Origin of the sequence: Streptomyces sp. NPDC058663 (assembly GCF_042716745.1) — a bacterium.
Lineage (GTDB): Bacteria > Actinomycetota > Actinomycetes > Streptomycetales > Streptomycetaceae > Streptomyces.
In genome coordinates this window covers 169,395-212,881 of record NZ_JBHXRV010000005.1, presented here as the reverse complement: position 1 = coordinate 212,881, position 43,487 = coordinate 169,395, and the positions used below count along the sequence as shown (strand labels likewise).

Annotated in this window: 36 protein-coding genes and 1 tRNA gene; 19 read left to right on the top strand and 18 right to left on the bottom strand. The window is 71.6% G+C overall.

From position 1 onward, the window contains the following. Positions 1–120 precede the first annotated feature (120 nt). The 4 genes from ACFWVV_RS05835 to ACFWVV_RS05820 are packed head-to-tail and all read left to right on the top strand — an operon-like array spanning position 121 to position 3,663. Positions 121–1,128, top strand: coding sequence for an ABC transporter ATP-binding protein (locus ACFWVV_RS05835; RefSeq protein ID WP_384343127.1), 1,008 nt, complete (start codon positions 121–123; stop codon positions 1,126–1,128). Beyond that, complete coding sequence (locus ACFWVV_RS05830; RefSeq protein ID WP_384343128.1) at positions 1,118–2,020, top strand: ABC transporter permease; 903 nt, start codon at positions 1,118–1,120, stop codon at positions 2,018–2,020. Before ACFWVV_RS05835 ends, ACFWVV_RS05830 begins: the two co-directional genes overlap by 11 nt. After that, positions 2,017–2,928: an ABC transporter ATP-binding protein gene (locus tag ACFWVV_RS05825; protein WP_384343130.1), complete on the top strand. Its 912-nt coding sequence runs from the start codon at positions 2,017–2,019 to the stop codon at positions 2,926–2,928. Before ACFWVV_RS05830 ends, ACFWVV_RS05825 begins: the two co-directional genes overlap by 4 nt. Positions 2,929–2,943: 15 nt before the next feature. Beyond that, positions 2,944–3,663, top strand: a complete 720-nt coding sequence (locus tag ACFWVV_RS05820; protein WP_384343132.1) for an ABC transporter permease subunit — start codon at positions 2,944–2,946, stop codon at positions 3,661–3,663. Between the two features lie 225 nt (positions 3,664–3,888). Here ACFWVV_RS05820 and ACFWVV_RS05815 read toward each other — a convergent pair whose 3' ends face one another. The 11 genes from ACFWVV_RS05815 to ACFWVV_RS05765 form a co-directional block, all read right to left on the bottom strand. Beyond that, complete coding sequence (locus ACFWVV_RS05815; protein WP_384343134.1) at positions 3,889–5,157, bottom strand: CynX/NimT family MFS transporter; 1,269 nt, start codon at positions 5,155–5,157, stop codon at positions 3,889–3,891. Between the two features lie 143 nt (positions 5,158–5,300). Then, positions 5,301–5,975, bottom strand: a complete 675-nt coding sequence (locus ACFWVV_RS05810) for a FadR/GntR family transcriptional regulator (RefSeq protein WP_384343136.1) — start codon at positions 5,973–5,975, stop codon at positions 5,301–5,303. A gap of 198 nt (positions 5,976–6,173) precedes the next feature. Next, positions 6,174–7,031 (bottom strand): HAD family hydrolase, encoded by an 858-nt coding sequence (locus tag ACFWVV_RS05805; protein ID WP_384343138.1) that lies wholly within the window; start codon positions 7,029–7,031, stop codon positions 6,174–6,176. Continuing rightward, positions 7,028–8,305, bottom strand: a complete 1,278-nt coding sequence (serS, locus tag ACFWVV_RS05800) for a serine--tRNA ligase (RefSeq protein ID WP_384343141.1) — start codon at positions 8,303–8,305, stop codon at positions 7,028–7,030. Before serS ends, ACFWVV_RS05805 begins: the two co-directional genes overlap by 4 nt. 568 nt (positions 8,306–8,873) lie before the next feature. Next, positions 8,874–9,809, bottom strand: a complete 936-nt coding sequence (gene pheA / locus ACFWVV_RS05795; RefSeq protein ID WP_384343144.1) for a prephenate dehydratase — start codon at positions 9,807–9,809, stop codon at positions 8,874–8,876. 185 nt (positions 9,810–9,994) lie between these two features. Further along, positions 9,995–11,218 carry an iron uptake transporter deferrochelatase/peroxidase subunit gene (gene efeB / locus ACFWVV_RS05790; protein ID WP_384343588.1) on the bottom strand — a complete coding sequence of 408 codons (1,224 nt, stop codon included), beginning with the start codon at positions 11,216–11,218 and terminating at the stop codon, positions 9,995–9,997. Positions 11,219–11,433: 215 nt separating this feature from the next. Next, positions 11,434–13,602, bottom strand: a complete 2,169-nt coding sequence (locus ACFWVV_RS05785; RefSeq protein ID WP_384343147.1) for a copper resistance protein CopC — start codon at positions 13,600–13,602, stop codon at positions 11,434–11,436. 17 nt (positions 13,603–13,619) lie between these two features. Further along, the gene (locus tag ACFWVV_RS05780; protein WP_384343150.1) at positions 13,620–14,165 is read right to left on the bottom strand and encodes a copper chaperone PCu(A)C; all 546 of its coding nucleotides are present in this window, start codon (positions 14,163–14,165) and stop codon (positions 13,620–13,622) included. Then, on the bottom strand, positions 14,162–14,821 hold the full coding sequence (locus tag ACFWVV_RS05775) for an SCO family protein (RefSeq protein WP_384343153.1): 660 nt from the start codon (positions 14,819–14,821) through the stop codon (positions 14,162–14,164). The genes ACFWVV_RS05780 and ACFWVV_RS05775 overlap by 4 nt, the downstream gene beginning before the upstream one ends. Before the next feature lie 27 nt (positions 14,822–14,848). Continuing rightward, positions 14,849–15,646, bottom strand: a complete 798-nt coding sequence (locus tag ACFWVV_RS05770) for a YcnI family protein (protein ID WP_384343156.1) — start codon at positions 15,644–15,646, stop codon at positions 14,849–14,851. A gap of 120 nt (positions 15,647–15,766) precedes the next feature. Then, positions 15,767–16,651 carry a hypothetical protein gene (locus ACFWVV_RS05765; protein ID WP_384343158.1) on the bottom strand — a complete coding sequence of 295 codons (885 nt, stop codon included), beginning with the start codon at positions 16,649–16,651 and terminating at the stop codon, positions 15,767–15,769. A 250-nt stretch (positions 16,652–16,901) separates the two neighbouring features. Between ACFWVV_RS05765 and ACFWVV_RS05760 the strand changes: the two genes are divergently transcribed. After that, entirely contained in the window at positions 16,902–17,363 is a 462-nt protein-coding gene (locus ACFWVV_RS05760) for an ATP-binding protein (RefSeq protein ID WP_384343161.1), read from the top strand. A 39-nt stretch (positions 17,364–17,402) separates the two neighbouring features. Here the strand turns inward: ACFWVV_RS05760 and ACFWVV_RS05755 are convergent, their stop codons facing one another. Together ACFWVV_RS05755 and ACFWVV_RS05750 are read right to left on the bottom strand one after the other, a co-directional pair. Beyond that, positions 17,403–18,893, bottom strand: a complete 1,491-nt coding sequence (locus ACFWVV_RS05755) for an aminopeptidase P family protein (RefSeq protein WP_384343164.1) — start codon at positions 18,891–18,893, stop codon at positions 17,403–17,405. 107 nt (positions 18,894–19,000) lie between these two features. Beyond that, positions 19,001–20,347 (bottom strand): PP2C family protein-serine/threonine phosphatase, encoded by a 1,347-nt coding sequence (locus tag ACFWVV_RS05750; protein WP_384343168.1) that lies wholly within the window; start codon positions 20,345–20,347, stop codon positions 19,001–19,003. A gap of 638 nt (positions 20,348–20,985) precedes the next feature. On the opposite strand from ACFWVV_RS05750, the gene ACFWVV_RS05745 reads away from it, so the two are divergent. Both ACFWVV_RS05745 and ACFWVV_RS05740 read left to right on the top strand, forming a co-directional pair. Next, positions 20,986–21,672 (top strand): bifunctional DNA primase/polymerase, encoded by a 687-nt coding sequence (locus ACFWVV_RS05745; RefSeq protein WP_384343171.1) that lies wholly within the window; start codon positions 20,986–20,988, stop codon positions 21,670–21,672. Positions 21,673–21,976: 304 nt separating this feature from the next. Then, positions 21,977–22,573, top strand: a complete 597-nt coding sequence (locus ACFWVV_RS05740) for a hypothetical protein (protein ID WP_384343173.1) — start codon at positions 21,977–21,979, stop codon at positions 22,571–22,573. Positions 22,574–22,924: 351 nt separating this feature from the next. Here the strand turns inward: ACFWVV_RS05740 and ACFWVV_RS05735 are convergent, their stop codons facing one another. From ACFWVV_RS05735 to ACFWVV_RS05725, 3 genes are all read right to left on the bottom strand, one after another. Beyond that, the gene (locus tag ACFWVV_RS05735; RefSeq protein WP_384343176.1) at positions 22,925–23,893 is read right to left on the bottom strand and encodes a DUF5926 family protein; all 969 of its coding nucleotides are present in this window, start codon (positions 23,891–23,893) and stop codon (positions 22,925–22,927) included. Between the two features lie 302 nt (positions 23,894–24,195). Continuing rightward, on the bottom strand, positions 24,196–24,804 hold the full coding sequence (locus tag ACFWVV_RS05730; protein ID WP_384343591.1) for an ATP-binding protein: 609 nt from the start codon (positions 24,802–24,804) through the stop codon (positions 24,196–24,198). 46 nt (positions 24,805–24,850) lie between these two features. Further along, a complete protein-coding gene (locus tag ACFWVV_RS05725) occupies positions 24,851–25,690 on the bottom strand; it encodes a glycerophosphodiester phosphodiesterase (RefSeq protein WP_384343178.1) in 840 nt (279 codons plus the stop codon). Positions 25,691–25,945: 255 nt separating this feature from the next. Here ACFWVV_RS05725 and ACFWVV_RS05720 point away from each other — a divergent pair, with 255 nt between their 5' ends. From ACFWVV_RS05720 to ACFWVV_RS05710, 3 genes are all read left to right on the top strand, one after another. Beyond that, positions 25,946–27,757 (top strand): S1C family serine protease, encoded by a 1,812-nt coding sequence (locus ACFWVV_RS05720; RefSeq protein ID WP_384343181.1) that lies wholly within the window; start codon positions 25,946–25,948, stop codon positions 27,755–27,757. 269 nt (positions 27,758–28,026) lie between these two features. Next, positions 28,027–28,113 (top strand) — tRNA-Ser (locus ACFWVV_RS05715). Positions 28,114–28,324: 211 nt separating this feature from the next. Beyond that, a complete protein-coding gene (locus ACFWVV_RS05710) occupies positions 28,325–28,543 on the top strand; it encodes a hypothetical protein (RefSeq protein WP_384343184.1) in 219 nt (72 codons plus the stop codon). Between the two features lie 44 nt (positions 28,544–28,587). Here ACFWVV_RS05710 and ACFWVV_RS05705 read toward each other — a convergent pair whose 3' ends face one another. After that, the gene (locus ACFWVV_RS05705) at positions 28,588–29,478 is read right to left on the bottom strand and encodes a bifunctional DNA primase/polymerase (protein ID WP_384343187.1); all 891 of its coding nucleotides are present in this window, start codon (positions 29,476–29,478) and stop codon (positions 28,588–28,590) included. Positions 29,479–29,783: 305 nt separating this feature from the next. Between ACFWVV_RS05705 and ACFWVV_RS05700 the strand changes: the two genes are divergently transcribed. The 9 genes from ACFWVV_RS05700 (at position 29,784) to ACFWVV_RS05660 (ending at position 38,920) form a co-directional block, all read left to right on the top strand. Beyond that, positions 29,784–30,086, top strand: a complete 303-nt coding sequence (locus tag ACFWVV_RS05700; RefSeq protein WP_384343190.1) for a hypothetical protein — start codon at positions 29,784–29,786, stop codon at positions 30,084–30,086. A 249-nt stretch (positions 30,087–30,335) separates the two neighbouring features. Beyond that, on the top strand, positions 30,336–31,589 hold the full coding sequence (locus tag ACFWVV_RS05695; RefSeq protein WP_384343193.1) for an acyl-CoA dehydrogenase family protein: 1,254 nt from the start codon (positions 30,336–30,338) through the stop codon (positions 31,587–31,589). 65 nt (positions 31,590–31,654) lie between these two features. Then, a complete protein-coding gene (locus tag ACFWVV_RS05690) occupies positions 31,655–32,635 on the top strand; it encodes a bifunctional MaoC family dehydratase N-terminal/OB-fold nucleic acid binding domain-containing protein (RefSeq protein WP_384343196.1) in 981 nt (326 codons plus the stop codon). A gap of 8 nt (positions 32,636–32,643) precedes the next feature. Next, a complete protein-coding gene (locus tag ACFWVV_RS05685; protein WP_384343200.1) occupies positions 32,644–33,768 on the top strand; it encodes an acyl-CoA dehydrogenase family protein in 1,125 nt (374 codons plus the stop codon). After that, positions 33,765–34,202 carry a MaoC/PaaZ C-terminal domain-containing protein gene (locus ACFWVV_RS05680; protein ID WP_384343203.1) on the top strand — a complete coding sequence of 146 codons (438 nt, stop codon included), beginning with the start codon at positions 33,765–33,767 and terminating at the stop codon, positions 34,200–34,202. The genes ACFWVV_RS05685 and ACFWVV_RS05680 overlap by 4 nt, the downstream gene beginning before the upstream one ends. Positions 34,203–34,276: 74 nt before the next feature. Continuing rightward, positions 34,277–35,443 (top strand): lipid-transfer protein, encoded by a 1,167-nt coding sequence (locus ACFWVV_RS05675; protein WP_384343206.1) that lies wholly within the window; start codon positions 34,277–34,279, stop codon positions 35,441–35,443. Between the two features lie 92 nt (positions 35,444–35,535). Then, the gene (locus ACFWVV_RS05670) at positions 35,536–36,393 is read left to right on the top strand and encodes a DUF1906 domain-containing protein (RefSeq protein ID WP_384343209.1); all 858 of its coding nucleotides are present in this window, start codon (positions 35,536–35,538) and stop codon (positions 36,391–36,393) included. Positions 36,394–36,553: 160 nt separating this feature from the next. Continuing rightward, positions 36,554–37,135, top strand: a complete 582-nt coding sequence (locus tag ACFWVV_RS05665; protein WP_384343212.1) for a SigE family RNA polymerase sigma factor — start codon at positions 36,554–36,556, stop codon at positions 37,133–37,135. A gap of 138 nt (positions 37,136–37,273) precedes the next feature. After that, positions 37,274–38,920 (top strand): long-chain fatty acid--CoA ligase, encoded by a 1,647-nt coding sequence (locus ACFWVV_RS05660; RefSeq protein ID WP_384343214.1) that lies wholly within the window; start codon positions 37,274–37,276, stop codon positions 38,918–38,920. A gap of 154 nt (positions 38,921–39,074) precedes the next feature. Here the strand turns inward: ACFWVV_RS05660 and ACFWVV_RS05655 are convergent, their stop codons facing one another. Further along, positions 39,075–43,442, bottom strand: coding sequence for a PAS domain-containing protein (locus tag ACFWVV_RS05655; protein WP_384343217.1), 4,368 nt, complete (start codon positions 43,440–43,442; stop codon positions 39,075–39,077). Positions 43,443–43,487 lie beyond the last annotated feature (45 nt).

Here is a 43,487-nt window from a genome sequence, read left to right as displayed (position 1 = left end):
AGGGGCCCTCGTATGCGAGGTGAAGATGCTCCGGAGCGATCGGCATCTAGAAAGGCTACCGGTGAACCGCTGGTGCAGGACGTAATTTCATGCGAAAGCCTCAGCAAGCGGTTCCCCCGGGTGACCGCGCTTGACCGGCTCTCCTTGGACATCGGGCCCGGCGTGACCGGCCTCGTGGGTGCCAACGGAGCCGGCAAGTCAACCTTGATCAAGATCCTGCTGGGCCTGTCCCCCGCCACGGAGGGCCGGGCCGCGGTGCTCGGCCTCGACGTCGCCACGAGCGGCGCCGAGATCCGCGAGCGCGTGGGATACATGCCCGAGCACGACTGTTTGCCGCCGGATGTCTCGGCCACCGAATTCGTCGTCCACATGGCGCGCATGTCCGGGCTGCCCGCCACCGCTGCCCGCGAGCGCACGGCCGACACACTGCGACACGTCGGTCTGTACGAGGAGCGCTACCGCCCCATCGGCGGCTACTCGACCGGTATGAAGCAGCGGGTGAAGTTGGCCCAGGCGTTGGTCCACGACCCGCAGCTGGTCCTCCTCGACGAACCGACCAACGGCCTCGACCCGGTCGGCCGCGACGAGATGCTCGGCCTGATCCGCCGGGTGTACACCGACTTCGGGATCTCGGTCCTGGTCACCTCGCACCTCCTGGGCGAGCTGGAGCGCACCTGCGACCACGTCGTCGTCATCGACGGCGGCGCGCTGCTGCGGTCCAGTTCGACCAGTGACTTCACCCAGACCACCACGACCCTCGCGGTCGAGGTCACCGACTCCGAGACCCACCCCGACGGCACACGCGCGTTGCGCGAGGCGCTCACCGTGGCCGGCGCGAAACTGCACGCAGCCGAGGAGCAGGGGCTGCCGGGTGCCGGTCACATCCTCCTCGTCGAGGGCGAGGGCGAGGCCACGTACGACCTGGTGCGCGACACGGTCGCCGACCTCGGCATCGGCCTGGTCCGGATGGAACAGCGGCGCCACCACATCGCCGAGGTCTTCCGCACCGAACAGCAGCCGCAGCAGCAGCCCCAGCAGGGCCAGTCCCCGCTCGGACAGTCACAGCAGGGCCAACCCCAGGAATCCCAGTTCGTCCCGCAGAAGGGAGGCGGCCACGATGGCAACTGAGCTCACTCCGCCGGGCGCCGACCCGACGCGCATCCACAACATCGGCTACCGCAAGTACGACGGTCAGCGGCTCGGCCGCTCCTACGCGCGCCGGTCGCTCTACTCGCAGTCCCTGCGCGGTGCCTTCGGCCTCGGCCGCAGCGCCAAGTCCAAGGTGCTGCCGATGATCCTCTTCGCGGTGATGTGCCTGCCCGCGGGCATCATCGTCGCGGTCGCCGTCGCGACCAAGATGAAGGACCTCCCCCTCGAGTACACCCGGTACGCGATCGTCACCCAGGCGATCATCGGGCTGTACCTCGCCGCGCAGGCACCCCAGTCCGTCTCCCGCGACCTGCGGTTCAAGACGGTCCCGCTGTACTTCTCCCGCCCCATCGAGCGGACGGACTACGTGCTCGCGAAGTACGCGGCGATGGCCTCGGCGCTCTTCATCCTCACCGGGGTGCCGGTCGTGATCCTCTACATCGGCTCGCTCCTCGCGGAACTCGACTTCGCCACCCAGACGAAGGGATTCGCACAGGGGATGGTGTCCGTGGCCCTGCTGTCCGTCCTGTTCGCCGGTCTCGGCCTGGTGATGGCCGCGCTGACCCCGCGCCGCGGTTTTGGTGTCGCCGCCGTTATCGCCCTGCTGACCATTTCGTACGGTGCGGTCTCCACCGTCCAGGCCATCGCCTGGGACCGGGGTGTGGAGGGCGCGGTCTCCTGGCTCGGCCTCTTTTCGCCCATCACCCTCATTGACGGCGTCCAGACCGCCTTCCTCGGCGCCACCTCCGCCTTCCCCGGGGCACACGGCCCCGGGTCCGGGGCCGGCGCGGTCTATCTGCTGGTCGTCCTCGTGCTCATCGCCGGTTCGTACGCCGTCCTGATGCGCCGCTACCGGAAGGTCGGGCTGTGACCACGATCGACATCACCAAGGCTTCCCGCTGGTTCGGGAACGTGGTCGCGGTCAACGACGTGACCATGAGCATCGGCCCCGGCGTGACCGGCCTTCTCGGCCCCAACGGCGCCGGCAAATCCACCCTGATCAACATGATGGGCGGCTTCCTCGCTCCTTCGAACGGCACCGTCACCCTCGACGGCAAGCCGATCTGGCGCAACGAGAGCATCTACCGGGAGGTCGGCGTCGTCCCCGAGCGGGAGTCGATGTACGACTTCCTCACGGGGCGCGAATTCGTCGTCGCGAACGCCGAGTTGCACGGCCTGGACGACGCCGCCGCGCAAACCGCGCTCGCCACAGTCGAGATGGAGTACGCCCAGGACCGCAAGATCGCCACGTACAGCAAGGGCATGCGCCAGCGCGTGAAGATGGCGTCCGCCCTGGTGCACAACCCGTCGGTGCTGCTGCTCGACGAGCCGTTCAACGGCATGGACCCACGCCAGCGCATGCAGCTGATGGATCTGCTGCGCCGGATGGGCGCCGAGGGCCGCACCGTGCTGTTCTCCTCGCACATCCTGGAGGAGGTCGAGCAGCTCGCCTCGCACATCGAGGTGATCGTCGCCGGACGGCACGCGGCCTCCGGCGACTTCCGCAAGATCCGCCGGCTGATGACGGACCGCCCGCACCGCTACCTCGTGCGCTCCAGCGACGACCGTGCGCTGGCCGCCGCGCTGATCGCCGACGCCTCCACCGCCGGCATCGAACTGGACTACACGGAACGGGCCCTGCGCATCCAGGCCGTCGACTTCGGCCGCTTCACCGAGCTGCTCCCGCAGGTCGCCCGCGCGCACGGCATCCGCCTGCTCACGGTGCAGCCCTCCGACGAGTCCCTCGAATCGGTCTTCTCCTACCTCGTCACGGCCTGAAAGGAGCTTGCTGCGATGTACGAACCCACAGTCGCCCGGCTCACCTACCGGGCCCTCCTCGGCCGCCGCCGCGCCGCCATCCTCCTCGTCCTGCCCGCGCTGCTCATCCTCATCGCCGTCGCGGTGCGGGTGCTCGCCGGAGCGGACGACGGCGTCGCCAACGGGGTGCTGGGCGGATTCGCGCTGGCCACGATGGTGCCGCTGATCGGCGTCATCGCCGGCACGGGAGCGATCGGCCCGGAGATCGACGACGGCTCCATCGTCTATCTGCTGGCCAAGCCGGTGAAGCGGCCCACGATCATCTTCACCAAGCTGATCGTCGCCATCGCCGTCACCATGGCGTTCTCCGCGATTCCCACCCTCATCGCGGGCTTCATCCTCAACGGCAACGGCGGGCAGATCGCCATCGCCTACACGATCGCCGCTCTGGTCGCCTCCATCGCGTACAGCGCGCTCTTCCTCCTCCTCGGTACGGTCTCCCGGCACGCGGTCGTCTTCGGCCTGGTGTACGCGCTGGTGTGGGAGACACTGTTCGGCAGCCTGGTGCCGGGGGCGCGGACGCTGAGCGTCCAGCAGTGGGCCCTGTCGCTGGCCGAGAAGGTCGGTGCGCCCGGTGCCATCACCTCGGAGGTCTCCCTGCCCATGGCGGTGATCCTGCTGGTCGCGGTCACCGGGCTGGCCACCTGGTACGCGGGCCAGAAGCTGCGTTCGCTCACTCTTGCGGGTGATGAATAGCCGTTCGCGGCACATTTGGGAACAGGGAGCGCCCCCGGTTCGTATGTCACATACGAACCGGGGGCGCTTCTGTTTCCGGTGAGCGGATCGCGAGCTCTTCCGGCGACCGGATCGCGAGCGTTTCCGGTGACCGGATCGGCAGTGCTTCGGGTCAACGGGCCCCGAGCCCTCGGACCTTGATATCTGGACAGGGGAGAACCACCGGAGGGCAGAGCCGGGGGGGAGTCAGACCTTGCGGTCCCGGGCCGCGAAGAGGCCCACCACCAGAGCCGTTGCGCACACGCCCAGCATCAGGGCGATCGGCACCGTCCAGCTGCCGGTCACCTGGTACACGGCGCCCGCAGCCAGCGGACCCGCCGCGGCCAGCAGGTAGCCGATCGTCTGCGCCATCCCGGAAAGCCGGGCCGCCGTCACCGCATCACCGGACCGCAGCACGATCAGCGTCAGCGCCAGCCCCACGGCACCGCCCTGGCCGACGCCAAGGATGCCCGCCCAAAGCCAGGCCCCGGCCACCGGGGCGACCATCAGGCCGACGTAACCGGCCGCGACGAGGGAGGTGACCAGCACGATCAGCGGACGCTGACTGCGCATCCGCCCCGCGAGCAGCGGTACGGCGAAGGCGCCCGCGACCTGGATCAGGTTGTTGAAGGCGAAGACCACTCCAGCGGTGGAGCGGCTCATCCCGTGGTCGGTGAAGATCGTCGGCATCCAGGCGATCAGGACGTACGACCACAGCGACTGAAGACCCATGAAGAGGGTGACCTGCCAGGCCAGCCGCGAGCGCCAGACGCGCGTGGTGCCGCCGGCCGCCGTGGCAGGAGCGACGCGGTGCTCGTGCCCGGTCCGGCCGCGGGTGATCAGTACCTGGGGCAGCCAGGCGACCGCCGCCACGGCGGCCAGCAGCGACCAGAACGCCAGCGATGCCTCCCAGCTCCCGCCGAACGCCTTCTCCAGCGGTACTGAGGTGGCGGCCACGAGGGTGGCGCCCGTGATCATCGAGCCGGTGTAGACGGAGGTCATCGACGCGGCCCGGTCCGGGAAGTCCCGCTTGATCAGCCCCGGCATCAGCACATTGAGGAGGGATATCGCGACACCGATCAGCAGACCGCCGCCGTACAGTGCGGCCGCGGCGGGCAGGACCCGCACCAGGATGCCCACTCCCAGCAGCAACAGAGCGGACAGCAGCACCCGCTCGGTGCCGAAGCGGCGGCCGAGCCACGGGGCGACCATCGCACCGATACCGAGAAAGAGCACCGGCACGGACGTCACGAGGCTGGTGGCCGTGGAGGACAGCCCGAAGCTCTCGCTGATCTCGCCGACCAGCGGGGAGACGCTCGCCAGTGCCGCGCGCATGTTGAGGGAGGCCAGCACGATGCCGACCATCAGCAGAACGGGATGCGCCAGCAACGCCCGCCGCGCGGCGACTCCTTGGGGCGAGGGCCGGACGTCGGCCTCGGCGTCCAGCAGGAGTTGATCGGCATCCGGGCGTGACAAGGCAAGCACCTTTCGAAACGGGAACGAGAACTGGGGGGAGGAACGACGGGGAGGAACGAGAACGGGGGGAGGAACGAGAACGGGGGGGAACGAGAACGGGGTGAAGCGAACGCAGGGGCGCGAACGGAGGGGGCAGCGCGGAGTCAGCGGCCCAGAAGCGCGCGGATCACATCGATCGGCACCTGGAGGAGCGCCCGCGCGGCCTGTTCCGCCGCCGCGGGATCGCCGCTCTCCACCGCGTCGACCAGGGCGGAGTGCGCCGCCAGGTCGATGGGCGGCATCTCGTGGTCGCCGAGCGATGTGACCAGGGACTCGTGCACCTGGGCGGAGAAGAACCGGTAGACCTCGGTGAAGGCCGCGTTGTGGGTGGCCGCCACGACGCCGCGGTGGAAGTCGAGGTCGGCGTCGGCGGCCCGGTCGCCCTGCTCGTGCAGGGCGGCGAGCGCGGCGCGCAGGGCTCGCAGGTCGTCCTCGTCCCGGCGTACGGCGGCCAGCCGGGCGGCCTCCGCCTCCAGGGCCACTCGCAGTTCCAGCACGTCCAGGGCGCCGGCGTGCCGCATGCCGCGCAGCACGGCCGCGGGGTCGGCGGTCGAGCGGACGAAGGTGCCGTTGCCCTGCCGGGACTCCAGCAGCCCTGCGTGCACCAGTACCCGTACCGCCTCGCGCACCGTATTACGGCCGACGCCGAGCTGGTCGGCGAGGACGTGCTCGGTGGGGATGCGGTCGCCGACGGACCATTCGCCCTCCGTGAGCTGGTCGCGGAGCTGCTCCACGACGGTGTCCACCAGGGATTTCCGTCCTGCTGCCTGGAGTGCCATGGAGAGGGTTCCGCTTCCGTGAGGGTCTGGACCGGGCACGAATTCACCCGGTTGCCCAGTCATCCTACAACTGCTCGGAAGATAGGTGTACGCGGCCTCTATTCCGGCCGCCAAGCGAAACGGGCCCGCCAGGCGAAATGGGGGTGGGGCCGCACCTTTCGGCGCGGCCCCACCCTCACTGCCCCTGATCCCGGGGGATCAGGGCGTGAGCAGGTTCTCCAGGACCACGGCGATGCCGTCGTCCTGGTTGGACGCGGTGATCTCGTCCGCGACGGCCTTCAGGGAGTCGTGCGCGTTCGCCATCGCCACCCCGTGGCCGGCCCAGGCGAACATCGGGAGGTCGTTCGGCATGTCACCGAAAGCGATCGTCTCCGCGGCCTTGATCCGTAGCCGGCGTGCCGCCAGCGAGAGCCCGGTCGCCTTGCTCAGGCCCAGTGGCAGGAGTTCCACGACACCTTCGCCGGCCATGACCACGTCCACCAGGCTGCCGACCGTCTGCCGGGAGACCTTGGCGAGGTCGTCGTCGGAGAGTCCGGGGTGCTGGATGTAGAGCTTGGTCAGCGGTGCCGCCCATACCTCGGCGGGGTCGGTGAACGGCACGTACGGCAGCGGCCCCTCCTGCACCCGGTAGCCGGGGCCGATCAGGACCGCGCCGTCCAGGCCGTCCCGGCTGGCGGCCAGCGCCAGCGGGCCGATCTCGGCCTCGATCTTGGACAGTGCGAGGCCGGCCAGCTGGCGGTCCAGCGTGACCGAGGTCAGCAGCCGCCGCTCGCCCGCGTGGTAGACCTGCGCGCCCTGCCCGCACACCGCGAGTCCCTCGTAGCCGAGGTCTTCGAAGATGTGCTTCGTCCAGGCCACGGAGCGCCCGGTCACCACGATGTGGGCGGCGCCCGCCGCGGTGGCCGCGTCGAGTGCGTCGCGCGTGCGCCGGGAGACGGTCTCGTCGCCGCGCAGCAGCGTGCCGTCGAGATCGGTCGCGATCAGCCGGTACGGAAACGCCGGGGGCGCGTCCGTGCCTTCGGGGGCGCCGGAGGCGTCGGGGACGGTCGCGCTCACTTGGCGATCGGCTCCAGCACTTCACGGCCGCCGAGGAACGGACGCAGCATGTCGGGGACGCGCACCGAACCGTCGGGCAGCTGGTGGTTCTCCAGGATGGCCACGATCGTGCGCGGCACCGCGCACAGCGTGCCGTTCAGCGTCGACAGGGGCTGGACCTTCTTGCCGTCGCGCATCCGGACCGAGAGGCGGCGGGCCTGGAAGCCGTCGCAGTTCGACGCCGACGTCAGCTCGCGGTACTTGCCCTGCGTCGGGATCCACGCCTCGCAGTCGAACTTCCGCGAAGCCGAGGAGCCGAGGTCGCCGGTGGCCACATCGATCACCTGGAACGGCAGCTCAAGACCGGTCAGCCACTGCTTCTCCCACTCCAGCAGACGCCGGTGCTCGGCCTCGGCGTCCTCCGGGTTCACGTAGGAGAACATCTCGACCTTGTCGAACTGGTGCACCCGGAAGATGCCCCGGGTGTCCTTGCCGTACGTACCGGCCTCGCGGCGGAAGCACGGCGAGAAGCCCGCGTACCGCAGCGGCAGCTTGTCCGCGTCGATGATCTCGTCCATGTGGTACGCGGCGAGCGGGACCTCGGAGGTGCCGACCAGGTAGTAGTCGTCCTTCTCCAGGTGGTAGACGTTCTCCGCGGCCTGGCCGAGGAAGCCGGTGCCCTCCATGGCGCGTGGGCGGACCAGCGCGGGGGTGAGCATGGGGATGAAGCCGGCCTCGGTGGCCTGCGCGATCGCCGCGTTGACCAGGGCGAGCTCCAGCAGCGCGCCGACGCCCGTCAGGTAGTAGAAGCGCGAGCCCGACACCTTGGCGCCGCGCTCGACGTCGATGGCACCCAGCGCCTCGCCGAGCTCCAGGTGGTCCTTGGGTGCGAAGCCTTCGGCGGCGAAGTCACGGATCGTGCCGTGCGTCTCCAGGACGACGAAGTCCTCCTCGCCGCCCACCGGCACCTCGGTGTGCACGATGTTGCCGAGCTGGAGCAGCAGGCGCTGCGCTTCGTCGGCGGCCTCGTTCTGCTCGGCGTCCGCGGCCTTCACCGCGGCGGAGAGTTCGCCGGTGCGCTTGAGCAGCTCGGCCTTCTCGTCGCCGGAGGCCTTGGGGATGAGCTTGCCGAGCGTCTTCTGCTCGTTGCGGAGTTCGTCGAAGCGGACGGCGGACGACCTGCGCCGCTCGTCGGCGGAGAGCAGGGCGTCGACGAGCGCGACGTCCTCTCCACGGGCGCGCTGGGAGGCGCGAACACGGTCGGGGTCCTCACGGAGCAGGCGAAGGTCAATCACCCCACCAGGCTACCGGTGCCTGCTTCCGGCACTCGACCCGTTATCGCGGCGACCTCTCGGTTGACCGTATTGCCGGAATTGGGAATACGGTGCGACGGATGCGGGTGGGACGCCGTGCACCCCGTCGCCCGGGATTGTTCTGTCAATCAAATGGGGCGCAATACCCCGGAACGGGGCAGCGTGGAGGCGCTCCTTTGACTCGTCTCCCTTGTGCCGGGCGGGAGTTGAGAGACGTTGTCCACAGGGGGGCGCACTTCGGAAAAGTTATCCACAGGGTGTGCGAAAGAACTGTGGATGCCGGAATGGATCATTCCGAAAGATGCAAGCAGGGCGGGGTAATCGCTCGCCAAACCACCCTCACGCACTCGTTCGAGTGGGAATTGCCCTCTCGAAAGAGTTGATCAAGGTGATTGAGCTGACACGGCCCGGCCTGTCGCCCTGTGGAGGGATGGGTAGCCAGTGGGGCGATTTGTCGACCATGTCGCATTGTGTTGTCGACTTGTCCCCAAGCAGAACCGGCACCCTGTGGATAACTCTGTGGAAACCCGGGGCGGCTTGCGGCAGCGGCTCAGGCCCGCCCGTCCTGACACCGCGCCAGCCAGTCCGACGCCTCCATGAACTCCCGGTCCGACGTCCCGTGCCGCAGTTCCGGCACGTCCTCGGCCGCCACCCCGGCCCGCGGGTACGACCCCAGAAACCGCACCTTCGGCGCGATCCGCTTCAGTCCCATCAGCGCCTCGCCCACCCGCCGGTCCGCGATGTGGCCCTCCGCGTCCACCGCGAAGCAGTAGTTCCCGATGCCCGCTCCGGTCGGCCGTGACTGGATGAGCATCAGGTTCACCCCGCGTACCGCGAACTCCTGAAGCAGCTCCAGCAGCGCGCCGGGACGGTCGGGGCCCAGCCAGATCACCACCGACGTCTTGTCCGCCCCCGTCGGCGCGGCCGGCCGGGCCGGGCGGCCCACCAGGACGAAGCGGGTCTGCGCATTCACCGCGTCGTGGATGTCGGTGACCAGCGGCTCCAGGCCGTAGGTCGCCGCCGCGAACTCGCCCGCGAAGGCGGCGTCGTACCGCCCCTCCTGCACCAGCCGTGCCCCGTCCGCGTTGGAGGCGGACGACTCCCACATCACATCCGGCAGATTCGTCTTCATCCAGTTGCGGACCTGCGGCTGGGCGGCCGGGTGGGCGGTGACGGTCTTGATGTCGGTCAGCTTGGTGCCCGGCCGCACCAGCAGCGCGAAGCGGATCGACAGCAGCACCTCGCGGTAGATCATCAGCGGCTCGCCCGAGGTCAGCGCGTCGAGCGTGGCGGTGATGCCACCCTCGACGGAGTTCTCGATCGGCACCAGGGCCGCCGCCGCCTCCCCGCTGCGTACCGCGTCCAGCGCGGCGGGCACCGACACCATGGGGGCGAGCTCACGAGTGGCTGCTTCGGGAAGAGTGCGGAGGGCGACCTCGGTGAAGGTGCCTTCGGGGCCGAGATAGGCGTAGCGCGTGGCTGACATACGGTCACCCTAGTAGCCCGTACGAGCGGCCCACCCGGTGTCTCAGGACCGTACGAGCGACCCGCCCCGTGTCTCAGGACCACCGGGTGCCCCAAGGCGCCCGTCGGGCCCGGGTTCCCCAAGGCCCCCGCCCGGCCAGGGTGCCAGGGCGCCCGCCCGGCCCGGGTGCCGTCCCAGGCAGCGGACTATCCCTCCAGCAGCCGCTGTCCCACGTACTCGCCCTTCTCGGCTCCGCCCGGTACCGCGAACAGGCCGCTCGCCTCGTGGCGGATGAACTTCGACAACGCGTCCCCCCGGTCGAGCTTGCGCTGCACAGGCACGAAGCCGCGCAGCGGATCCGCCTGCCAGCAGATGAACAGCAGCCCGGCGTCCGGCACGCCGTCCGCGGAGATCCCGTCGTGGTACGAGAACGGACGGCGCAGCATCGCCGCCCCGTTGTTCTGTTCGGGCGCCGAGATCCGGGCATGGGCGTCGGCGGCGATGACCAGCCGACCGTTCGGGCCGACCTTGTCGAGGGCCGGCTCGGTGTTCTCATTGCCGCCGGTCAGCGGGGAGCCGTCCTTCTTGTGCCGTCCGATGACCTGTTCCTGCTCGTCCCGGGGCAGCTGCTCCCAGTCGTCGAGGAGCATGCGGATACGCCGTACGACCGCGTACGAGCCGCCCGCCATCCACGCCGGGTCACCGCTCTCCGGGACGAAGATCCGCCGGTCGAAGTCGGGCTCCGAAGGCTTCGGGTTGCCGGTGCCGTCGACCTGGCCCATCAGATTGCGCGCCGTCATGGGCGACGCCGTCGCGCCGGGTGAGCGGTTGAAGCCGTTCATCTGCCAGCGCACCCTGGCCGCCTCGCCGGCCTCCTTCTGGACGGCACGCAGGGCGTGGAAGGCGACCAGCGCGTCGTCGGAGCCGATCTGTACCCACAGATCCCCGTTGCTGCGCCGGGCGTCGAGCTGGTCGGAGGAGAAGTCAGGCAGGGGGTCCAGGGCCTCCGGGCGCTGAGCCACCAGGCCCGTGCGGTCGAAGAAGGTCCGGCCGAAACCGAAGGTCAGGGTGAGCGAGGAGGGGCCCGCGTCGTACGCGACGCCGGTGTCCGTACCGGCCGCCGGCCTGCCCGCCATCAGCTGTTCGGCCAGCTTCGACCAGCGGCGCAGCAGCGTCATGGCCTCCTTGCGGCCGGATCCGGGTGCCAGGTCGAAGGCGATGAGGTGGCCGCGGGCCTGGAGGGGCGTGGTGATCCCGGCCTGATGTTTCCCGTGAAACATCGCCGAGGTCGAGCCGACTGTTGTCAGGGCGGTGGGCCCCTCGTCGTCGGAGGAGACCGCGGCCCAGCCCCCCGCCCCGCCCGCCGCACCGAGGACGAGCCCGGCGGCACCGGCCGCACCCGCCGTGCCCAGCAGCCGGCGCCGCGAGATCTCCGAGGCCCCCGGGGAGCCATCCGCACCACCGGTACCGGCACCCGTCCGGGAGTCGCCACCCGGACGGGCACCGGTACCCGAGCGGGCACCGGCACCCGAGCGGGCACCGGCACCCGAGCGGGCACCGGCACCCGAGCCGTTGCCCGAGGAACGGCCGGAAGGCCGGGACGCCTTGGACGAAGAGGAGGAGGGAGAGGTCTCGGTCACGCCGGTCAGCCGATCTTCACGTTCTTGTTCACGGTCACTTGGTCGATGTCGGAGGTGCGGATCGTCACGTCGAGCTTCCAGGTCCCGGCCATCGGGATCTGCACTCCGCGCGCACTCCAGTGTCCGGGTGCCAGCTTGTCGGGCACGACGGGCAGCGGGCCGATCTGCTTCTCCTCGTTGGTGAGGGCGACCTTCAGCTCGGGTGCGTCCACCGGCTTGCGCGCGCTCGACTCGGCCCACACGTGCAGAGTGTTGCTCCCGGTGCGGCCGGGTGTGAGCTGTACGCGGAGGGTGCCCTGGCCGTTCTCGCCGCCGGTGTCGAACGGGATGCTGAGATCCACGGGCCGGTCGGGCACGGCGGGTGCGGCGGAGTTGCCCCGGCCCGCTTCCTTGAGCTCGGTGCGTCCCGGCTCGGTGCTGGTCAGGACGGTGGTGACGCCGAGCAGCAGCACCGCGACCCCGGCCTCCAGGAAGACGGAGCGGCGCAGTGCCGTCCGCTGGGGGTCGGCGTCGCGGATGCGCTTGGTGCGCGCGGTGTTCATGGCGGCCTGCTGCCGGGCCAGCTGCGCGGCCCGCTTCGGGTCCTCGGGCACGGTGACCGGCCGCGGTGCGTCACCGGCGGCCCGTGCCTCCCGTACGGCGGCGGCCTCGCTCTCCGCGGCCGGTCCTTCCGCGGCGGGTCCTTCCGCGGCCAATCCCTCCGCCAGCCGTGCGGTCCACCGGCGCGAATACCAGGCGGCGCCGACCATGACCGCGACCAGCGCGATCTTCGCGAGCAGCAGCTGCCCGTAGGCGGTGTCGAAGAGCGCGGTCCAGGAGCCGACCTGTCGCCAGGACTGGTAGGTGCCGGTCACCACGAGCACGGCGACGCAGCCGAAGGCGAAGCGGGAGAAGTTCCGTACCGCGGCGCGCTCCAGCGACGGCGAGCGGTGGAGTGCGACGAGCAGGGCGGCGAGCCCGCCGAGCCAGCCGGCCGCCGCCAGCATGTGGAGCACGTCGACGGGCATCGCGATGCCCGGCTGCAGGCCGGTCGAGGCGTGCTCGGACATCGCCCAGGTCGCGGCCATGCCCGCCGCGACGACCCCGCCGCCGAGGGCGAGGCCGAAGGTGAGGTCCTTGCGCGAGGAGTCCTCGTCGTCGGGCTCACCTTCGGTGTCGGTGTAGGCGCGGGTTCCGGTGGGAGCGTCGTCGTCGGCGGCCTTGCGCGCGTACGCCCCGAAGAGCACGGCCACGAAGAGGGCGGCCGCCCCGAGGAGCAGCAGCCGCGACACCAGCGCGGCCCCGGTCTTCGTCGTCAGCACGGCCTTGAGCGCGGCCAGGTCGAAGAGGTCCGACAGTTGTCCTGAGCCGGTGTACGGAGCCCTGAGCAGCAGCATCAGGAGGGTGGCCGCCGCCAGCACCAGCCAGCCGCGCACCACCAGCCGTTGCATCGGGCGTTCGGCGGCGCCCCGCCGCCAGCACGCCAGGACGAAGGCGGCGCCGCCGACCAGCACGATGAACCCGGCGTACGCGGCGTATCGCGCGATGCCGTAGAGCACCCCGACGGGTCCCTGACCGGCCTGCTGGGAAGGCAGCGCGACGCTGCTCTTCGACGGGGCGCCGATGGAGAAGGTGAAAGCCCCCGAGATCGGGTGGCTGTCCGCGGAGACGGCCTGCCAGGCGACGGTGTACGTGCCGTCGGGGAGGCCTCCGTGCAGCGCGATGCCGTACTGGATGACGTTTCCGCTGCACAGGTCGAGCGTCTCGCCGGTGTCCGCGCGCTTGCCGCTGGGGTCCAGGACCCGGATGGCGTCGTCGCCGAGCGCGATCTGCTCGGAGAAGTTGAGGGTGACGTTCTTGGGGGCGGTGGCGAGCACCGCCCCGTCCTTCGGGTTGCTGTCGGTGAGCGCGGCGTGCGCGGCCGCGGGGGTGGCCCCCGCGAGCAGTGCGAGCAGCGCGCCGAGCAGCACGGCGGCGGCGAGCAGGGCGCGCGCGGCCGGAGCCGGGGCGACCGGAATCCCGACGGCCGGGGCCGCCGTGACCCGGGCGGGCCGTACCAGGGCCGTGGTGCCCAGGGCCGTGGTGCCCCGGGCCGTGGCGACCCGGGCCCGTGCGGCCTGGGCCGTGGTGACCCGGCCCGGTGCGGCCGTGTGGCGCGCGGCCGGAGTCCGAAGGTGCGGGGCGGTGTCCGTCATGGTGTGCGCTCAGCCCCTCAGTGGTGCTGCTGCGGGTTGTGGGTGGCGGCTTCGACCGGCATGTCGACCTTGACCGTGCCGGACTTCTCGAAGTGCAGCTCGACGGCGATCCGGTCGCCCTTCTTCGGCTTCTTCTTCACGTCGAGGAACATGACGTGGTTCCCGCCGCGCTTGAGGGCGAGCGTGCCGTTCGCGGGGACGTCGAAGGACTGCACCTGCCGCATCTTGCCGCCCGTCGTCTCGTGGATCTCCGCCTTGCCGGCGAAAGCGGTGGCGGTGACGGAGGTCAGCTTGTCGGCGACGGAGCCGCTGTTCTTCACGGTGAGGAAGCCGCCGGCCATGTCGTCCATGGCGGGTTCCGGAATGAAGGCCCCGGTGACGGCGAGCTGCGGCTTGCCGTTGCCGGCGTCGGCGGCCCCGGTGGTCTTCGCGACCGCCGGCTTGCCGGTCGTGTCGCCGCCGCAGCCGGTGAGGGCGAGCGAGCCGGCGAGGGCTATGGCGGCGAGTGAGGTGATGCGGGTAGCGCGGATGATGCGGGTGGTGCGGATGGTGCGGTGGTTCACGGGGTTTCTCCCTTGACGATCTTCGGGAGATCGGCGATGTAGTCCTCGGGGGTGGCTTCGTCGGTGTACAGCACGTAGCCCGCGTCGGTCTTCGGCGAGAACGCGATGACCTGCTTGCTGTGCATGGACGTGACGACGCCCTTCTTGTCCGTGGTGGACGGCTCGATGCTGACGCCGATCTGGCGCGCGCCTGCCTGGATGGTGGGGAAGTCGCCGGTCAGCCCGATGAAGTCGGGGCTGCCCGCGCCCTTGAGCCACTTGCCGAGTTCCTTGGGAGTGTCCCGCTTCGGGTCGGTCGTCACGAAGACGACCTGGAGCTTCTCCTGGTCGGCCTTCGGCAGCTTCTTGTACGCGACGGCGATGTTGCTCATGGTCAGCGGGCACACGTCGGGGCACTTGGTGTAGCCGAAGTAGATCAGCGTCGGCTTGCCCTTGGTGGCTTCCCGCAGGTCGTAGCTCTTGCCGTGGGTGTCGGTGAGGACGAGGTTCGGCTTTGTGTACGGCCGGTCGAGAACCGTCGCCGCCTTGGCCTTGGTGGGCGTGGAGACCGCGGCGGCCGAGCCGCCCTCCTTGGCGGTGTCGCCGCCGCACGCGGACAGGGTGAGCGCGGCCGCGGCGGTGAGAGCCGCCGCGACCAGCACGTTCTTCTTGCGCATGGAAATCCTGAGCTTCGAGGGGGTGGGTCAGGCGGCGCGGCGGCGGCCGGCGAGAACGCCGAAAGCCACACCCGCGACACCCACGATGATGCCTACGACGGCCAGGACACGGGCGGTGGTGTCACTGCTGTCGGCCGCGGCGACGGTCTTCGTGCCCTGGTCCGAGGCGGCCTTGCCGTCGGCCCCGGCAGGCTTGTCCTTGGCTGCGGTGTCCTTGGCCGCACCGTGGCCGTCGCCCGCCGGTGCCGTCAGCTTGAGGACGGGAGCCGGGTTCTGCGGCTCCTCCGCGCCCTCCTTGGGCGTCTCGATCCAGCGCACGACTTCCTTGTTGTCGTAGCTCTGGATCGCCTTCAGTACGAGTTCGTCGGTGTCCTCGGGAAGCTGGCCGAGCGAGAGCGGGAACTGCTGGAACTCACCCGGGCCGATCTTGCCGCCGGTCCAGGTGATCTTCTCGACGGCTTCCTTGATCTCCTTGCCGTGCACCTTCAGCGGCTTGTCCAGCTTGGCCTTGGTGACCTCGGCGGTCCAGCCGGGCACGGGCTGCGGCATCACGGAGGTGAGCGGGTGGTCCTTCACCGGGAAGGTCACTTCGAGCTTCACGGTCGAGGCGTTGTCGCGCTCGTTGGGGACCTTGACGTTGACGGTGGCGTAACCGCCCTTGGCGGCCGGGCCGACGGGCTGCACGCTGACGTGCGCGAAGGCGGGGCCGGCGAGCAGCGCCACGGAGGCGGCGGAGGCCGCCCCGACGGCGGCGATACGGGACAGCCGCGCGGTGCGGGACGTACGGGCGGCAGGGGAGGTACGGGCGATACGTGAAGCGTTCATGACTGTGAACCCCACAGAGGCAGAAGCGAATTGGGTGAGGGGTGCGCCGCGCGAGGGCGGGGCGCACCGGATCCGCGACCCGCTCCGTCTCCGTACACGGGTACGGGGGTGGGGGTCGCGTCAGGCGGCGAGGGAGTACGCCGACGCGGGCGGGCCGCGCCTGATCACCGAATGCTGGAGGCCGTCCTCGTCCGTGCGCTCGGGAACGAGGAAGGGGGCGGGCACCGCCCGGGGGCCGCACGCGGGCGTCCCCGGAAGTCCGGCGAGCAGGGCGCGTACGAGCGAGAGCGCGGCGCGCAGCGACCCCATGAGCGCCCCCGCCGCGACTTCCTGGGCGCGGAACGCCGAGAGCACGCCGAGCCGCCGCAGCGCGAGATCACCGCGGCGCAGCAGCCACCCGGTGGCGAGCGCGGCGAGCAGATGACCGAGCAGCATGGGGAGGCTGGGGACCAGCGAATGCAGACAGTCGGCGGCCGCGGAGGCGCCGTCCTGTCCACCGCCCGCACCCCAGACGTCGTAGACGTCGTACGACGAAGAGGCCGGAGGTCCGGAGGGCAGGGCGTGCCCCCCGTGGCCGTTCGCCGAAGGGCCCGCACCGGCTGTGGCCAGTACGTCCCGGGCGCCGGCGGCGCTCATCCCCGCACCGCCGCCGCACATCAGCTGGGCGGCGAGCGCGCCAACCGCCCCCTGGTCACCGCCGGACACGGTGCCCGCGTGCTGCTGGCCGAGGCCGAACACGGCGTGCAGCCCGAGCTGTCCCGCGGTCAGCGCGAAGGTGATGGAGGGCAGTGAGCGGATCCGCCCGGCCAGCGGCGCGGCCAGCGCGAACACCGCGGCGAAGGCCACCGCGAGCGTCCACCCGGGCACGGTCGCCGTCGACCCCAGCACGTGCCCGGTCGCGGACAGCACGACGCAGACCGCGGTGAAGACCGCGGCCCTCGCGAGCCGCGCGGCGGCTCGGGTGCGTGCGTCGCGCGGGGCGACCGGCAGGACGGGCTGGGACATGGCGCAGACATCATCGCACTGCGGCCCCCTCGGGGACCCGGCAGGTCCACAACCTCCCGATGGTCCGATACGTCGCGGAAGTCGGCCCGCTCCACCGGCCGTGACGGAGACGGGAAACCGGCCCTCCTACACCGGCGCACGGGGAGCGCACATCCGCCGAATGGGCGCTCTCGCACCGATTGCGGGCTTACCCACCGCCCCGAGCGGCAATACGTAGTCGTATGTCGAGCCGCAGCCTGGAGGCTGGAGCATGAGCATCTGGTGGTCACTCCACTTGCGGCGCGAAGCCGCGAGCGTTCCGCTCGCCCGCCGCCATCTGCTCGGCGCCATGGAGACCGCCGGGGTCGACCCGGACGTCTCCTACGACCTGTCGGTCGCGCTCAGCGAGGCCTGTGCGAACGCGGTGGAGCACGGCGGGGACGACGCCGAGGGCCCGCACTCCGCGGAGTACGAGGTGACGGCGTACCTGGACGGCGAGAAGTGCCGCATCGAGGTCACCGACTCGGGGCCCGGTTTCCCCGCCGTACGCCGCAGGGGTACTCCGGTGCCCCGTGCCGCCCACACCCGGGAGAGCGGCAGAGGCCTCTGTCTGATCGAGCAGCTCGCCGACCACGTCCACTTCCGCAACCGGCCGCGGCCGGGGCACGGCGCGGTGGTCACGTTCGACAAGATCCTGAAATGGCGCGAGGGCGCGCTGCTCCGGGCGACCTGACCCCGGGCGGCGCACCCTCCACGCCTCGGCTCCGCAGTGCTACTTGGCGGCCTTGGTGGCGGCCATCCACGCTTCGACCTCGTCGGAGCGGCGCGGCAGCGCGGCCGACATGTTCAGGTTGCCGTCCTCGGTGACCAGGATGTCGTCCTCGATCCGGACGCCGATGCCCCGGTACTCCTCGGGCACGGTCAGGTCGTCGGCCTGGAAGTACAGACCGGGCTCCACGGTCAGGCAGACGCCCGGCTCCAGCGTGCCGTTGACGTACGCCTCGGTGCGCGCGGCGGCGCAGTCGTGCACGTCGAGGCCGAGCATGTGGCCGGTGCCGTGCAGGGTCCAGCGGCGCTGCAGGCCGAGCTCCAGGACGCGGTCGACCGGGCCCTCGACGAGGCCCCACTCGACGAGCTTCTCGGCGAGCACGCGCTGCGAGGCATCGTGGAAGTCGCGGTACGCGGCACCCGGCTTGACCGCCGCGATGCCGGCCTCCTGGGCCTCGTACACCGCGTCGTAGATCTTCTTCTGGAGCGGCGAGAAGGTGCCGTTGATCGGCAGCGTGCGGGTGACGTCGGCGGTGTAGAGGGTGTGGGTCTCCACGCCGGCGTCGAGCAGCAGCAGGTCGCCGGAGCGCACGTCGCCGTCGTTGCGCACCCAGTGCAGGGTGGTGGCGTGGGGTCCTGCGGCGCAGATCGAGCCGTAGCCGATGTCGTTGCCCTCGACGCGGGCGCGCAGGAAGAACGTGCCCTCCAGGTAGCGCTCGGAGGTCGCCTCGGCCTTGTCGAGGACCTTCACGACGTCCTCGAAGCCGCGCACGGTGGAGTCGACGGCCTTCTGCAGCTCGCCGATCTCGAACTCGTCCTTCACCACGCGTGCCTCGGAGAGGTAGACGCGCAGCTCCTCGTCGGCCTCGGCGGTGGTCTTGTCGGTGAGAGCGGCCTCGATGCCCGCGTCGTGCCCGCGCACGGTGCGCACGCGGCCCGTGGCCTCGCGCAGCGCACCGGGCAGCTCGCGGACGTCCTTGGCGGGCAGCCCGAGCAGCTGCTCGGCCTCGCCGAGGGAGTGCCGGCGGCCCACCCACAGCTCGCCCTGGCCGCTGAGCCAGAACTCGCCGTTCTCCCGGTTGGAGCGCGGCAGCAGGTAGATCGTCGCGTCGTGGCCGGTCGCGGTCGGCTCCAGGACCAGGACGCCGTCCTCGGTCTGGTTGCCGGTCAGGTACACGTACTCGGTGGAGGCGCGGAAGGCGTACTCGGTGTCGTTCGAGCGGGTCTTGAGGTTGCCCGCGGGGATCACCAGGCGCTCGCCGGGGAATCGGGCGGAGAGCGCGGCGCGGCGGGCCGCGGTGTGCGAGGCCTGCGCGATCGGCTTCAGGTCGCGCAGCTCGGTGTCGGCCCAGCCGGACTTCATGTTCTCGGCGAGCTCGTCGGACACGCCCGGGTACAGCCCGTTCTTGCGCTGCTTGGGCGTTTCCTCGTCCGCACCCTCGGCGGCCTCGGCATCCACGGCTTCCGGGGTCTCCGGCTTGAGCTCCTCAGACACGGCACGTCTCCTCATACGACACAGGGCCAGGGGTTTCCCGCCTCCTGGCCTTCCATCGTATGTCCGTGCGCACGACGGGTCCCCGGCCTGTGGACAACTGTGAGAAATCAGTCGAAGCGTGCCGCGAGCAGCACGATGTCCGCTGCCGGGTCCCCGGTGTCCGGGCCGTCCGGGAGCATCGTCCGCAGGATGTGGTCGGCGATCGCCCCGGGGTCCTCCCGGGCTGCCTTCGGCACGCCCGCCGCAGCCGCGTGCAGCCGTGCGAAGGCCCGGTCCATGGGATCGCGGGTCCGGCGCAGCAGTCCCTCGGTGTAGAGCAGCACGCTCTCGCCGGGCTCCGGAGCGATCTCCGCGCTGGGCGCCTCCCAGCAGGACAGCATGCCCAGCGGTGCGGACAGCGTGGTCTCCGCGTACTCGGTCCTGCGCGCGCCGACGATCAGCGGCGGGCAGTGGCCCGCACCGGAGAGGAGGATCTTCCGCTTGGCCGGTTCGCAGTACGCCAGCAGTGCAGTGGCCGATCTGGCCGGTTCGGTCAGCCGCATCAGCAGCTCCAGGTCGGACAGGACGGCGACCGGGTCCTCGCCCTCCATCACGGCGTACGCCCGCAGGCTCGCCCGCAGCCGCCCCATGGCGGCCGTCGCGCCGGGGCCCGAGCCGGTGACCGAGCCGACGGTCAGCCCGAGTGCCCCTTCGGGCAGGGGCAGCGCGTCGTACCAGTCGCCGCCGCCGTGCGGCCCGGCGTGGTGGCGCACCGCCATCCGTACGCCGGTCACCCGGGGAAGCCGGCTGGGCAGCAGCTCCTCGGTCAGCGCGGCCACGCGCGCGCGTGCCCGCTCCAGCTCGACGAGACGGGCCAGGTGTTCGGCCGCGTACCGGACGTAGAGCCCCACCAGATGGCGGCGGCGCTCCGGGGGCTCGGCCGGGTCGTCGTACAGCCAGACGACCGACCCGAGAGTCCCCGAGGGGCCGGTCAGGTCCAGGGCATAGCTGGCGGCGTACCCCACGCGGGCCGCGACCTCGCGGTGCAGCGGGTCGAGGTCCTCCTCGTGCAGCAGATCGGGGCTGGAGGCGAACAGATCCGGCCCCGGGGCCGGATCCTGGGGGTCGCCGTCCTCGGGCGTCCGGCGCGGCACCGTCTCCAGGTGGCCGAGTTCGGCATGCGTCAGGCCCAGTCCGACGGTGCTCGCGGGGCCGAGCCCGTCGGCGGGTTCGAGGGCGGCGAGACCGCGGCGGGCCCCGACGAGGGTGGCTCCGGCCTCCACCACCGCGTGCAGCGCTTCGTCCAGCGCACCGGTGCTCACCAGGCGTTCGGTGAGTTCGTGCAGGGTGGTGAGGTCGGAGACCCAGCCGGCCAGCCGGTCCTGGATCACCGCTCCCGCAGGCGCGGGAGTCTGCGCGGGAGACGGAACCAGAGGATCGATTCCAGCCACTTTCGGCACGTTCGGGGCGCTCATGTCAGCCGGCTTTCCACCTGGTGCGTTTCACTCAATAGCATCGCAAACCCCCATGTCATTCTGCGCCGCTATTAATGGGTCCACATCTACACGCACATGTGAGCCGATGTCCAGCATTGTCCTGGAGGGATTCGTGGTGTCCCTGGGGAATCAGGGGAATGCCAACTTGGCGTGAAAACGCGGTCCTCGATGGGCATTTGCGGTCGACTGAGGGGGATCGACAGCGCGTCATATCGACCGTGCTGGGTATCTGACTCGGTGATGACCGGGGGACTGCGGCCGCGCCGCCGTCGACCCGGAACCCGGCGGCGGGCGCAGGCGTCCTATCCGCTGTGGGCCCGGCACGGTTCCCGAGTCGGCGGGGAAGCACCAGGGAAAGTGCGACGGGTAGGACCAAGCACCACCACAAGCTCCGGCGACGTCCTGCGGGACGGGTAAGCGCCTCGTGCGCGCCACCCTCCGCCACGTTCCACGCCCGGCCCCGAGAGGCTGCCGTACCGCAGTCTGTTCAGTGCTTGTCCTGTTCGGTGCTCGTCCGTTCTGCTCAGTGGCTCGGCACGGCTTTTGTATGCGCAGTGAAGTGATGCACACATGGTGCGATGTGGACCTCGGCGTTCAACGGAAAGGAACGAGCGCTCATGCGCGAGATCCTCGGAAGGCGACGCAGGCTCCGGTTCCGGCGCAGCGAGCGGCCCGCCCCACCCGGTACGGCGCTGAACTGCGCCACCGTGTGGAAGTGGCCGGTGCTTCCCGGCGTCGGCCTGGCGACGGCCGGCGGCCGCTCCGGTGAGGACCGGAGCTGTGCCTGCCCCGACCCCGAGTGCGTGGTACCCGGCGCGCACCCCTACGACCCCGGGCTGCTCGCGGCCACCACCGACCCGCGCATGGTGCGCTGGTGGTGGGAGGCCCGCCCCGCGGCGCCGGTGCTGCTGGCCACCGGGGGCAACGCGCCCTGTGCGCTCAGCCTCCCGGCGCTGGCCGGTGCGCGGGCGCTGGTCGCGCTGGACCGGCTGGGGGTGCGGCTCGGCCCCGTCGTGGCGACCCCCACCCGGTGGGCGCTCCTGGTGGCCCCGTACTCCTTGGAGCGGCTCGGCGAGCTGCTGTACGCCAAGGACCGGGTGCCCTCCTCGCTGCGGTTCCACGGGGACGGCGGCTATCTGGTGCTGCCGACTTCGCAGACGGGCGCGGGAACGGTGCGCTGGGAGCGCGAGCCGGCCGTGGGCCGGGACGCTCTGCCGTGGCTGCCGGACGTCGAGACGGTGCTGGACGCCCTGGTGGTGGCGAGCACCGGGGCACCGGGCGGCGGGAGCAGGCTCACCTACTGAGCCGGCCCCCGGGTGCGTCGGCCCGGGGTCTGCACAGGCGGGAGCAGGTTCCCCCCGGGGTGCGCCGGCCGGGGTTTACACAGGTGCACTCGCGCATATGGTGCGGGTGGGCGCTCCGGGGGCTTCGGCGCACTCCTGGGGCGTTAACCGGCAAGTGGCGCTCACTCGTAAGGGTGTGAGACGGCGCGAGTTCCGGGGAATTGGGCGCGCAACCGACAAGATGCGCGCCGTCCGTCGATATCTTCGGTCCACCGTCACGAATTTCCCGGCAGCCGGCAGGTGGGCGCTCCCCTTGAATATCCGCATGATCGGGCTTTCCGCCGTCGTGGTGTTCACCGTTCTTCTGCCGTTCGCGGGTGCAGCGGCCGGCCCCGCGGATTCGAAGGGCGCCGCGACGGACCCTGCGGAGGCCGCGCCCGGCCCCGCAGCGGAGGCCGCGCCGGGGCGCGGACCGGGGGGCCGGACGGCGGACACGCCCGCCGGTGATCCCGGTCAGCCCCTGGGGCGCGTGCACGCGCGGTGCGGTCCCGAGGTGGTGTCCCCCGAGGGAGTCGAGGCGCAGACCTGTGTCCTGAAGCAGGGGCGCGACACCTGGGCCCGTACGTACTACCGGAACGCGACCGGTGCGGAGGTGGACGCCGTGCTCACCCTGATGGGGCCGGCCGGGCGCGCCGTACGGATGCACTGCGCGGTGGGCGCCGAGGACGAGCCGGGGCTGTGCGAGACCCCGCGCGAGGCCATGGCGGGCGTCGGAGGAGAGGCGTCCGGCGGGGAGCACCGGCGGCCGGGGGAGCACCGGCGGCCGGGGGAGTACACGGCTGTTTCGGAATTCGCGGGCCTCAAGGACGGTCCGCTGCTGTTGCGGTCCGGAAGCAACTCGGCCGACCCGGCCACCCGTTGACCGGCGTGTCGTCAGCCGTACCGGGCGGGGAAATGGAAAGACCCGGTCGCTGGCGACGGGGGATGCACCAGCGACCGGGCTCCTAGAACGGTAACAAGAGATCTGCTGTTCGCAAATTCGATCTCCTGTATTCAGACAGCAATTTACCAGCCAGTACGGGGAGTTGTGACCGGAGTCACCATGTCCCCTCCGTCCCGTTGTGCACTGTGCAACGGAGGCCGGTGAAAGGCCCTTCTTCAAGCCGTTCTTCGGCGTCCTTCCAGCCGAAAGAGTGGCCCGGCGGGTGGCGCGACGGGTGGCTGGAAGAACGCCGGTAGGGCTGTCGGGCCGACCGAAAGCGCGGCCGGAATGTCAGCTGAGGGTGACCTGGCGGTTGGTGAGGCCGCCGCGCGAGCGCCGCTCCTCGGCCGTCAGCGGGGCGTCCGAGGCGAGTGCCCCGGCCAGCCGCTCGGCGAACGCCGCGGCGGGCTTCTCGCACTGCTCGGCCGTCATCGCGCTCGGCAGGTCCCAGACCGGGACGACGATGCCGTGCGCACGGAACGAGCCGACCAGGCGGGTGCCCTCACCGAGTGAGCCCTCGCCGGCCGCCTGCAGCCGGGCGAGCGCGTCGAGGAGCTTCTCCTCGGGGTGCGGCATGGCCCACCGCAGGTGGTTCTTCTCCGGCGTCTCGCACCAGTACGCACAGTCCACACCGGTCAGCCGTACGGTCGGGATCGCGGCGGCGTTGGCCCGCTCCAGCGAGGCGGTGACCTCGGCGGAGGCGTTGTCGCTGTCCGGCACCCAGAACTCGAAACCGGTGTGCACGGTCGGCTCGAAGGGCGCGTCCGCATCCAGCAGATCCTGCAGGCGCGGGCCGTCGGCGGGGGCCTGCTCGGCGGCGACCGGGTTGCCGGGCTCGGCCTTCAGGGCGCGCTGCAGGGTGTGGGCCAGGTCCCGGCTCAGGTCGCCGGAGGGAGTGTCGTTCTGCAGGCCGAGGAGTACGGAGCCGTCCTCGCGGCGCAGGGCGGGCCACGCCATCGGCAGTACGGTTGCCAGCGTCACCGAGGGAACGCCGTCGGGCAGTCCGCCCTTGAGGGAGAGCGCGACGGTCGCCGCCGGGACCAGCTCGCGCAGCGCGACCCAGTCGCACTCGCCGGTCAGGCCCTCGAAGGGGCGTTGGGTCAGTTCGGTGACGGCGTGCGAGGCGGCCCGCCCGTGGCATGCCTTGTAGCGGCGGCCGGAACCGCACGGGCAGGGCTCGCGCGCCCCGACCACCGGCACGGGCTCGTTGCTGGCGGTCTGCGGCTTGGCGGACTTGGTCTGCGGGCGCTTCTTGGCCATGCGTGCTTCTCCCCTTGCGGCAGTGCGGTGTCGGCGCGAGCCTAGCCGCAATGGGGAGCCCGGCTTTCCGGGACGTTCACGGCCTTCGCGCCGCGCGGGCGCAGGGCGCTCATTCCTCAGCGGCACGCTGGGTTGACTGGCTGGTGGCTGGACTGGCTGGACTGGGTGGACTGGGTGCACTCGCGCCACGCGCGCGTAGGGCACTCGTCCCCCGCGCGCATACGGCCCTCGAACCAGCCGTGCGGTACGGCACTCGCGCCACGCGCGCGAAGTGTTGCTTCGCGCGCGTGGCGCGGTGACGGTCAGCCCAGATCGTCGAACGGGACCGCGAAGTCCAGCGTCGGCGGTGCGACGCGCGTAGCGAAATCGCTGTGCCGTGGGCTGTCGTCGAGCACCACCCACACCGTCACCTCGCCCGACGCGCCGTCGTCCCGCACGCCCCAGGTCTTGGCGAGCGCGCTGATGATGTTCAGCCCGCGTCCGCCGCGTGCGGTGACCGAGGGAGTGGCCGGAACCGGACGGGTCGGACCGCCACCGTCCGTCACTTCCACGGTCAGCCGCCCCGCCGGATCGACCCCCCAGGCGGCGCGGACGTCACCGTCGCCGACCTCTGCCGCTCCCAGTGGCCTGCCATGTCGGCAGGCGTTGCTCAGTAGTTCGGAAAGGACCAGAACTGCATCATCAACGACCGATTCGGACACCCCTTTTGTGCGCAACTCTGCACGCATCTGGTGTCTGGCCGCCCCCACGCCTGCAGGGCCATGCGGAATGGCCATGCATGACGACGTGGGCACCTCCTGTGCCTCCATCAACGCCACCCCCGAGACCTCCTTCGCCCCCACGCGAGGTGTGAATTCCCCAATGGCCTGGACCGGAAACCGGCCAAGCCCCGGCCAGTGGGGCACTCGTATCGATCGAATACGGTACGGATGCGCCGGAGCACTCCCTGTAACGGGTCTAAAGGCGTCCGAGTTGGGCAAGAACCTGTTTGGGGCGGTTGGTGATGATTGCCTCCACTCCGAGGCGGACGCACAGTTCGACGTCCTCCGGCTCGTTCACCGTCCACACGTGCACCTGGTGTCCCGCGCGGTGCAGCCGGGCGATGTAACCGGGGTGGTTGCGCACGATGCGCATGCCGGGACCCGCGATCCGGGCGCCGGCCGGGAGCCGCCCGTCGCGCAGCCGCGGCGTGACGAACTGCATCAGGTAGACCGTCGGAATGGCGGGAGCGACGAGGCTGACGCGGTGCAGGGAGCGGGCCGAGAAGCTCATGATCCGCACGGGCGCGGGCGTGCCGGGCTCCTTCGGCGGGCCGTCGAGTCCGAACCGCCGCAGCATCTCCAGCAGTCTCTGCTCCACCTGCCCGGCCCACCGGGTGGGGTGCTTGGTCTCGATGGCCAACTGAACCGGACGACCCGCGTCCGCGACCAGTTCGAGGAGCCGCTCCAGCGTCAGTACGGAGGTGAACTCGCCCGCCGCCCCCGCGTTCCCCCGCTCCGGGTCCCAGTCGGGGCTCTCGGCGCTCTCGTCACGGCCCTTCCAGGAGCCGAAGTCAAGGGCGGCCAGATCGGCCAGTTCGAGGGCGGAGACCGCGCCGCGCCCGTTGGACGTACGGTTCACCCGCCGGTCGTGCACACAGACGAGATGGCCGTCGGCGGTCAGCCGGACATCGCACTCCAGGGCGTCCGCCCCGTCCTCGATCGCCTTGCGGTACGCGGCGAGGGTGTGCTCGGGAGCGTCCTCGGAGGCTCCGCGGTGGGCGACTACCTGGATGTGCTGCTGTCGTGCGTGGGTCACCGCGACATGGTGTCACCGACACGGGGCAGGTGTACGCGAAGTGTCGTGGCGGGGGCCTGCGGGGAGGGCATCGCGGGGCCGTTCGGCCGCTGGGCGGGGGCCAGCGGATGCGTCCGTTTAGTCCGGAATAAAGGATGACGGGCAGACGCACAGGTCCCGCTTACAGTGCTCTGACGTGCCGTGGGAAAAGCTGAGTCACGACACTTGTACAACGCGGAACAACAGCCAGGACGACGTGGAACCGAGGAGAGAGCTGTGAGCACCGAGAACGAGGGCACTGCGGTACCGGCCGCCCCGTCCGCACCGCCACCGCCTCCTGCTCCGGTCGAGGCACAGGGACCGCGGGCCGCGGGGACGCCCGGCGTCCAGAAGCCGGTTCCGGGGGCGCCGGCCGATTCCCCGCAGACCGAGGGGGTCCAGCAGACCGAGGGGGCTCCGCAGACCGGGGTCACGACGCCCGGTGCCATGCCCGCGGATGCCGCGCCTGCGGGTGCGGCTCCGGCCGCGGGGGCCCCAGCCGCGGCCTCCGGCCCGGCCCCGGCGTACGAGTCCGCGCAGTCGGCCTCGGCTTCGGCTCCTGGCCCGGCGTACGAGTCCGCGCAGTCGGCTGCGGCTCCTGCCCCGGCGTACGAGGCCCACCCGCCCGCCTCCTACCCCGCCCCGCACGCCCCGCAGCCCACCGCGGAGCTTCCGGTGACCGCGGCGGCCGCGTCCCCCGGCCCGCCCCCGGCCCCGCCCGCAGGGCACCCCGCCCCCGGTGCTGCCTGGCCGCCTCCGCCGCCGCCCGCCCACCCGTCGTACGGCGGTGGCGGCGACGCCCACCAAGGCGGTGGTTTCGGTTCCGGACACGGCGGTGGAAGCGGTGGTTACGGTTCCGGGCACGGCGGCGGTGGCGACCCCTGGGGGGCGCCGGTGACCGCCGACTCCGCCGAGCCGCGCAAGCGCAAGGGCCGCGGCGGGCTGATCGCCGCCGTCCTGGTCGCCGCGCTGGTCGCGGGCGGCGTGGGCAGCGGTGTCGGCTTCTGGGCGGCGAACCGCAGCGACAACGGACCCGGCGGTTCCACCACCATTACGGCGGCGGGCAACCCGCAGGACTTCAAGCGCGACCCGGGAAGCGTCGCGGGCGTGGCGGGCAAGGCGCTTCCCTCCGTCGTCACGATCGACGCGCAGAGCGGCAGCGGCGAGGGCGGCACGGGCACCGGCTTCGTCTACGACAAGCAGGGCCACATCCTCACCAACAACCACGTGGTCGCCTCGGCGGCCGGTGGCGGCGAGCTGTCGGTGACCTTCTCGAACGGCAAGAAGTACGCCGCCGAGGTCGTCGGCCGGGCTCAGGGCTACGACGTCGCGGTCCTCAAGCTCAAGAACGCGGGCGATCTCAACCCGCTCCCGCTGGGCGACTCGGACAAGGTCGTCGTCGGCGACCCGACGATCGCCATCGGTGCGCCCTTCGGCCTGTCCAACACGGTCACCACCGGCATCGTCAGCGCCAAGGACCGGCCGGTCGCCTCGGGTGACGGCCAGGGCAGCAAGGCCTCGTACATGAGCGCCCTGCAGACCGACGCGTCGATCAACCCGGGCAACTCCGGCGGCCCGCTGCTCGATTCGCGCGGCGCGGTCATCGGCATCAACTCCGCGATCCAGTCCGTCCCGAGCGGCGGCCTCGGCGGCGGAAGCGGACAGTCGGGTTCCATCGGCCTGGGCTTCGCGATCCCGATCAACCAGGCCAAAACGGTCGCCCAGCAGCTCATCAAGACGGGCAAGCCGGTCTACCCGATGATCGGCGCGACCGTTTCGATGGAGCAGAAGAGCGACGGCGCCAAGATCGCCGAAAAGGGCATGGGCAACACCCCCTCGGTCTCCCCCGGCGGCCCGGCGGCCTCCGCGGGCCTCAAGGCGGGTGACGTCATCACCAAGCTGGACGACCGCGTGATCGACAGCGGCCCCACCCTGATCAGCGAGATCTGGACCCACAAGCCCGGCGACAAGGTCAAGCTGACCTACACCCGTGACGGCAAGCAGTCCACCGCGGAAGTCACTCTGCAGGCCCGCGAGGGCGACGACTAGACCCGGCGGACGGACGACCCGAACCCCACGGTCCCAGCCGGCGGGCGGTCCGAGCCCACGAGCGGTCCCAGCTGACGGGCGGTCCGAGCCCACGGGCCGCCCCAGCCGACGGGCGGTCCGTGAGGTCTGGCCGACCTCGTGGCCGTCCGCCGGGGGCGCCTTCCCGCGGGCGGATTTCCCCGTCCACGGGCCGAGAGTGGCCGGGCGGCCCGCCCCGGCCGCCGCAACCGCTAGGCTGTAGCCGCTCCGCCGCAGGTCGGCGGGGCTTAGGTGGGTTGCCCGAGCGGCCTAAGGGAACGGTCTTGAAAACCGTCGTGGCAGCGATGTCACCGTGGGTTCAAATCCCACACCCACCGCAGGTGCACGGCCCCTGACCAGGTAAGACGGTCAGGGGCCGTCCTTCTGACAGCCGCCCGCCGATGCCTGATCTCCCCCGGGCGGTGCCGAGTTGGCGGGCACAGCGGGCACAGCAAGCGCAGCGGGCACAGCGGGGCGTGCGGCCCGAACTGTGTGGTGCTCGCCGCTTTTTCGATTGTGGCGGTGGAGGCCACGGGAGATCCTGGGCGCATGAGTCCTGGAATACGTCTCTTGGCCGGCGTCGCAAGCCTGCTGATGGGTGCCCTTGTAGTGGTCTGGCTGGCCTTCGGTCCTCCGCAGGACTGGGAGGGCGGCATGAGGTGGCTGCGTCACGGCCTGGTGTGGGGGTCCCTGGGCGTGATGGGTTTCGCCGGCCGGCTGATGTTTCCTGACGCCCGGGAACGCACGAGGGACACGGTGTCCGGCTAGACCGGCAGCGGTATGCGGCGCAGCCCGGCACTGGGGCGGTGGCTCTACGCGCGCGTGCCCGTGGTCAGTCGCGCGGCTGAGGCGAGGGTGGAGCGGGCTTCCGTGAGGGTGAGGCCGCAGTGGAGGGCGGCTTCGGTGAGGGCGGGGGCGAGGGTTTCGCCGAGGCCGTTCTCGTACGCGCGGCAGGCGGCCCAGAAGAGGCGGGTGTTGCGCTGGCCCTCGCGGGCGGCTCGGACGAATTCCACCAGGCCGTGGCCTCTGGCGTACCCGCAGGTCAGCGGGGCCGGTGGAGGCCTGCGGGGGCGGCGGGTCAGGAGGGCCAGCAGCGGGGGAGGGCAGAGAGCCGCCGGTAGCTGGGCGGTGCCGGGGGCCAGGCGGTAGACGCCGTGGCGGGTGAGCGAGCCCGGGCCGACCAGGTAGCCGCCGGCGCCGCGGATGTCGATGCCGGGGGCCAGTCGGCTCGCGGAGTTGGGGACGGCGAGGTCCGACGGGCCGGTGAGCCAGAGGTGCCGTCCGCCCGAGGGCGTGACGACGGTGACCGTGGGCGGGAGGGCGAAGTCGTGCGCGCGGCCCAGCTGTTCGAGGGCGGCGACGGGGTCGTCCCCGTGCTTGGTGTCGAGGTCGATGCCGATGAGGTGGTGCGGAGGGCTGCCGCAGGCGATGCCGTAGCCGGTGGCCCTGGGGGCCGCGGCGAACAGGGCGCGGACGACGGCCGGATCGGTCGATGCGTCGTACACACCGTGGCCGGGCAGGCCGCACTCCCCCCGGCAGGGAGGGCGATCGCCGCCGGCCTCGGGGGCCGGCTCGCCGTGGTGCGGGGAGCGCAGTGCGGGGAGCTTGGTGAGGGACAGGGGGATCACGGGGAGGCCGCGCTCCGCCGCGGAGAGGGCGTGCGCGAGGGCCAGGGTGGCGGTGAGCCGGTCTGGAGTGGCCATACCCCCATGGTCGTACGAACGTTCGAATAAGGGAAGTGGGGGCAACTTGGCCGAAAATCTGCCGAAACGCTTCCTCCTATGTGATTACTGGGCTTGTGCGCTATTTGGCCCCCAGCTGGCTACTTTGGGGTGAGGAAATGGGTTTATCGATAAAACCTCACGCTTGCGAGCGAATAGGGGCGTGATGGGTGGTTCGCCGGGGATTCGGTGGGCAATTCTGATGTCGCGACGTCGTCACCAGCACTGAGGCGGTCGGCCAACTGCCTCGGAAAAAGCGCTCATTACAGTTCCTGGAGGAATTGACCATGCGTAATGCCCGCATCATCGCCGCCGTTGCCGCGCTGCCCCTCGCCGCCGCCCTCTTCACGGGCGTCGCCACCGCCGACAACGGCTCCTTCGCGGACGACGGCTCCAATGCGGCCGTCGCCACCATCAGCGGAAGCGGCGTGGGCGGTACGAACAACGGCAACTCCACTACCACTCAGCAGGTCGCCAACGGCGCCGGCGCCTCGAACCAGAGCAACAACGCCAGCGTGAACGGCTCGGGCTTCACGGCGATCAACCAGGGCAACAGGAACGTCGCGATCAACTTCTCCGAGCTCTGGTAGTCCGCGCGGCCTCATCGGGGCCCGTGCCGCGGGGAACGACTGCCTGTACGGCGGTGCTTCGGCGCCGCCGTGCAGGCATTTCCGCATACAGGGACGCTCTGCGGCCGGACGGAACGGCGGCTTCTGCCGGCGACCTTGACAGCGCGCCTCGATCTGACGGACAGTCAGAAACCCTGTCTGCGCGCTTCCCCTGGGACAGGGCCGCGTACGTCTCCCGTGCGCGCGGGCTACCCGCTGGAGGACTCCGCCGTGCACCTCGCACCGACCGGGCGCCAGCAGCGGTTGCGCGCCGAACTTCGCTCGTACTTCCGTGAAGTGATGCCGGAAGGAGCGCCCAGTGATCCCGGCGCCCGACGCGCCCTGCTGCGGCGGATCGGCCGCGACGGAATGCTCGGGATCGGCTGGCCCGAGGAGTACGGCGGGCAGGGGCGCGGCCCCGACGAACAGTTCGTCTTCTTCGACGAGGCGTACCGGGCAGGTGCACCGGTCTCGATGGTCACGCTGAACACCGTTGGACCGACGCTGATGAAGCACGGGACCCCGCAGCAGCGGGAGTACTTCCTGCCCCGGATCCTGCGCGGGGAGCTCGTCTTCGCCATCGGCTACAGCGAACCGTCGGCCGGGACCGACCTCGCCTCGCTGCGGACGCGTGCCGTACGCGCGGAGGGTGCGCACAGTGCGGAGGGTGCGCACAGTGCGGAGGGTGCGCACAGTGCGCAGGGTGCGCACAGTGCGCAGGAGGTGGGTGGGGCGGACGGTGACGGTGAGTGGCTGATCGACGGGCAGAAGATCTTCACCAGCAACGCCCAGCACGCCGACTGGATCTGGCTCGCCTGCCGGACGGACACCGAGGCCCCCAAGCACCGGGGAATATCGATTCTGCTGGTGCCGACGGACGTGCCCGGCTTCTCCTGGACGCCCATCGAGACGGTGGGCGGGCTGACCACCACCGCCACGTACTACGACGGAATCCGGGTGCCGGCCGGGAACCTCGTGGGCGAGGAGAACGCCGGCTGGGGGCTGATCACCCACCAGCTCAACCATGAGCGCGTCGCCCTCGCGGCGATCGGCATGCAGGCCGAGGACGCTTTCTCGCGGGCCCTCGCCCATGCCCGGACCCCTGACCCGGATACGGGAGAAAAGCCAGGTGACAGGCCCTGGGTGCGGGCCGCTCTGGCGCAGGCGCACGCCCGGCTCGCGGCGGTGCGGCTGCTGAACTGGCGTCTCGTGGGGGACGTGGGGGCGGGCACGCTGGCACCCGGGGACGCGAGCGGGGTCAAGTTCGTGGGAACCGAAAGCGCGGTGGCGGTCTACCAGCTGTGCCAGGAGGTGGTGGGCGACGCGGGGCTGGTGCGGGCCGGGTCGCCGGGTGCGTTCGGGGACGGCGAGCTGGAGCGGATGAACAGGGCGGCGCAGATCAACACCTTCGGGGGCGGGGTGAGCGAGGTGCAGCGGGAGATCGTCGCGACGATGCGGCTCGGGATGCGCAGGGGGAAGCGGTGACGCACGGGACGAGGAGGGGCGGGGGGAACGGTGGCCGGAGGAAGCTGGCAGCGAGGGGCGAAGAATTGGTCACAGAAAGTGACGGGAAGCGGGAACAGGGTGACTTCCTCGCCCGTTTGAAGAAGTACGAGGGGCTGGCGGCGGCCACCTCGGCAGTGGGCAAGGACCTGGTCAACGAGCCGATGATCAGGCACTGGTGCGAAGCGATGGGAGACACCAGTCCGGCATACGAAGGGCCGGACGCGATAGCTCCGCCAACCATGCTCCAAGCATGGACGATGGGCGGATTGTCCGGTCACGGGGCGGGAGCGGGCCGTACGTCGGCGTACGACGACCTGTTCGCGCTGCTCGACGGCGCGGGGTGCACCTCCGTGGTCGCCACCGACTGCGAGCAGGAGTATGTACGGGACCTGCGGCCGGGCGACCGGATCACCTTCGACGCGGTGATCGAGTCGGTGTCGGAGCGCAAGAGCACCAAGCTGGGCGCCGGGCACTTCGTCACGACGCGGATGGATGTGTACGGAGACGGAAGGCTGGCGGGGACGCACCGCTTCCGGATCCTCAAGTACGCCCCGCACGTGAAGGGTGCACCGGCCACGAGGACAACTCCACAGGGTGACGCGGACAAGGCACCGGCGGCGCTGCGCCCCCGGCCGGTCGTCAACAGGGACAACGCGGGCTTCTGGGAGGGGGTTTCCGCACACCGGCTGCTGATCCAGCGGTGCACGGGGGAGGGGTGCGGGAGGCTGCGGTTCCCCTGGCTCCCGGGCTGTCAGGCGTGTGGCTCGGCCGAATGGGACACGGTCGAGGCAAGCGGCGAGGGGACGGTCTTCTCGTACGTGGTGATGCACCACCCGGTGTTCCCGGCCTTCTCCCCGCCGTACGCGGTGGGACTGATCGAGCTCGCGGAAGGCGTGCGGATGATCAGCAATGTGGTCGGGGTCGCGCACGACGAGGTGCGGATCGGGATGCGGGTGCGGGCGGAGTTCCAGCGATATGACGCGGAGTTGGAGCTTCCGGTGTTCCGGCCGGTGGACGGGGGGTGAGGGGCGGCATGGACTTCACTCCGAGCGAGGAGCAGCGGGCCGCCCGGGACCTGGCGGCGCGGATCTTCGGCGATCTGGCGACGCACGAGCGCCTGACGGCGGCGGGGACGGGCACGGACACCGAGCTGTGGAAGCGGCTGGGGGAGGCCGGGCTGATCGAGTCCGTGGAGGAGACCGGGCTGCTGGGACTCGTGCTGCTGCTGGAGGAGCAGGGGAGGACCACGGCGCAGGTGCCGCTCGCGGCCACGAGCGTGTACGGGCTGCTCGCGGTGGGTGCGTACGGGTCCGAGAAGCAGCGCGAGCTGTTGCTTCCGGGGCTGCGCAACGGCTCGGTGGTCGCCGTGGGCGCGTTCTCGGCCTCCGGTACGGGTTCGGTTCGGGCGGAGGCCGAGGCGGGGGCGGATGCGGGTGCGAGGGCGGGCGCGGGGTGGGACGTGGCCGCGCTGTCGGGGACGGGCCCTGCGGTGCCGTGGCTGCGGGACGCCACCCATGTGGTGGTGCCGGACACCGACCGGACGCTGTGGCTCGTCCGCACGGACGCGGCCGGGGCGGGCGTCGAGCCGGTCGAAACCACCGCGCCCTGGGCCGCCGGGCGGCTCGTCCTCACCGGTGCGCGGGGCGAGCGGCTGGGCGGGCCGGGTCCGGAGCCGTACGACCGCATCAGGAGGGCGGCGCGCATCGCCTTCGCCGGGCTGCAGGCCGGGGTGTGCGCGGGGTCGGTGGCGCGAGCCGCCCGGCACACCTCGGAGCGGGAGCAGTTCGGGCAGCCGCTGTCGGCCAAGCAGGCGGTGCAACTGCGGGCCGCGGAGGCGCACATGGACACGGAGTCGATCCGGGTCACCGCGTACGAGGCGGCCTGGCGGTACGACGAGGGCCTGGCCTGCGAGGGTCATGCACTGACCGCCGCCTGGTGGGCATCTGAGGCCGGCCGGCGGGTGGTGCACGCGGGGCAGCATCTGCACGGTGGGGCGGGGGCCGATCTGGAGCACCCGGTGCACCGGCACTTCTTGTGGGGGCGGCAGATCGACACGTACCTGGGCGGTGCGGGTCAAGTGGGCGAGGAACTCGGCGAGTTGCTGATGGCGGACGGGCTCCCGGATGCGGGGGCCGTCGAGGAGGGGAGTGAGGGATGAGGTCCGGTGAGGAACTGCCACCGCTGGAGATCGCGGTGACCCGCACGTTGATCGTGGCCGGGGCGGTCGCCTCCCGGGACTACCAGGACGTGCACCATGACGCCGAGAGAGCGCGGGAGAAGGGGTCTCCGGACATCTTCATGAACATCCTGACGACCAATGGCCTGGTCGGGAGGTATGTGACCGACAGCCTCGGGCCCGGTGTCCGGCTGCGAGCGGTGCGGATCAGACTGGGCGCGCCCAACTATCCGGGGGACACCATGGTGTTGCGGGGCACGGTCGGACAGGTCGACGCGGCGGCGGGCACCGCCGAGATCCGGGTCGTCGGGGCCAACGGCATCGGGCAGCACGTCACGGGCACGGTGCGGGTCGCCTTCGACGCCTCCGCCGGCGCGGCTTCGGAGACCACCTCCCGGGGCGGGGAGACGGCATGAATGGCCGGGACGGGGAGACGGCATGACTGGCCGGGACGGGGAGATGGCATGAGTGCGCGGGACGGGGAGACGGCATGAGTGTCCGCAGGGCCGACTCCCTCGGTGGGAAGGCGGCCATCGTGGGGATCGGGGCCACCGAGTTCTCCAAGGACTCCGGGCGCAGCGAGCTGAAGCTGGCGGTGGAGGCGGTGCACGCCGCACTCGACGACGCCGGGCTCATCCCCGCGGACGTCGACGGCATGGTCACGTTCACCATGGACACCAGCCCGGAGATCACGGTCGCCCAGGCGGCGGGCATCGGCGAGCTGTCCTTCTTCTCCCGCGTCCACTACGGGGGCGGTGCGGCCTGTGCGACCGTGCAGCAGGCGGCGCTGGCGGTGGCGTCGGGAGTGGCGGAGGTGGTCGTCTGCTACCGGGCCTTCAACGAGCGCTCCGGGCGCCGTTTCGGTTCCGGGGTGCAGCGGCGGGAGCCGTCCGCGGAGGGGGCGGCACTGGGCTGGGCGCTGCCGTTCGGACTGCTGACGCCCGCGTCCTGGGTGGCGATGGCGGCGCAGCGCTATCTGCACGCCTACGGACTGACCCCGGAGGTGTTCGGGCATGTCGCGGTCACCGGCCGGCGATACGCGGCGCGCAACCCGGCCGCGTACTTCTACGGAAAGCCGATCACGCATGCCGAGCACGCCGCCTCGCGCTGGATCGTGGAGCCGTTGCGGCTGCTCGACTGCTGCCAGGAGACGGACGGCGGGCAGGCGGTCGTGGTGACGACGGCCGAGCGTGCCCGGGATCTCGCGCAGCCGCCCGCGGTGATCGTTGCCGCCGCCCAGGGCGCCGGGCGCGGGCAGGAGCAGATGACCAGCTTCTACCGCGACGACCTGCGAGGCCTGCCGGAAATGGGAGTGGTGGCACGGCAGTTGTGGCGCACCTCGGGACTGTCGCCCGCGGGTGTCGATGTGGGGATCCTCTACGACCACTTCACCCCGTTCGTGCTGATGCAGTTGGAGGAGTTCGGGTTCTGTGGGCCTGGTGAGGCGGCGGACTTCGTGGCCGAGGAGGCGCTTGCCCTCAATACGCACGGGGGGCAGCTCGGTGAGGCGTATCTGCACGGGATGAACGGCATCGCGGAAGGGGTCAGGCAGGTCCGTGGCACCTCGGTGAACCAGGTGCCCGGCGCGGCTCGGGTACTGGTGACGGCGGGCACCGGAGTTCCCACGTCCGGGTTGATCCTGGGGGTGGATTGCTGACCGGCCCGGCGTGCGTCGTGGACTCCCTTACTGAATGACCGTTAGCTCAACGTATGTACCGATTCAGGCTTTCTGCGTATGTACGAAATGGGTTGCCGATCCGGACCTTCGGGCTCGCGGGGGCGCTGGTCGCCGTGCTCACCGCACTGGTGCTGCCGGCCGCGGCCGCGCCGGGGGACACCAGGGCCGGCCTGCGCTCGCCGGCCGGTGCCGTCGCCGGGGAGGCCGAGCCGGTGTACTTCGACGGCTGGGCCTTCGACACCTGCGAAGCCCCCTCGGTCGCTGCCATGGACGCCTGGCGCGGCTCCCGGTACCGCGCCGTCGGTGTCTACTTCGGCGGCCGGGCGCGCGCCTGCCCGTACCAGAAGAACCTCAACAGGCAGTGGGTCACCTCGGTCGACCGGATGGGCTGGTTCCTGCTCCCCCTGTACGTCGGCTCCCAGTCGCCCTGCGTGGAGGCGCGGCACAAGCGGCGCTACGTCATCGGGCGCCACCCCTGGCAGCAGGGCGTCGCGGAGGCCCGGGACGCGGTGCGGCGGGCGAAGTGGCACGGCATGATCCCCGGCAGCACGCTGTACCTCGACATGGAGTCGTACGACCTGACCGACAAGCCCTGTGCGCAGCGCACCCTGACCTTCGTGCAGGCCTGGAACCGCGAACTCCGCCGACACCGCTACTACCCCGGCTACTACAGCAGTGCCTCCTCGGGTGTACGCCACATGGAGTGGGCCCGGCAGGTGGGGGCGACCGATCTGCCGGAGGTCATCTGGTTCGCCCGCTGGCGCGTCCGGCCGTCGCTGTACAGCGAACCCTCGCTGCACCGGAGCGCCTGGACGCCGCACCGCCGCATTCACCAGTACGCGGGCAATGTGCGCGAGACGCACGGCGGTCACCGCCTGGTGATCGACCGCAACCGGGTCGACGCGCTGGTGGCCCGCACCTGGGAGTGAGCCGCCCGAGCGCGACCCTGATGCCCCGACCCTGATACCCCCCGGGCCCCCCTCCACCTTCAGGAGGTGGGGCCTGCCCCACCTCTACAACCTGAGGCGGAGATGTCTTCGGGACCTGGGGCCGATCCCGGGGACGGCCGTCGCTTCTAGCGTGGAACCCATGACCACGCCTGTCTGCACCAGCGCATCCAAGGCCGCCACCGGGCACGCCGGGCACGCCGCCTCCTTCACCGGCTACCCGTCGTTCGCCAGCTATGTCCGGGCCCGCGGGCCCGTCCTGCTGCGCACCGCGCGCTCGCTGACCGCGAACCCGTGCGACGCCGAGGACCTGCTGCAGACCGCGCTGACCAAGACCTACGTCGCCTGGGAGCGCATCGAGGACCACCGTGCCCTGGACGGCTACGTACGCCGGGCACTGCTGAACACCCGCACCTCGCAGTGGCGCAAGCGCAAGGTCGACGAGTTCGCCTGCGAGGAACTGCCGGAGCCGAGCATCGCCGGGTCCACCGCGCCGCCCGCCGCCGATCCCGCCGAGCAGCAGGTGCTGCACGACGCGATGTGGCGCGCGATCATGAAGCTCCCCGAGCGGCAGCGCGCCATGGTCGTCCTCAGGTACTACGAGGACCTGAGCGAGGTGCAGACCGCCGAGGTGCTCGGCGTCTCCGTCGGCACGGTCAAGAGCGCCGTCTCCCGCGCGCTGAGCAAGCTCCGCGAGGATCCGGAACTGACACCGGCCCGCTGACCGGCGAAGATCCGCCTTCTTTTGGTTACTCCCAGGTAGTGACATACCGCTGGGTACGTGCGCAGAATCGGCCAGACACGCACTGGCGAGCGACGACCAGTGCGACGTGCCATACCGCGCGCCCACCGGGAGGACGCCGTGCTCAGCACCATGCAGGACGTATCGCTGACCGTGACCCGCATCCTGCAACACGGGATGACCATCCACGGAAAGTCGCAGGTCACGACCTGGACGGGCGAGGCCGAGCCGCAGCGCCGCAGCTTCGCCGAGATCGGCGCACGCGCCACACGCCTGGCGAACGCGCTGCGCGACGAACTGGGCGTCGTCGGCGACCAGCGCGTCGCGACTCTCATGTGGAACAACGGTGAGCATGTGGAGGCGTACTTCGCGATCCCCTCCATGGGCGCGGTCCTGCACACCCTCAACCTGCGGCTGCCCCCCGAGCAGCTGATCTGGATCGTCAACCACGCCGCCGACCGCGTGGTCATCGCCAACGGCTCGCTGCTTCCCCTCCTCGCCCCGCTCCTGCCGCACCTGCCGGCCATCGAGCACATCGTCGTGGCCGGCCCCGGTGACCGCTCCCTGCTCGACGGCTGCACGCCGCAGGTCCACGAGTACGAGGAGCTGATCGCGGACCGCCCGACCACCTTCGACTGGCCGGACATCGACGAGCGCAGCGCCGCCGCCCTCTGCTACACCTCGGGCACCACCGGCGAGCCCAAGGGTGTCGCGTACTCGCACCGTTCGATCTATCTGCACTCCATGCAGGTCAACATGGCCGAGTCGATGGGCCTGACCGACAAGGACACCACCCTCGTCGTGGTTCCGCAGTTCCATGTGAATGCCTGGGGACTGCCGCACGCCACCTTCATGACCGGCATCAACATGCTGATGCCCGACCGCTTCCTGCAGCCCGCCCCGCTCGCCGAGATGATCGAACGCGAGCGCCCCACCCACGCCGCGGCCGTTCCCACCATCTGGCAGGGCCTGCTCGCCGAGGTCACCGCCAACCCGCGCGACCTCAGTTCGATGAGCCAGGTCACCATCGGCGGCTCCGCCTGTCCCCCCGCGCTCATGGAGGCGTACGACAGGCTGGGCGTACGGCTGTGTCACGCGTGGGGCATGACGGAGACGTCCCCGCTGGGCACCATGGCGCACCCGCCGGCCGGACTCACCGCCGAGCAGGAGTGGCCCTACCGCATCACCCAGGGCCGGCTTCCCGCGAGCGTGGAGGCCCGGCTGAGCGGCCCGGCCGGTGAGGCGCTGCCGTGGGACGGCGAGTCGGCCGGCGAATTGGAGGTGCGCGGCCCATGGATCGGGGGCTCGTACTACGGAGGCGCGGGCGGCGAGGACTTCCGTCCCGACGACAAGTTCAGCGCGGACGGCTGGCTGAAGACCGGCGACGTCGGTGTGATCAGCCCCGAGGGCTTCTTGACCCTCACTGACCGGGCCAAGGACGTCATCAAGTCAGGCGGCGAATGGATCTCCAGCGTCGAGCTGGAGAACGCCCTGATGGCACACCCGGAGGTCGCCGAGGCCGCCGTCGTGGCAGTTCCGGACGCCCGGTGGGGCGAACGCCCGCTGGCCACCGTCGTGCTCAAGGAGGGCGCCACGGCCACCTATGCCGATCTGCGCGACTTCCTGGCCGGGTCGGTGGCCAAGTGGCAGCTGCCCGAGCGCTGGGCGCTGGTACCGGCAGTACCGAAGACGAGCGTCGGCAAGTTCGACAAGAAGGTGATCCGCAAGAACTACGCGGCCGGCCAGTTGGACGTCACCGAGCTGTAGAGCGGTTCGGCACGATCGGCGGGTGGGTGTGTTTCACGTGAAACACACCCACCCGTTTCACGTGAAACACGCCTGCGCGTCCCACCCGCGACACCGCGCCCGTTTCACGTGAAACATCCACGCTCGTAAGTCAGTTGGTGCCGACCTCGGTGCGTCAGTTGGTGCCGATCTTCGCCAGCAGGTCGACGATCCGCCCCTGCACCTCGGCGCTCGTGGAGCGCTCCGCGAGGAAGAGGACCGTCTCGCCCGACGCCAGCTTCGGAAGCTGCGCCTGGTCGAGTCCGGCGGAGGTGTAGACGACGAGCGGGGTCCTGTTCAACTGCCCGTTCGCCCGCAGCCAGTCGATGATGCCCGCCCTGCGGCGGCGTACCAGCATCAGATCCATGACCACCAGATTCGGACGCATCTGGGTGGCCAGCGCCACGGCCTCGTTGTCGTCGGCGGCGCGCATGACCTGCATGCCGCGCCGCTCCAGAGTGGCGTTGAGCGCGAGCGCGATCTCCTCGTGCTCCTCGATCAGCAGCACCCTCGGCGGGTGCTGCTCACTGTCGCGCGGGGCGAGAGCCTTGAGGAGCACGGCCGGGTCCGCCCCGTAGGCGGCCTCCCGGGTCGCCTGCCCCAGACCGGCCGTGACCAGCACCGGCACCTCGGCCGCCACAGCGGCCTGGCGCAGCGACTGGAGCGCGGTACGGGTGATCGGACCGGTCAGCGGGTCGACGAACAGCGCGGCCGGGAAGGCGGCGATCTGTGCGTCGACCTCCTCGCGGGAGTGCACGATCACCGGCCGGTACCCGCGGTCGCTGAGGGCCTGCTCCGTCGAGACGTCCGGCGCGGGCCACACCAGCAGCCGGCGCGGGTTGTCCAGCGGCTCCGGGGGCAGCTCGTCGTCCACGGGCTGCGGTACGGGCCGGTTGGCGACCTCCACGGCACCGTTCGGACCGTCCAGCGGCTCGGGACCCTCACTGCCCTCGTCGGGTGCGTCTATGGCGTAGGCGCGCCCCTCGGTCGGCGTCGAGATCAACTGCTGGTGCGGGTCGGCGGGGTCCTGCTGGCCGCTGTGCGGGTGCGGGCGCGCAGCCGGTTCGGCCGGGGGTGCCGATGTCGCCGCGGCCCCACGCTCGTCCTCCGAGGGGGTGGCCAGTTTGCGGCGCCGTCCGGAACCCAGCGTCTGGTTCTGCTGCTGGGTGATCTGCTGTGCGAACGGCATGCCCTGCCCGAGCGTCCGCACGCTGAAGGCACGCCCCTGGGTCGAGTGCGTGGCCTCGGCAGGCAGCGGAAGGGGCTGCGACGGGGTACGCGGCAGTGCCTGCGGCAGGGGTTGCGGTTGCGGCTGTGCGGGGTTCGCCACCTGCGCGGACGGCGTGGGCCAGCCGCCGGGTGCCGGGCCGGAGGGCACCTGCTGCTCGCCGGGCGCCTCCGTGACGTGGCCGGGGGTGCGGTCCGCCTCGGCGGGAGGCAGCGCGAACGGGCTGCGCGGGCCTTCGGCCTCGGCCGCCGGAGCGGTGGCCAGCGCCCGCCGCGCCCGCCTGCCCCCGGAAGCGGCCTGGGCGGTCTGGGCGGCCTGGCCCTGGGCGCGCTGCTGGGAGGCGCCCAGGGGAGCGCCCGCGGAGGCGAGGACCTGGCCGTGGCCCGAGGTGTCGGTGGCGGACAGCCCGGGGGGCACAGGGGCGGTGCCGCTGCCGGGAGCGTCGGGGGCGGGCGGACCGGTTCGCCCGTACGGGGCGGGGCCGGAGCCCGTACCGCCGTCGCCCCGTCCGGTTCTGGCTGCCGGGATGTCGGGGTGACCGGCGCTGTGTCCGGGACCGGCAGAAGCGCCGGCGCTGTGTCCGGGGCCGGCAGGATCGCCGGGGGAGTGTCCGGGACCGGCAGAAGCGCCGGGGGTGTGGCCGGTGTCGGGCCCGTGTCCGGCACCTTCCTCCGGCGGTGCGGGCGGGGTCCGGTCCGGGACGCCCCCCGGCGGCAGCGCGGGCATCGCGCTTCCCTCACGGCGGGCACGGCGGCCCGTGGGTGCCTGGGCCTGTGCCCGTTCGGCCGCCGCACCGGAAAGGCCCTGGGGCGGCACACTCTGCGGAACCTCGGGGGAGGCTCCCTGCGGGGGAACTCCCCCCTGGGCGGCTCCCTGCGGAGGCACGGTCTCAGCGAGCGCCGCGCGTCCGGCCGGGCCCTCTCCCGCCGGTCCGGCCCCTGCGGTCCGACCGACGGGCCGCTCACCGGCCCCCTCGGACGACCGCGCGGGGGCGGGCAGCGCCAATGCCTGCCCGCCCCCGGCGCCACCCGAGCCGGAAGGGGCTCCGTCACCGCGCTCCGCGTCCGCTCCCGGAGCCGTGCCGGAACTAGCTGCCGTGCCTGAGCCCGCAGTCATGTCCGGGCCCTCAGCTGAGCCCGCGCCCGCGCCCGCGCCCGCGCCCGCGCCCGCGCCCGAGCCCGCGCCTGAGCCCTCAGCCCTGCTTGCGCCGGCCGCCTGCGCCGGACCCGCGGCTGCGCCCGCTCCGGACGCCGATCCGGTGGCGCTGCCGCCAACGGTCCCCTGCTCCTCGGCAGGGCTCGGCCGCCCGCGCCGACGGCCGGTGCCGCCCGCGCCGCCCGCTCCCTCGCCCGTACCCTGCGCCGGGATCAGTTCCTGCTGCTCCTCACCAGGTCCGCGCCGGGCCCGCCGCCGTCCGCTCGGCGCGCTCTGCGCGGCACCGTTGGCCGCACTCTCGTCACCGGGGACGGCCGGGGCGGCGGCCGCGTTCCCGTCGCCGCCCGCTTCCAGGAACGCGTCCGTGGACCCGCGTCGGGCCCGCCGTCCGCCGCCCTGCTGCGCGGGCAGCGAAGGTGCCTCGGCCGGGGCGTCCGCCGAGGCCTCCGGCGGGGCCTCCGCAGGGGCCGGGGTGACCGCGGCGGCCGCCTCCGAAGCGGGGGCCGGAGCCTCGACCGCCCCGGAGCCCGCGCCCAACGGCACCTCCAGCACGTAGGCGCTGCCGCTCATCCCGGGGACGTCGTGCGTCTGGAGCACACCGCCGTGCGCCTGCACGATGCCCCGCACGATCGGCCCGTGCACCGGGTCGCCGCCCGGGTAGGGGCCGCGTACCTCGAAGCGCACGACCTCGCCGCGCTGGGCCGCGGCCACCACGATCGTCGAGTCGACGTAGCCCCCGGTGGCCGCGGCCACCGGAGCCTTGCCCGTCGAGTCCACCCCGGCCACGTCGGCCACCAGATGCGCCAGCGCCGTCGCCAGCCGCGCACCGTCCACCTCGGCCTCGATCGGCGGCGCGTGCACGGCGAACTGCGCACGCCCGGGCCCGATCAGCTCGACCGCACCCTCCACCGCCGCCGCGACGACCCCGTCCACCAGGACGTTCGCCTTGACCAGCGGTTCGCCGCCGGCGGCCAGCTGCTGGTAGCCCAGCACGTTGTCGACCAGGGTCGTCATCCGGGCATATCCGGCGGCCAGGTGGTGCAGTACCTGGTTGGCCTCGGGCCATAGCTGGCCCGCCGGGTCGGCGGCCAGCGTCCCGAGCTCGCCGCGCAGCTCCTGCAGCGGCCCGCGCAGCGAGCCTCCGAGCACGGCGCTCAACTGGGTGTGCCGCCCGGACAGTTCCTCGTACCGCTCACGGCCCATCGCGACTTCCGCGTCGTACCGTTCGCGCGTCGTCGCCAGTTCCTCGGCGTGCTGCGCGGTGAGCGCGGCCAGTTCCTCGGCGTGCTGGGTGACCAGTTCGTCGTACGGGCGGCGGTCGGTGAACGTCATCACCGCGCCGACCAGCTGCTCGCCGTCGCGCACCGGTGCGGTGGTCATGTCGACCGGCACCGCCTTGCCGCTCTTCGCCCACAGCACCTGCCCGCGCACCCGGTGCTTGCGCCCGGACTTCAGGGTGTCGGCGAGCGGTGTCTCCTCGTACGGGAAGGGTGTCCCGTCGGCCCGGGAGTGCACTGCCAGTTCGTGCAGCGACCTGCCGCCCAGGTCGCTGGCCCGGAAGCCGAGGATCTGCGCGGCGGCCGGGTTGGCGAGGACGATCCGGCCTTCGGTGTCCGTCCCGACCACGCCTTCGGAGGCGGCCCGCAGGATCATCTCGGTCTGCCGCTGCGAACGGGCCAGCTCGGCCTCGGTGTCGACGGTGCCCGAAAGGTCCCTTACGACGAGCATCAGCAGCTCGTCCCCGGTCAGGGAGGTGGACCCGGCGGCCCGGTCTGCGCTGAACGCGTCCCGGCCGTCCTCGAGGTTCGCCGAGGTCACCTCGACGGGGAACACGCTGCCGTCGGTCCGGCGCGCCGTCATGCGGGTGGGCTTGGTGCGGCCCTGCGCGTCGGTGTTCTCCGGGCGGCGCATGGAGCCGGGGATCAGTTTGGAGTCGAACTCCGGCAAGAGATCGAGCAGTCCGCGTCCCACCAGGGCGGTGCCCGGAGTCTCGAAGGTTTCCAGGGCGATGGAGTTGGCGTTGACGACGGTCCCGTTGCAATTGACGAGCAGGAGCCCGTCCGGGAGAGCGTCGAGTATCGCTGCGAGGCGAGCAGCGCCTCGGGATGGCCTGCTGCTCACGACGACGGTTCCTCCCTGATTACTGCACCTTGCCCAGTTGGTGAC

Coding starts and splice junctions, on each gene's coding strand:
- ACFWVV_RS05830 (WP_384343128.1), top strand. CDS start 1,118: ATGGCAACTGAGCTCACTCCGCCGGGCGCCGACCCGACGCGCATCCAC.
- ACFWVV_RS05820 (WP_384343132.1), top strand. CDS start 2,944: ATGTACGAACCCACAGTCGCCCGGCTCACCTACCGGGCCCTCCTCGGC.
- ACFWVV_RS05810 (WP_384343136.1), bottom strand. CDS start 5,975: ATGGCACTCCAGGCAGCAGGACGGAAATCCCTGGTGGACACCGTCGTG.
- pheA (WP_384343144.1), bottom strand. CDS start 9,809: ATGTCAGCCACGCGCTACGCCTATCTCGGCCCCGAAGGCACCTTCACC.
- ACFWVV_RS05785 (WP_384343147.1), bottom strand. CDS start 13,602: ATGACGGACACCGCCCCGCACCTTCGGACTCCGGCCGCGCGCCACACG.
- ACFWVV_RS05775 (WP_384343153.1), bottom strand. CDS start 14,821: ATGCGCAAGAAGAACGTGCTGGTCGCGGCGGCTCTCACCGCCGCGGCC.
- ACFWVV_RS05770 (WP_384343156.1), bottom strand. CDS start 15,646: ATGAACGCTTCACGTATCGCCCGTACCTCCCCTGCCGCCCGTACGTCC.
- ACFWVV_RS05765 (WP_384343158.1), bottom strand. CDS start 16,651: ATGTCCCAGCCCGTCCTGCCGGTCGCCCCGCGCGACGCACGCACCCGA.
- ACFWVV_RS05760 (WP_384343161.1), top strand. CDS start 16,902: ATGAGCATCTGGTGGTCACTCCACTTGCGGCGCGAAGCCGCGAGCGTT.
- ACFWVV_RS05750 (WP_384343168.1), bottom strand. CDS start 20,347: ATGAGCGCCCCGAACGTGCCGAAAGTGGCTGGAATCGATCCTCTGGTT.
- ACFWVV_RS05745 (WP_384343171.1), top strand. CDS start 20,986: ATGCGCGAGATCCTCGGAAGGCGACGCAGGCTCCGGTTCCGGCGCAGC.
- ACFWVV_RS05740 (WP_384343173.1), top strand. CDS start 21,977: ATGATCGGGCTTTCCGCCGTCGTGGTGTTCACCGTTCTTCTGCCGTTC.
- ACFWVV_RS05735 (WP_384343176.1), bottom strand. CDS start 23,893: ATGGCCAAGAAGCGCCCGCAGACCAAGTCCGCCAAGCCGCAGACCGCC.
- ACFWVV_RS05710 (WP_384343184.1), top strand. CDS start 28,325: ATGAGTCCTGGAATACGTCTCTTGGCCGGCGTCGCAAGCCTGCTGATG.
- ACFWVV_RS05705 (WP_384343187.1), bottom strand. CDS start 29,478: ATGGCCACTCCAGACCGGCTCACCGCCACCCTGGCCCTCGCGCACGCC.
- ACFWVV_RS05700 (WP_384343190.1), top strand. CDS start 29,784: ATGCGTAATGCCCGCATCATCGCCGCCGTTGCCGCGCTGCCCCTCGCC.
- ACFWVV_RS05685 (WP_384343200.1), top strand. CDS start 32,644: ATGGACTTCACTCCGAGCGAGGAGCAGCGGGCCGCCCGGGACCTGGCG.
- ACFWVV_RS05680 (WP_384343203.1), top strand. CDS start 33,765: ATGAGGTCCGGTGAGGAACTGCCACCGCTGGAGATCGCGGTGACCCGC.
- ACFWVV_RS05675 (WP_384343206.1), top strand. CDS start 34,277: ATGAGTGTCCGCAGGGCCGACTCCCTCGGTGGGAAGGCGGCCATCGTG.
- ACFWVV_RS05665 (WP_384343212.1), top strand. CDS start 36,554: ATGACCACGCCTGTCTGCACCAGCGCATCCAAGGCCGCCACCGGGCAC.